47 protein-coding genes (1 of these 47 running past the window's edge) are annotated in these 57,335 nt (G+C 73.3%); 18 read left to right on the top strand and 29 right to left on the bottom strand.

Translation table 11 applies throughout. The features are described from left to right. Positions 1-78 precede the first annotated feature (78 nt). From WA762_RS20450 to WA762_RS20440, 3 genes are all read right to left on the bottom strand, one after another. Positions 79-1,410 (bottom strand): glycosyltransferase 87 family protein, encoded by a 1,332-nt coding sequence (locus tag WA762_RS20450; protein WP_335937360.1) that lies wholly within the window; start codon positions 1,408-1,410, stop codon positions 79-81. A gap of 260 nt (positions 1,411-1,670) precedes the next feature. Then, positions 1,671-4,250: a SpoIIE family protein phosphatase gene (locus WA762_RS20445; protein ID WP_335937359.1), complete on the bottom strand. Its 2,580-nt coding sequence runs from the start codon at positions 4,248-4,250 to the stop codon at positions 1,671-1,673. 378 nt (positions 4,251-4,628) lie between these two features. After that, positions 4,629-6,113 (bottom strand): amidase, encoded by a 1,485-nt coding sequence (locus WA762_RS20440; RefSeq protein ID WP_335937358.1) that lies wholly within the window; start codon positions 6,111-6,113, stop codon positions 4,629-4,631. A 412-nt stretch (positions 6,114-6,525) separates the two neighbouring features. Here WA762_RS20440 and WA762_RS20435 point away from each other — a divergent pair, with 412 nt between their 5' ends. Continuing rightward, entirely contained in the window at positions 6,526-6,660 is a 135-nt protein-coding gene (locus WA762_RS20435) for a hypothetical protein (RefSeq protein WP_335937357.1), read from the top strand. Between the two features lie 196 nt (positions 6,661-6,856). On the opposite strand, the gene WA762_RS20430 is transcribed toward WA762_RS20435, so the two are convergent. The 3 genes from WA762_RS20430 to WA762_RS20420 are packed head-to-tail and all read right to left on the bottom strand — an operon-like array spanning position 6,857 to position 9,478. Then, positions 6,857-7,876 carry a TIGR03842 family LLM class F420-dependent oxidoreductase gene (locus WA762_RS20430; RefSeq protein ID WP_335937356.1) on the bottom strand — a complete coding sequence of 340 codons (1,020 nt, stop codon included), beginning with the start codon at positions 7,874-7,876 and terminating at the stop codon, positions 6,857-6,859. Positions 7,877-7,919: 43 nt separating this feature from the next. Next, positions 7,920-9,311, bottom strand: a complete 1,392-nt coding sequence (hydA, locus tag WA762_RS20425; protein WP_335937355.1) for a dihydropyrimidinase — start codon at positions 9,309-9,311, stop codon at positions 7,920-7,922. After that, a complete protein-coding gene (locus WA762_RS20420; protein WP_335937354.1) occupies positions 9,308-9,478 on the bottom strand; it encodes a hypothetical protein in 171 nt (56 codons plus the stop codon). The genes hydA and WA762_RS20420 overlap by 4 nt, the downstream gene beginning before the upstream one ends. A 359-nt stretch (positions 9,479-9,837) precedes the next feature. On the opposite strand from WA762_RS20420, the gene WA762_RS20415 reads away from it, so the two are divergent. After that, positions 9,838-11,718, top strand: coding sequence for an alkaline phosphatase family protein (locus WA762_RS20415; protein WP_335937353.1), 1,881 nt, complete (start codon positions 9,838-9,840; stop codon positions 11,716-11,718). Positions 11,719-11,818: 100 nt separating this feature from the next. On the opposite strand, the gene WA762_RS20410 is transcribed toward WA762_RS20415, so the two are convergent. Both WA762_RS20410 and WA762_RS20405 read right to left on the bottom strand, forming a co-directional pair. Further along, complete coding sequence (locus WA762_RS20410; RefSeq protein WP_335937352.1) at positions 11,819-13,102, bottom strand: aspartate aminotransferase family protein; 1,284 nt, start codon at positions 13,100-13,102, stop codon at positions 11,819-11,821. Further along, the gene (locus tag WA762_RS20405) at positions 13,099-13,941 is read right to left on the bottom strand and encodes a nitrilase-related carbon-nitrogen hydrolase (protein WP_335937351.1); all 843 of its coding nucleotides are present in this window, start codon (positions 13,939-13,941) and stop codon (positions 13,099-13,101) included. The genes WA762_RS20410 and WA762_RS20405 overlap by 4 nt, the downstream gene beginning before the upstream one ends. A 406-nt stretch (positions 13,942-14,347) precedes the next feature. Here WA762_RS20405 and WA762_RS20400 point away from each other — a divergent pair, with 406 nt between their 5' ends. Next, positions 14,348-15,316 carry an SDR family NAD(P)-dependent oxidoreductase gene (locus WA762_RS20400; protein WP_335937350.1) on the top strand — a complete coding sequence of 323 codons (969 nt, stop codon included), beginning with the start codon at positions 14,348-14,350 and terminating at the stop codon, positions 15,314-15,316. 157 nt (positions 15,317-15,473) lie between these two features. After that, on the top strand, positions 15,474-16,619 hold the full coding sequence (locus WA762_RS20395; protein WP_335937349.1) for a Rieske 2Fe-2S domain-containing protein: 1,146 nt from the start codon (positions 15,474-15,476) through the stop codon (positions 16,617-16,619). A 278-nt stretch (positions 16,620-16,897) separates the two neighbouring features. On the opposite strand, the gene WA762_RS20390 is transcribed toward WA762_RS20395, so the two are convergent. Both WA762_RS20390 and WA762_RS20385 read right to left on the bottom strand, forming a co-directional pair. Next, positions 16,898-17,275, bottom strand: coding sequence for a peptidase inhibitor family I36 protein (locus WA762_RS20390; RefSeq protein WP_335937348.1), 378 nt, complete (start codon positions 17,273-17,275; stop codon positions 16,898-16,900). A 293-nt stretch (positions 17,276-17,568) separates the two neighbouring features. Further along, positions 17,569-17,838 carry a helix-turn-helix domain-containing protein gene (locus WA762_RS20385; protein ID WP_335937347.1) on the bottom strand — a complete coding sequence of 90 codons (270 nt, stop codon included), beginning with the start codon at positions 17,836-17,838 and terminating at the stop codon, positions 17,569-17,571. 41 nt (positions 17,839-17,879) lie between these two features. Between WA762_RS20385 and map the strand changes: the two genes are divergently transcribed. Then, entirely contained in the window at positions 17,880-18,647 is a 768-nt protein-coding gene (map, locus tag WA762_RS20380) for a type I methionyl aminopeptidase (RefSeq protein ID WP_335937346.1), read from the top strand. Between the two features lie 129 nt (positions 18,648-18,776). Here the strand turns inward: map and WA762_RS20375 are convergent, their stop codons facing one another. Both WA762_RS20375 and ggt read right to left on the bottom strand, forming a co-directional pair. Then, complete coding sequence (locus WA762_RS20375; protein ID WP_335937345.1) at positions 18,777-19,529, bottom strand: glycoside hydrolase family 75 protein; 753 nt, start codon at positions 19,527-19,529, stop codon at positions 18,777-18,779. Between the two features lie 148 nt (positions 19,530-19,677). After that, a complete protein-coding gene (ggt, locus tag WA762_RS20370; protein ID WP_335937344.1) occupies positions 19,678-21,492 on the bottom strand; it encodes a gamma-glutamyltransferase in 1,815 nt (604 codons plus the stop codon). A gap of 106 nt (positions 21,493-21,598) precedes the next feature. On the opposite strand from ggt, the gene WA762_RS20365 reads away from it, so the two are divergent. The 7 genes from WA762_RS20365 (at position 21,599) to WA762_RS20335 (ending at position 31,580) form a co-directional block, all read left to right on the top strand. Continuing rightward, positions 21,599-22,342, top strand: coding sequence for a hypothetical protein (locus WA762_RS20365; protein ID WP_335937343.1), 744 nt, complete (start codon positions 21,599-21,601; stop codon positions 22,340-22,342). 443 nt (positions 22,343-22,785) lie between these two features. Then, the gene (locus WA762_RS20360) at positions 22,786-24,426 is read left to right on the top strand and encodes an ABC transporter substrate-binding protein (protein WP_335937342.1); all 1,641 of its coding nucleotides are present in this window, start codon (positions 22,786-22,788) and stop codon (positions 24,424-24,426) included. A 225-nt stretch (positions 24,427-24,651) separates the two neighbouring features. Then, complete coding sequence (locus WA762_RS20355; protein WP_335937341.1) at positions 24,652-26,790, top strand: alpha/beta hydrolase family protein; 2,139 nt, start codon at positions 24,652-24,654, stop codon at positions 26,788-26,790. Beyond that, positions 26,787-27,854, top strand: a complete 1,068-nt coding sequence (locus WA762_RS20350) for an ABC transporter permease (RefSeq protein ID WP_335937340.1) — start codon at positions 26,787-26,789, stop codon at positions 27,852-27,854. The genes WA762_RS20355 and WA762_RS20350 overlap by 4 nt, the downstream gene beginning before the upstream one ends. Beyond that, positions 27,851-28,711 (top strand): ABC transporter permease, encoded by an 861-nt coding sequence (locus tag WA762_RS20345; protein WP_335937339.1) that lies wholly within the window; start codon positions 27,851-27,853, stop codon positions 28,709-28,711. Before WA762_RS20350 ends, WA762_RS20345 begins: the two co-directional genes overlap by 4 nt. After that, complete coding sequence (locus WA762_RS20340) at positions 28,711-30,705, top strand: ABC transporter ATP-binding protein (RefSeq protein WP_335937338.1); 1,995 nt, start codon at positions 28,711-28,713, stop codon at positions 30,703-30,705. The genes WA762_RS20345 and WA762_RS20340 overlap by 1 nt, the downstream gene beginning before the upstream one ends. 260 nt (positions 30,706-30,965) lie before the next feature. Continuing rightward, positions 30,966-31,580 carry a helix-turn-helix domain-containing protein gene (locus WA762_RS20335; protein ID WP_335937337.1) on the top strand — a complete coding sequence of 205 codons (615 nt, stop codon included), beginning with the start codon at positions 30,966-30,968 and terminating at the stop codon, positions 31,578-31,580. Positions 31,581-31,662: 82 nt separating this feature from the next. Here the strand turns inward: WA762_RS20335 and WA762_RS20330 are convergent, their stop codons facing one another. From WA762_RS20330 to WA762_RS20305, 6 genes are all read right to left on the bottom strand, one after another. After that, positions 31,663-32,052, bottom strand: a complete 390-nt coding sequence (locus WA762_RS20330; protein WP_335937336.1) for a hypothetical protein — start codon at positions 32,050-32,052, stop codon at positions 31,663-31,665. Positions 32,053-32,146: 94 nt separating this feature from the next. Then, positions 32,147-32,689, bottom strand: coding sequence for a hypothetical protein (locus WA762_RS20325; protein ID WP_335937335.1), 543 nt, complete (start codon positions 32,687-32,689; stop codon positions 32,147-32,149). Beyond that, entirely contained in the window at positions 32,686-34,122 is a 1,437-nt protein-coding gene (locus tag WA762_RS20320) for a HAMP domain-containing sensor histidine kinase (protein WP_335937334.1), read from the bottom strand. The genes WA762_RS20325 and WA762_RS20320 overlap by 4 nt, the downstream gene beginning before the upstream one ends. After that, the gene (locus WA762_RS20315; RefSeq protein WP_335937333.1) at positions 34,119-34,802 is read right to left on the bottom strand and encodes a response regulator transcription factor; all 684 of its coding nucleotides are present in this window, start codon (positions 34,800-34,802) and stop codon (positions 34,119-34,121) included. Before WA762_RS20315 ends, WA762_RS20320 begins: the two co-directional genes overlap by 4 nt. A 156-nt stretch (positions 34,803-34,958) precedes the next feature. Further along, entirely contained in the window at positions 34,959-36,641 is a 1,683-nt protein-coding gene (murJ, locus tag WA762_RS20310) for a murein biosynthesis integral membrane protein MurJ (protein WP_335937332.1), read from the bottom strand. After that, positions 36,638-37,804: a lipid II:glycine glycyltransferase FemX gene (locus WA762_RS20305; protein WP_335937331.1), complete on the bottom strand. Its 1,167-nt coding sequence runs from the start codon at positions 37,802-37,804 to the stop codon at positions 36,638-36,640. Before WA762_RS20305 ends, murJ begins: the two co-directional genes overlap by 4 nt. 225 nt (positions 37,805-38,029) lie before the next feature. Between WA762_RS20305 and WA762_RS20300 the strand changes: the two genes are divergently transcribed. Continuing rightward, positions 38,030-39,250: a L,D-transpeptidase gene (locus WA762_RS20300; protein WP_335937330.1), complete on the top strand. Its 1,221-nt coding sequence runs from the start codon at positions 38,030-38,032 to the stop codon at positions 39,248-39,250. Between the two features lie 238 nt (positions 39,251-39,488). Here WA762_RS20300 and WA762_RS20295 read toward each other — a convergent pair whose 3' ends face one another. The 5 genes from WA762_RS20295 to WA762_RS20275 all read right to left on the bottom strand — a co-directional run bounded on the left by WA762_RS20295 (position 39,489) and on the right by WA762_RS20275 (position 43,378). Continuing rightward, positions 39,489-40,361 (bottom strand): amino acid ABC transporter permease, encoded by an 873-nt coding sequence (locus WA762_RS20295; RefSeq protein WP_335937329.1) that lies wholly within the window; start codon positions 40,359-40,361, stop codon positions 39,489-39,491. Continuing rightward, on the bottom strand, positions 40,358-41,002 hold the full coding sequence (locus tag WA762_RS20290) for an amino acid ABC transporter permease (protein WP_335937328.1): 645 nt from the start codon (positions 41,000-41,002) through the stop codon (positions 40,358-40,360). Before WA762_RS20290 ends, WA762_RS20295 begins: the two co-directional genes overlap by 4 nt. Before the next feature lie 16 nt (positions 41,003-41,018). Further along, positions 41,019-41,933: a glutamate ABC transporter substrate-binding protein gene (locus WA762_RS20285; protein ID WP_443080638.1), complete on the bottom strand. Its 915-nt coding sequence runs from the start codon at positions 41,931-41,933 to the stop codon at positions 41,019-41,021. A gap of 13 nt (positions 41,934-41,946) precedes the next feature. Next, positions 41,947-42,690, bottom strand: a complete 744-nt coding sequence (locus tag WA762_RS20280; protein ID WP_335937374.1) for an amino acid ABC transporter ATP-binding protein — start codon at positions 42,688-42,690, stop codon at positions 41,947-41,949. A 247-nt stretch (positions 42,691-42,937) separates the two neighbouring features. After that, positions 42,938-43,378, bottom strand: a complete 441-nt coding sequence (locus WA762_RS20275; protein ID WP_335937327.1) for a DUF6278 family protein — start codon at positions 43,376-43,378, stop codon at positions 42,938-42,940. Positions 43,379-44,024: 646 nt separating this feature from the next. Here WA762_RS20275 and WA762_RS20270 point away from each other — a divergent pair. Next, positions 44,025-45,203 carry a Cmx/CmrA family chloramphenicol efflux MFS transporter gene (locus tag WA762_RS20270; RefSeq protein WP_335937326.1) on the top strand — a complete coding sequence of 393 codons (1,179 nt, stop codon included), beginning with the start codon at positions 44,025-44,027 and terminating at the stop codon, positions 45,201-45,203. Positions 45,204-45,385: 182 nt separating this feature from the next. Here the strand turns inward: WA762_RS20270 and WA762_RS20265 are convergent, their stop codons facing one another. The 4 genes from WA762_RS20265 to WA762_RS20250 form a co-directional block, all read right to left on the bottom strand. Next, the gene (locus WA762_RS20265; protein ID WP_335937325.1) at positions 45,386-46,165 is read right to left on the bottom strand and encodes an exodeoxyribonuclease III; all 780 of its coding nucleotides are present in this window, start codon (positions 46,163-46,165) and stop codon (positions 45,386-45,388) included. A gap of 123 nt (positions 46,166-46,288) precedes the next feature. Then, a complete protein-coding gene (locus WA762_RS20260) occupies positions 46,289-46,945 on the bottom strand; it encodes an MBL fold metallo-hydrolase (RefSeq protein WP_335937324.1) in 657 nt (218 codons plus the stop codon). 13 nt (positions 46,946-46,958) lie between these two features. Continuing rightward, positions 46,959-48,233 carry a bifunctional 3-oxoadipate enol-lactonase/4-carboxymuconolactone decarboxylase PcaDC gene (pcaDC, locus tag WA762_RS20255; protein ID WP_335937323.1) on the bottom strand — a complete coding sequence of 425 codons (1,275 nt, stop codon included), beginning with the start codon at positions 48,231-48,233 and terminating at the stop codon, positions 46,959-46,961. A gap of 84 nt (positions 48,234-48,317) precedes the next feature. After that, positions 48,318-49,238, bottom strand: a complete 921-nt coding sequence (locus tag WA762_RS20250) for a LysR family transcriptional regulator (RefSeq protein WP_335937322.1) — start codon at positions 49,236-49,238, stop codon at positions 48,318-48,320. A 180-nt stretch (positions 49,239-49,418) separates the two neighbouring features. On the opposite strand from WA762_RS20250, the gene WA762_RS20245 reads away from it, so the two are divergent. The 3 genes from WA762_RS20245 to WA762_RS20235 are packed head-to-tail and all read left to right on the top strand — an operon-like array spanning position 49,419 to position 53,258. After that, positions 49,419-50,216 carry an enoyl-CoA hydratase/isomerase family protein gene (locus WA762_RS20245; RefSeq protein WP_335937321.1) on the top strand — a complete coding sequence of 266 codons (798 nt, stop codon included), beginning with the start codon at positions 49,419-49,421 and terminating at the stop codon, positions 50,214-50,216. 49 nt (positions 50,217-50,265) lie between these two features. Beyond that, complete coding sequence (locus WA762_RS20240) at positions 50,266-51,903, top strand: acyl-CoA synthetase (protein ID WP_335937320.1); 1,638 nt, start codon at positions 50,266-50,268, stop codon at positions 51,901-51,903. Next, entirely contained in the window at positions 51,900-53,258 is a 1,359-nt protein-coding gene (locus WA762_RS20235) for an MFS transporter (protein WP_335937319.1), read from the top strand. The genes WA762_RS20240 and WA762_RS20235 overlap by 4 nt, the downstream gene beginning before the upstream one ends. 195 nt (positions 53,259-53,453) lie before the next feature. On the opposite strand, the gene WA762_RS20230 is transcribed toward WA762_RS20235, so the two are convergent. After that, positions 53,454-54,758, bottom strand: coding sequence for a PP2C family protein-serine/threonine phosphatase (locus WA762_RS20230; protein ID WP_335937373.1), 1,305 nt, complete (start codon positions 54,756-54,758; stop codon positions 53,454-53,456). Between the two features lie 942 nt (positions 54,759-55,700). Here WA762_RS20230 and WA762_RS20225 point away from each other — a divergent pair. Beyond that, positions 55,701-56,045: a hypothetical protein gene (locus WA762_RS20225; RefSeq protein WP_335937318.1), complete on the top strand. Its 345-nt coding sequence runs from the start codon at positions 55,701-55,703 to the stop codon at positions 56,043-56,045. A gap of 154 nt (positions 56,046-56,199) precedes the next feature. Here the strand turns inward: WA762_RS20225 and WA762_RS20220 are convergent, their stop codons facing one another. Continuing rightward, on the bottom strand, positions 56,200-57,335 hold the 3' portion of the coding sequence (locus WA762_RS20220; protein ID WP_335937317.1) for a cytochrome P450. The gene runs 49 nt beyond the window's last position; 1,136 of the gene's 1,185 nt are visible here — the last part of the coding sequence; the start codon falls outside the window, past its right edge — the gene reads right to left on this strand; it ends in the stop codon at positions 56,200-56,202.

The raw sequence follows: 57,335 nt of genomic DNA, 5'->3' as shown, positions 1-57,335 counted from the left end.
CGTGGCGGCCGCTCCCCCGCCGCCGTCCCGGGCGACCGCGTCGGGCGGTCGGCGGAACGGCGGCGGGCGTCGAGCGGTCTACGGCTCCCCGGCGCCCGTCAGCGCTCGCCCGGCGGCCGGCCGACGCGGCGCCGGCGGCCGGGACTCGTCCGTTCCGGAGGCCGGTGTCCCCTCGGCCTCGGCGGCGTGCGCCGCCGACAGCCGGGCCGCGAACCGGGGCCAGACGTAGAGGACGACGGGGAAGATCGCGTAGCCGATGCGGGTGGCCGGCGAGAGGGCTATCGCGAAGAGCAGTCCCGTGGCCAGCCGGTCCGCGGCGGCCACGGAGGTGCGCGGCGGGCGGACCAGCAGCGACACGCCCACGCCCAGGGCGCTCAGCGCGATGAGCGCGACGGTGACCGTCTGCCCGTGCGGGACGAAGGCCACGATCAGATGGCCGAGCAGCGGGCTCTGCGCGGTCGACGCCGCCTCGCCCAGCCCCAGCGGGTAGAGGACCACGTTCTGGTAGAAGGCGTCGGTGTCCACCAGCGCCACGGGCACGGTGCACAGGACGGCGACCCCGACGGCCGCCACCGCGCACTTGACGGCGGCGCGCCTGCCGCAGCACACCGCGAACATGGCGACGATCACCGGGATGGCCGGCCAGGCGGTCCACTTGAGGGCCGCCGCCGCGCCCAGGGCCAGGCCCGCGCCCATGACCGCGCGGCGGTCCGCGAAGGCCAGGGCCAGGCAGATGAGTCCGATGACGGGCGGGTCGACGCCCCCGATGGTCAGCGGGAGCGCGACGACGGGGCAGGCGACCAGCCAGAACACGCCCGTCACCGCGGAGGGGGCGGCCCCGGCGTCCGGACGGCTCCCGGCGGTCCGGCCCTTGAGCAGCACCCGTACGGTGGCGATCACGGCCGCCAGGAAGCCGAGGGCGAACCACAGCCGGGCGCTGGTGAACGGGGTGTCGCCGAACAGCATGTGCGGCAGGCCGAAGAGCGACATGCCGGGCAGGTACGGGTTGAAGTCGGGCACCACGTGCGGGGCCGCGTTGTACGCCGTGCCGGAGGTGAACAGCAGGTCGGCCGAGCGTTCCACCACGCCGACCTCCATCTGCGCCTTGCCGGTCGCGGTGAGGTAGAGCAGGGGGGCGACCACCGATCCGGCCGTCGCGACGACGGCGGGGACGCGCGCCCACGGCGCGGACGAGATCAGGGCGACCACGGCCGCGCACGCGTAACCGACCGCGCCGCTCAGCCCCCATGCCTCCTGCGCCGTGCCGGGGGGCGAGGACAGCCCCACCGCCAACGCCGAGACCGCGCACACCAGCAGCACCGGCCAGTCCCAGCGCCGCCACCGCGACGACGGCCTGTCCGTCGAGCCGGACCCCGGTATCCGCTCACGCATCGCTGTCGTCACCGTCACCAGCCCCGGCCGAGTATTCGGAAGCCGGACACGACGCCGTGCGCGCGTCGGCGCGCCCCGCGTTCTGGCTGATCACATGGGGTGAGGGGGGAGATCATGCACGGGACTATACTCACCGGTCATAGATCATATGCCCGCGTGCCCGCACGGACGCGCGCCCCGGCCCGCACGCCACGGGGCGCTCGCGAGACGTGACGTGCGCAGACCATACTCCACGCTCCGGGGGTGCCGTGCCCCGTGTCCACGGTCCGGGGGCGTGGTCAGCCGCCCCTGCGCGGGAGGTCCTGCTCGGTCCAGATGACCTTCCCCTCGGACGTGTAACGGGTGCCCCAGCGGCGGGTGAGCTGGGCGACCAGGAAGAGACCGCGCCCGCCCTCGTCGGTGGTCCTGGCGTGCCGCAGCCGCGGCGAGGTGCTGCTGGCGTCCGAGACCTCGCAGATCAGCACGGACTGGCGCAGCAGCCGCAGCCGGATCGGGCCGGCTGCGTAGCGCACGGCGTTGGTGACCAGTTCGCTGACGATCAGCTCGGTCGTCGTCTCCAGCTCCTCCAGACCCCAGGTCCGCAGCAGGCGGGCGGTGCGGGAGCGGACGCCGGCGACGGCCGCCGGGTCGGAGGGCACCTCCCAGGAGACGACGTGGTCGGCGCTGAGCTCATGGGTGCGGGCCAGCAGGAGGGCGACGTCGTCGGGCTGCGGGACGGGGAGCAGCTGCTCGACGACCGTCTCGCACAACGCGTCGAGCGGAAGGCCGCGCTGGGCCAGGGCGCCGCTGAGGCGGGTCATCCCGAGTTCGGCGTCCCGGTCCCTGCCTTCGATGAGGCCGTCGGTGTAGAGGGCGATGAGGCTGCCCTCCGGCAGGTCGATCTCCGCCGTCTCGAAGGGCATTCCGCCCAGTCCCAGCGGGGGTCCCGGGGGCAGTTCGGGGAAGCTGACGCGCCCGTCCGTGGAGACGACGGCCGGGGGCGGGTGGCCCGCGCGGGCCATGGTGCAGCGCTGGGTGACCGGGTCGTAGATCGCGTAGAGGCAGGTGGCGCCGAGCACCGTGGTGCCGCTCGCCTCCCCCTCCGGTTCCTCCTCGCCGAGGCGGAGCACCAGGTCGTCGAGGTGGGCCAGGAGCTCGTCGGGGGGAAGGTCCATGTCCGCGAGGGTGTGCACCGCGGTGCGGAGTCTGCCCATGGTCGCGGCGGCGCTGATGCCGTGTCCGACGACGTCTCCGACGACCAGGGCGACCCGGGCGCCGGAGAGCGGGATCACGTCGAACCAGTCTCCCCCGACCCCGTCCTTGGCGTCCGCGGGGAGGTACGAGGACGCCACGTCCAGGGCCATCCCGCCGGGCAGGGTGTGCGGGAGCAGGCTGCGCTGGAGGGTGAGCGCCGCGGTGTGCTCATGGGTGTAGCGGCGGGCGTTGTCCACGCTCACCGCGGCGCGGGCCACCAGTTCGCGGGCGGGCACCACATCGTCCGGTTCGAACGGGACCAGGTTCACCGAGCGTACGAAGGTGGTCAGCCCGAGGACCGTGTCGCGGGCCCGCATGGGCACCGCGATGAGCGAGTGGAGGCCGAACTCGCGGATGCGGGCGGCGCGCTCGGGCTGTTCGACGGTCATCAGATGGCTGAAGGACTCGAGGACCGGGATCAGCACGGGTTCGCCGTCGATGAGGAACCGGACGTCGTACGGCGGGGGCACGAAGTCGACCAGGTCCCCGATCCGGCAGACGGCCTCCGGGCAGCCCTCGCGCACCGAGCTCATGGCGGCGCGCCGCATCCTGGGCCGGGAAGACGCCGTGCCGGGGCGGACGGCGCCCTTCCCGGAGAGCGGCGTCCCGGAGAACGCCGTGACCGCCGGTCCCGGGTCGCCGGGCCACTGCCCCGGGTCGCCGGGCCGGGCGACCGGTTCCAGCAGGTCGACGAGGACCAGGTCCGCGAAGCGCGGCACCGCGAAGTCGGCCAGTTCCTGGGCGGTGCGCAGCACGTCCAGGGTGCTGCCGATACTGGCTCCGGCGTCGCTGACCAGGGCCAGCCGCTGCTGCGCCTTCCAGCGGTCGGTGACGTCCGTGACCATGTAGCAGATGCCGGTGACGCCGCCCTCGCCGTCGGTCAGGGGGAAGAACGAGCTGGAGTAGGCACGCTGGCGGTGCGGATCGGCCCAGCTCCAGCCCCGGTACTCGTAGTCGATGACGGGGACGCGCGTGTCCAGCACCCCGCGCATCAGGGTCTCGATGGAGTCGGCCTCCAGTCCCGGGAGCACCTCGCTCATCCGGCGGCCCAGGCGCTGCTCGCGCGGGACGCCGCCGATGCGTTCCAGGGTGTCGTTCACCCACACGTACCGAAGTTGCGGGCTCATCACCGCCATGCCGATCGGCGAGCTGGTCAGGAAGGCGTCCAGCACGGACTGCCCCACCGTCCACTCCGGTCTCCGCTCGCGGGCGGAGACCAGGAACGCCTCCCGGTCGTCCAGTTGGAAGGAGGCCGAGACCCGCAGGTCCACCTCGACCCGCCGCCCGTCCTGGCACCGCACGGCGCCGGCGCCGCTCCACCCGACGCCGGCGCGGCACCGGTCGACGATCCCCGCGACGCGGACCGGGTCCTCGGGCATGGCGAGCAGGAAGGCGGCGGGCCGTCCGACGACCTCGGGGGCGTGGTAGCCCAGGAGGTCCTGGGCGCTCTGCGTCCAGCCGACGACCGTCCCGGTCCCGGAGACCACGGCCGTCGCGTCGTTCGCCGTGTCGAAGACGGCGTGGTGGGCGTCGGGCGGAGCCGGCGGATGCGGAGGAATCGGCTGACCGGGGCGGCCGGGCGGCGGTTCGGATCCGGGCGCCGGCTGCGGGCCTGCGGACGCCATACTCGTCACCACCCATCCACTCCGATCCACTCCATGGTCCTGCCTGCGGCGCTCCGGTGCGAACCTCCGCGGGCGCTCGATGCGCGAAGACGCGGCCCCGGACGTCCCCGGCGGGTGCCGTCCGGCGGGCGGCGGACGGCGGACGACGCCCTGCGCGCGGGTGAAGCACGGGCGCGCGCCCGGCCGGACCGCTCCCCGTGGAACGGGCCCACCCGGTGCGGGACCGGTGGTCCGGTCGGGTGGTCCGGAACGGCGGCGGGGACTCGGCGCGACGGACCCGCCCGACGGCGGTGACACGTCGGCGGAGGCGTGTCGGAGCCACGTCGACGACGGCACGTCGGCGCACGGAGGTGTGCCGGGGGTACGGCCGCGGTCGGGTCAGCGCCGTCCCCCGGCCGGGCCCGGGGCCGGAGCCGGGGCGGCGGCCGGGGGCCGCAGTTCGTACCAGCGCCGTTCCGCCTCCAGCTGGGCGGCGAGCGAGATCAGCAGCTCCTCGCTGCGGGAGGGCCCCAGCAACTGGGCGCCGACCGGCAGCCCCTCGGAGGTGAACCCGGCCGGCACATTGACGCCGGGCCAGCCCAGTACGTTCCACGGCCAGGCGTACGGGCACGCCTCGGCCATCGCCACATCGGTGCGCCAGGCGCTCAGCCCGTCGAACCGGCCGATCGGGGGCGGGGGCAGCGCGGTCGTCGGGGTGAGCAGCACGTCGTAGCCGGCGGCCGCGCCGGATGCGCGGAAGAACGCGCCGATCCTGCGGTGCTGCCGCACTTCCCGCGCCCTGGCCGCGCGCACCACCCGGCCGCCGAGCCGGGTCCCGGTGCGCAGCGCGCTGCGGGTGCGGGGGTCGAGGAGGGCAGGGTCCGGGTGGCGGGCGGCGAGTTCCGCGATCCCGACGGTGGCGCGGGGCACGAAGCCGAGTCCGATCAGCCCGTAGCGGGGCCGGGCCTCCTCGACGTCGTGGCCGAGGCGGGCGAGCGTCTCGGCGAGGGTGCTGACGGCCCGGCACACGTCGGGGTGGGGTGCGGAACGGGTGAGGGTGAGCGGCGGACGCCAGGCCAGGGCGATGCGCAGCCTGCCCGGATCGCGCCGGGCGGCGGCCGACGCCTCGACGGCGGGCGGCCGGTGCGGGTCGTCCGGGTGGGGTCCGGCGACCGCGTCAAGCAGCAGGGCGGCGTCGGCGACGGTCCTGGCCAGCGGCCCGTTGACGGTGAGTCCCTGGAAGGCGTCGCTCCGCGGGTGGCCGGAGATCCGGCCGCGCTGCGGTTTGACGCCGACGAGGTGGGTCCAGGCGGCGGGGATGCGGACCGATCCCGCACCGTCCGATCCGAGGGCCGCGGGCACCAGTCCGGCGGCGACGGCCGCGGCGGAGCCGCCGGACGAGCCGCCGGGGGTGTGCCCGGTGTGCCAGGGGTTGCGGGTGGCGCCGAAGGCGGGGCCCTCGGTGAACGGCCACTGGCCGAGTTCGCAGGAGTTGGTCTTGCCGACGATCACGGCGCCGGCGGCCCGCAGTCTGCGTACCGCCTCGCTGTCGGCGGCGGCGGGCGGCAGATCGCCGCCGCAGCCGAAGTACGTCGGCATCCCGGCCACGTCGGTGTCGTCCTTGACGGCCACCGGCACTCCGAGCAGGGGCAGCCGCTCCCCCGCGGCGAGCCGGCGGTCGGCTTCGGCGGCCTCGGCGAGCGCGGCCTCCGCCCGCAGGTGCCGGAAGGCGTTGAGGGCGGCCTGGCTCGTCTCGATCCGGGCCAGGGCCTCGGACACCAGCCGGACCGAGGTGGTGCGGCCCTCGGCCAGTTCCCGTGCGCTGGCGGCGAGTCCGATCGGGTGAACCGGTCCGGTGGCCGCCACGGCTTCCGTTGAGGACATGGGCTGCCCGCCTTCCTCCGTCGGCGGGTGCGTGCCCGCGGCCGCACCCGTGCGCCCGAACGCTTACCGGAGGGTAACGAGTGCCGGACGGTCCGCTCAACCGGTACAGAGCGCCCGGGCGGCGCGGCCCCGGCGCCCGGGACCGGGCAGCGACCTCCCGGCCCGGGTCCGTCTCCCGTACGGGCACGGGCCCGTGCCACGCCCGAAGCGGTGACGCCTCCGGGGCCTCCGCGCCCGGGCGCACGCGGGCCCGTGCGCGCCGGACTCCCGTGCTCCGCGCCCCGGCGCGCGGGCCCCCCGCACCGCGCGCAGCGCCTCCCGCCCCGCCGTACGCTCGGAGGGACCGGTTCCGCTCGGAGGGACCGGTTCGCACACCTGGGCAGGCCCCGACGGGTCCGCGGAGGGAGGCGCCGTGGCCAGCCGGATCACCGGCCCGCGCCGGACCGTTCTGACCGCGATTCTGGTGGCGGGAATCAGCAGCGGCGGCGTCGGCGGAGTGGCGCGGGCGGACAACGGCATCGACACGCTCACGTCAAGCTCGGCGTGACGGGATCGTGCCGCCGGCCGCTCGGGGCGGGGACGCCCCGGGGGGTTCAGGCGTACCACCGCCCCGCCGGCAGGACGCCTTGACCGGATTCCGCGACCAGCCGGGACCGGGGACCGGCGGGCCAGGCGTCGCACGGCGGGCGGCAGTTCGAAGACGGGGTCCGAGGGTTGTCCCGCCAGGGATCACGGGACCGCCCTCAGCGCGAGCCGAGCGCCGGAATGACGTCGGACCCGTACACGTCGATGGTGGTCTCGCGGTCGTCGTGCATGTCGTAGACGGCGAACTGGTCGACGCCGAGGTCGCGGAGGCGCCGCAGCTTCTCGATGTGGGCGCCGGCGGGGCCGAGGAGGCAGAAGCGGTCGACGATCTCGTCGGGGACGAACGCGGTGTCGGGGTTTCCGGCGCGGCCGTGGTGGCTGTAGTCGTAGCCCTGACGGTTCTCGATGTACGCGGTCAGCTCCTCCGGGACCATGGCGGAGTGCGCGCCGTACTTGGCGACCAGGTCGGCGACGTGGTTGCCGACCATCCCGCCGAACCAGCGGCACTGGTCGCGGGCGTGCGCCAGGGCCTCGGCCGAGTCGTCGGCGGTGACGTACGCGGGGGCGGCGACGCAGACGGTGAGCGCGGCCGGGTCGCGGCCCGCCTCGGCGGCGGCCTGCCGGACCGCCTTGACCATCCACTCGGTGAGGAAGGGGTCGGCGAGCTGGAGGATGAAGCCGTCGGCCTTCTGCCCGGCGAGGGCGAGCGCCTTCGGCCCGTACGCGGCCATCCAGACGGGCAGACGACCGTTCTTCACCCACGGGATGCGGATCGGGTTGCCGTCCACCACCGCCTCGCGGCCCTCCGCCAGATCGCGGATGACCTCGATGGCCTCGCCCAGGCGGGCCAAAGTGTCGGGCTTGCGGCCCGCGACGCGCATCGCGGAGTCGCCGCGGCCGATGCCGCACACGGTCCGGTTGCCGAACATGTCGTTGAGGGTCGCGAAGGTGGAGGCCGTCACCTCCCACGTCCGCGTTCCCGGGTTGGTCACCATCGGACCCACGTGGAGCCCCGTGGTGTGTTCCAGGATCTGGCTGTAGAGGACGAAGGGCTCCTGCCAGAGCACGGCGGAGTCGAAGGTCCAGCCGTAGCGGAAGCCGTTGCGCTCCGCCCGGCGCATCAGGTCGACGACCTGCGAGGCGGGCGGGTCGGTCTGCAGAACGAGTCCGAAGTCCACTGAGGGGCCTCCAAGTTCAAGTCGGTGTGGACGGATCGCGAGGTCAGCCCAGGTACTGGCAGGTGGCACGCGGTACGAACATGCCGTGTCCTGCGCGGCCCGTGAACGTCCGCCGGTCGATGACGACCTCGCCGCGCGAGAGGACGGTCTCGACCCGGCCGGCGACCGTCTTCCCCTCGTACGCCGAGTAGTCCACGTTCATGTGGTGGGTCCGCGCCGACAGGGACTGGGCGGCGTGCGGGTCGTAGATGACGATGTCCGCGTCCGCGCCCGGCGCGATCGTGCCCTTCTGCGGGTAGAGGCCGAACATCCGGGCCGGGGTCGCGCAGGCGATCTCGATCCAGCGGCGGCGCGAGATGTGCCCGTCCACGACGGCCTGATGGAGCAGGTCCATCCGGTTCTCCACCCCCGGGAGGCCGTTGGGAATCTTCGAGAAGTCGCCCCGGCCCAGCTCCTTCTGGCCGACGAAACAGAACGGGCAGTGGTCCGTGGAGACCACCTGGAGGTCGTTCGTCCGCAGGCCGCGCCACAGCGCGGCCTGGTGCTCCTTCGGGCGGAGCGGCGTCGAGCAGACGTACTTGGCGCCCTCGAAGTCCGGCTCGGCGAGGTTGTCGGTGGACAGGAACAGATACTGCGGGCAGGTCTCCCCGAAGACGGGCAGCCCCTTGTCGCGGGCCGCGGCCAGCTCCGCGACCGCCTCCTCGGCGGAGACGTGCACGACGTACAGCGGCGCACCGGCGACCCTGGCCAGTTGGATCGCGCGGTGCGTGGCCTCGGCCTCCAGCAGGGCCCTGCGGACCTCCCCGTGGTGGCGGGGATCGGTCTCGCCCCGCTCCAGGGCCTGCTCCACCAGCACGTCGATGGCGATGCCGTTCTCCGCGTGCATCATGATCAGGCCGCCCGTGTCACCGGCCTTCTGCATGGCCCGCAGGATCTGCCCGTCGTCCGAATAGAAGACCCCCGGATACGCCATGAACAGTTTGAACGAGGTCACGCCCTGCTCGACGAGCCTCGGCATCTCCCTCAGCGTCGACTCGTTCACATCGGACATGATCATGTGGAACGCGTAGTCGATCGCGCATTTCCCGTCCGCCTTCTCGTGCCAGGCGTCCAGGCCGGCCCGGAGCGCCTCGCCCCTCGACTGCACCGCGAAATCGACGATCGTGGTCGTCCCGCCCCACGCCGCCGCCCGCGTCCCCGTCTCGAACGTGTCCGACGCGAACGTGCCGCCGAACGGCATCTCCATGTGCGTGTGGGCGTCGATCCCGCCCGGGATCACGTACTTCTGCGACGCGTCGATCACCCGCTCCGCGGTCCACCGCTGGCTTCCCGGCGTCGCCAGCGCCACCACCCGGCCGTGCTCGACCAGCACGTCCGCGTGCGTTTCGTCGGCAGCCGTGATCACGAGACCGCCGGTAATCAGAGTCCGAGTCATTTCCCAGAGTTCCCTTCACGCCGACTGCCGACCGGGCCACCACCGGCGAGGGCCGGGGTCGCGCCCCGGCCCTCCCTCCTCGCGCGGCCGCCCCCGACGAGCACCTCGGCATGGATCTCGTGGAACGCGGTGATGCCGGGACCACCGTGGACGACGGTGCGGCTCATGTACCCCTCCTCACTGCGGTGGAACGGGTCTACGCACGTAGACAGGTGCGTGGTGAAGAACGTAGAAGCGGGTTACCCACTGTGGCAATACCGCTGCGATCGACCGCTGAAGACGTTTCGGTTTCCCGCGTCCGGCACTCCACCGGCCCATAGGGCGCGACGGGCGACGATGCCCGCACCACCGCTCCTGGATAACGAATTGATGACGGGTCTGGTCCATATGTCGAGTACGGTTCATGTGCTCGTCCCGTGCGAGGCGTGGTCCGCTCACCACCGGGCGCGAACCTCGGACACGTCGCCGGACGCCCCCTTCCGTCCTGTCCGGCGCTCATCGACCGATCCGGGAGGATCACGTGTCCTTGTCGCGCTCCGCGCGTACGGTGCTGGCCGCCGCCACCGTCGCCGCCGTCGCCCTGCCCCTCGCCACCACGGCCGCCCACGCCCAGGACTCCCGGGCCTCGGCGGCTGCCCCGTACGCCGGTCTGCCGTCCGGCACCAAGCAGGCGAAGACCCTGGTCATCGGCATCGACGGCGCCACCTTCGACACCTTCTCGCGCGCCGACGTGCCGCGTCTGAAGCAGCTCATGGCCGAGGGGCTGACCGCGCGCAGCAACCTCTACGCCGACCCGATGGCCCCGACCGTCTCGGGGGCCGGCTGGTCGTCGATCGCCACGGGCGTCTGGCCCGACAAGCACAACGTGAAGGACAACAACTTCACCAACCCGAACTACGGTCAGTACCCGGACTACGCCACCCGGCTGGAGACCGCCGACCCGGCCGCCTCCACCCTCGTCGTCGGCACCTGGAGCCCCATCCCGCAGACCGTCTTCGGCGCGAAGACGGACCTGCGGATAGCCGGCGGTAACGACGCGGGCACCACCGCCAAGGCGGTGGACTACCTCGCGAACGGCAACCCCGACTCCACCTTCGTGCACCTCGACGAGGTCGACGGGGCCGGGCACGGCTCCGGCTCGTCGAGCGACGCCTACCTCAAGGCGCTGCACACAGCCGACGCCCAGGTGGGCCGGATGCTCGACGCCGTGACCTCCCGGCCGACGTACGCCGACGAGGACTGGCTCGTCGTCGTCACCGCCGACCACGGCCACACTCCCACCGGCGGACACGGCGGCAACTCCCCGCTGGAGCGCGGCACGTTCGTGATCGCCAAGGGCAAGGGCTTCGCGCCCGGCTCGGTGCGCCACGATGTGAAGATCACCGACATCGCGCCGACCGTCCTGCGTCACGAGGGCGTCGCCGCCGACCCCGCCTGGAACCTCGACGGCACCGCGATCGGCGAGCTGAAGCCGGACGCCTTCGACACGCTGCGCGGTTCGCTGCGCGGGCCCGTCGACGAGACGAAGCTCCCGGCGGACGCCAAGGGCTGGACGAACACCCCGCCCGAGGGCTGGTCCATCGACAACTCGAAGATGCCGTCGGGCGGGGTCACCGAGTGGCGCGGCTGGGCCTTCGCCACCGACGAGTTCTGGAGCAACGCCGAGCGCGGACAGGGCCGCGAGACCAACGTGCGGGCCCGCGACGTGTTCGCGGTCGCGGACTCCGACGAGTGGGACGACAAGGCGCACGCCGCCGGGCAGTTCGACTCCACCCTGATCAGCCCCGCGTACCGGCTGAACGGCGCGTCGAAGGCGACCGTCTCGTACGCCACCGACTACCGCGTCGACGGTCCGCAGACCGGTGATGTCCATGTGTCGTACGACGGCGGCGCCCCGCAGCCGGTGAAGTCGTACCGGAGCAACGCCAACACCGTCGAGCGGCTGGAGCTGGCGGTCCCGGCGGGCGCGAAGTCGGCCCGGCTGAGCTTCCGTTACACGGGCACCAACAGCGCGTTCTGGACGGTCGACCAGGTCGCCTTCGCCCAGCCCGCCCCGCCGTCGCAGCTCGCCGTCGCCTCGCTGAGCGCGGACACGAACCTGCTCGGCAGGCCCGGCTCCGACTCCCCCTGGAAGGTCACGGCGCACGCCGTGGTACGCACCGCGCAGGGCAAGCCGGTGAAGGGCGCCGACGTCACCGCCGAGCTGACCGCCGGCGGCACGGTCCAGCGGCTGACCGGCGCCACGAAGAAGGACGGCTCGGTCACGTTCAGGGCCACCGTTCCGCGGGGCGTCGCCACCGCCGCGCTCGCCGTCACCGAGGTGCGCTACCAGGACCTCGCCTACCACGGCGAGCTCGACCCGGTCCGCACCCTGGACCTCGCCCGCCCCACCGGCCCCAAGGGCTGAGCCCCCGGCCGGGACCCGGCACGCACGCCCGGGGCCCGGCCCCCGCCGCCCGCGCCCCCGCATGCCGGGGGCACGGTCCGGGGCCTCGCCCGGGCCGCGCTCAGCCGACGGTCCGCAGGGCCTCGGCCAGGATCCGCGCGCCCTCCTCCGCCTCGGAGACGGTCAGCGAGAGCGGCGGGGCGATCCGCAGCACACTGGTGTCATGGCCGCCGCCCTTGCCGATGAGCAGGCCGCCCTCCCGGGCCGCTTCGAGTACGGCGGAGGCCGCCTCGGGGTTCGCCTCGTCGGTGCCCGGTCCGGTCAGCTCGACGCCGATCATCAGCCCCCGGCCGCGCACCTCCCGCACACACGCGCACCCGGCGCCGACCGCGCGCAGCCGTTCGATCAGCAGACCGCCGACCCGCCGGGCGTTGCCCTGGAGATCGTGCTCCAGGAGGTACGAGACGTTGGCGAGTCCCGCCGCCATCGTGACCGGCGAGCCGCCGAAGGTCGAAATGGAGTTGGCGTCCAGGCAGTTCATGACCTCGGCGCGGGCCACCACCCCGCCGATCGACATCCCGTTGCCGATGCCCTTGGCGAAGGTCAGGATGTCCGGCGGTCCGTTCTCGCCGTGCGCCTGCCAGCCCCAGAAATGCTCTCCGGTGCGACCCCAGCCGGTCTGCACCTCGTCGGAGATCCACAGAACCCCGTGCCGGTCGAGGACCCGGCGGAACGCCGCGTACAGTCCGTCGGGCGGCGAGGTGAACCCGCCGACACCCTGGATGGGTTCGGCGATCAGGGCGGCGGGCGGGCGGGTGTGGCCGAGCAGGTCCTCCAGGTCCGCGACGCACGCCGCGATGAAGTCGGCGTCGCCCAGGTGCGCGTACGGCCCCCGGGTGCGGACCCCGCCGTGCACGTAGAGCGTCTGCAGCGGGGACAGACCGGTGGGCGTCCAGGCGCGGTTGCCGGTGATGGAGACCGTGGAGAACGACCGGCCGTGGTAGCTGTTGCGCATCGCGAGGACCTGGTTCGACCCGCGGTACGCGGTGGCGAGCAGCAGCGCCGTGTCGTTGGCCTCGGTCCCGGACGTCGTGAAGAAGACCCGGGCGTCCGGGATGCCGGACAACGCGGCTACCCGCTCGGCAAGTTCGACCATCGGCCGGTTGAGGTAGAGCGTGGAGGAGTGGATGATCCGCCCGGCCTGCTCGGCCACCGCCTTGGTCACCTCGGGCAGGGCGTGGGCGGTCATGGTGGTGAGGATGCCGCCGAAGAAGTCGAGATAGCGCCTGCCGTCGGCGTCCCAGACGTGCCGGCCCTCGCCGTGGGTGATCTCCAGCGGGTCCTTGTAATAGAGCGTCAGCCAGTCGGGCGCGACGGCGAGATGGCGCTGGTGCAGGCTGCTCACGGTTCGATCAGCCCCTCGTACGCGTCGGGACGGCGGTCCCGGTAGAACGCCCACTGCCGGCGGACCTCGTCGATGAGGCCGAAGTCGAGGTCGCGCACGACGAGTTCGTCCGCCTTGTCGTCGGCGACGTCACCGACGAACTGGCCGCGCGGATCGACGAAGTAGCTGCTGCCGTAGAAGTCGTTGTCGCCGTACTCCTCCTGGCCGACGCGGTTGATCGCGGCGACGAAGTACTCGTTGGCGACGGCGGCCGCGGGCTGCTCCAGCTGCCAGAGGTAGGCGGAGAGGCCGCGCGAGGTGGCGGACGGGTTGTAGACCAACTGCGCGCCGTTGAGGCCGAGTTGACGCCAGCCCTCGGGGAAGTGGCGGTCGTAGCAGATGTAGACGCCGACCTTGCCGACGGCGGTGTCGAAGACCGGCCAGCCGACGTTCCCCGGCTTGAAGTAGTACTTCTCCCAGAACCCCTTGACCTGCGGGATGTGGTGCTTGCGGTACTTGCCGAGGTAGGAGCCGTCGGCGTCGATGACCGCGGCGGTGTTGTAGTAGAAGCCGGACTGCTCGACCTCGAAGACCGGCACGACGATCACCATGCCGGTCTCACGGGCGAGGTCCCGCATCCGCCGGACCGTCGGCCCGTCCGGCACCGGCTCGGCCCAGCGGTAGTGCTCGGGTTCCTGCACCTGGCAGAAGTAGGGGGCGTTGAACACCTCCTGGAAACCGATGATCCGCGCGCCCCGGCGGGCGGCCTCGCGCGCGTGCTCCTCATGCTTGGCGATCATGGATTCGGTGTCGCCGGTCCAGGTCGCCTGGACGAGTGCGGCGCGTACGACATGGGACATGAGCTGCTCCTTCGACGCGGCGTCAGAGAGCCTCAACGCGTTTCTACGCCCGTAGAAGCGGGCGTAGAGGAGAACGTAGGCCCCGCCACACAGCGGGGCAAGACCATCGCCCCGAACCGACGGAGTCGATCATGATTCACACCCGTGCGGTCCATACGCCCGCCGGCCGCCGCCCCGGGTGCGGCGGCCGGGGCGGGCCGGACGCGCGCGGCCCCGAGGCCGGCCCCGACGTAATCCCCTGGCGCGCGGCGCGGACGAGCACTAACGTCGCTGACGAGACGTGACGTTTCGTCTCATCACGAGCGCTTCTCGGCGCGTCACCCGGGCCGGTGCGCCTCGCCCTCGCCGCGTCGGCCCGCTCGCCGGGACAGGCCGTGCTCGCGCGCGGAGACGAGGAGGGGATTTCATGAATCCGGTGGATACGACAGGCGGTCCGGCGGAGACGGCGGATTCCGCACGGGCGACGGCTTCCGCGTCGGCGGAGGCTTCGGCCCGGTCGGCGGCTTCGGCGCATGCGGCCGCTTCGGCGGGCGCGGCGCGTGAGGCGGATTCCGCACCGGGCGGGCGGACTTGGTTCATCACCGGCGCCTCCCGCGGCCTGGGCCGCGCGTTCACCGAGGCCGTGCTGGCCGCCGGGGAGAAGGTCGTGGCCGCGTCCCGCGACACCGGTCCGCTCACCGGTCTGGCCGAGAAGTACCCGGACCGCCTCGCCCTCCTCACACTGGACGTCGCGGACCGGCGGGCCGTGTTCGCGGCGGCGGACCGGGCGGTGGCGGCCTTCGGCCGGCTCGACGTCGTGGTCAACAACGCGGGCGGTCTGCTGTACGGGATGGTGGAGGAGGCCACGGAGTCGCAGATCCGGGCCCACCTCGACGTCAACTTCTTCGGCGCGGTGTGGGTGGCCCAGGCCGTCCTCCCCCACCTGCGCGCACAGGGCTCCGGACGCCTGCTCCAGATCACGTCCATGGGCGCGGGCGCCGGCATGGCGTCCGTCGGGTTCTACGGGGCGGGCAAGGCCGCGCTCGACTCGCTCAGCGAGGCGTTGGCGATGGAGGTCGAACAGTTCGGGATCGAGGTCACCATCGTCCAGATGGGCGGCTACGCCACCGAGTTGTTCACCGCGGGCACCACGACGACGCCGCCCGACCCGGCCTATGACGCGCTGCGCGCCCGGATGGCGGAGGCATGGGGCGACGACGCCGGTCCGGATCCCCGCACGGCGGCGCCGGCGCTCATGGAACTGGCCTCGATGTCCGATCCGCCCCGGCGCGTGGTGCTCGGCGGTCGGTCGTTCGAACTGGTCCAGGAGATGCACCGGGCGCGCGCCGAGGAGTACCGGGCCGGGGAACACCTCAGCCGCATGGCCCCCGGCTGATCCGCGCGCGGACGGGGTGGGCGGGCCGGGCTCACCGGCCCGACCACCCTGTCAACCCCCGTCCCCTCCTTCACCGTTCGGGTGATGTGCATGGTGTCGCGAGGATCCCGGAGAGGGCTGGGCAGCCTCCAGACGACCAGCGTTGAAAGGGGACGTCGTGGGACTGTCACGCGCGTACGAACGCGGCATCAGCGAGGGCCCGGCTCCGGCCGACGTCGCGGGCACACCCGCCCTGCCCTATCCGAGCGGCTGGTCCGCCCTGGCCTTCTCCGACGAGTTGCGGCCGGGCACCGTGCTCACCCGGCCGCTCGCCGGGCAGGACGTGGTGCTGTACCGGCTGGGTTCGGGGGAACTGCGCGCCGTCCGGCCGTACTGCCCGCATCTCGGGGCCCACCTCGGCCTGGCGAAGGTCGACGGGGACGATCTGGTGTGCCCGTTCCACTTCTTCGCGTTCGGCCCGGACGGCAGGTGCGTGCGGACGGGGTACGACACCAGCCCGCCGAGACCGCCCTTGACGCAGCTGCCGGTCCACGAGGTCAACGGCGCCGTCTTCGTCTGGCGGCACCACGACGGCCGGGCACCGGACTGGTCGATCCCCGAGTGGCACCGGATCGGGCGCCGGCCCGCCCGCACCGCAGCCTGGGAGCTGGCCGGGCACGCCCAGGAGGTCATCGAGAACTCCGTCGACCTCGGGCACTTCGCCACTCTGCACGGCTGGAGGAAGGCCGAGATGGGCGGTCCCGTCGTCTACGACGACACCAGGTTCCATGTGTCCATGAGGGCCCATGAGTCGGCGCCGATGCTGGGGGACTTCGTCGTCGAGGTGGAGGTGGACGGTTACGGCCTCGGCTGCCTGCACGCCGACGTGCACACGCCCCGGATCGGGCTGCGGATGTGCACGATGGTGATGCCGACGGCCATCGCCCCCAACCGCATGCAGTTCCGGCAGCAGAACCGCGTCGCCTTCTCGGAACCGGCCCGGCTGCCGGCGCCGCTGGCCCGCGCGGTGAGCCGTGCCGCCGCCCGGCTGCTGGACCGCGCCATCTTCCGGTCCAGTTGTGAGTTCACCGCCGCCGACTTCCCGATCTGGCACCACAAGCAGTACCGCCAGCCTCCCGGACTCGCCGCCGGCGACGGCCCGATCGGCCCGTTCCGCCGCTGGGCCCGCCGCTTCTACCCGCCGCCGGCCGGGGACGCGGGGACGGCGCCCGCCCCCGGCGCGGGTGAGACGCCGCCGGCCCGGCGGAGCCGGACGGAACGGCGACCGCACGAGGCGCCGGGCGGCGGAGCCGAGGCGTTCTGAGTCGCGGCGGGGGCCGGCAGCCGAGGCCGACGGCGCCCCGGCCGCCTCGCCGAGCCGCCGCCACCGCGCGCCCCGCCCCCGTCGCGGGAACCACACGCGCGCCGCGCCGGGTCATGGGGTCGGCAGCCGTCCGGGCGCGGTGCGGCTCGTCGCCCGGTCGCCGTTCCCCGGCCCGACCCGATTTCCCCCCTTCTCCCCTCCCCTCTTCTCTTTCCTCTCCCTTCTTCACGGCTCAGGCACGTGGATTCCGGACCGCTTCGGCGTTCCCCTCGACCGTGTCAGCATTTGCCCCAGCTGTTGGAGCTTCCCTTGTGCGCGTGGGCGGCGTCCCTCGGGGAGGACTTTCCGGCCTTGATGACCTTCACGCTCCCCGTGAATCCCTTGTACTGCCAGACGCAGGCGTCCAGCCCGGACTTGTTGTTGTTGAACCAGGACGCGTCGTGGTTCTCGATCGCATAGCCGCCCCAGGTACTGTTGCTGTCCTTGAACTTGAACATGTGGCCCTTGTAGTCCGTCTGATCCCACACGCACAGATAGCCCTTCGGACACGCCGCCGTGCCCTGGGCGGCCGCCGGCGCGGCGCTCGACACGGGACCCGCGAGGACGAGGGCGGCCGAGAACCCGGCGGCGAGAACGGGGAAGAGGATCCGACGCATGACTTCTGCTCCTTCCGCGGAATGAACGGCCGCCTTCACGAGCGACCGTCATGATGGTTTCCGCGGAATCGGGTCCCAAGAGCAGAATGCGATTCAGCACTCTTAGGAGTGACTTTCCGCGACCGGGAGAATTCCGTGAAGACCGGCACTGGACTGGACTTTTCCCTTTTTCGAAGCAGGAGCCCCGCACGGTTTCGACCACGCGAACGTCAAATCCCCGCTGTACGGCAATCCGTCCGGGCGATACGCGTTCACGAGGGCTCTCCCCGCCGCCTTCCCCGAGGCGACCGCCGCTACCCGGCCAGCGGCACCACGTCCGGCTCCGGGGCGCAGCGGGCGAGGAGGTCGTCCATGGAGAGTCCGAGCGCGCCGGCCAGGGCCGCGACGGTGAAGAAGGCGGGGGTCGGGGCGCGGCCCGTCTCGATCTTGCGCAGCGTCTCGGCGGAGATGCCGGCGCTCGCCGCGATCTCGACCATGCTGCGTCCGCCGCGCGCCTCGCGGAGCAGTGCTCCGAGGCGTTCGCCGCGGTGGCGTTCTTCCGGGGTCAGGGGCGTGCGTACCATGCCGTGATTCTAATACCGCCCGGACCGGTATAGTAATTGGCATGGTGAAGCTGAAGGCGGACACATCCATCGATGCCATGCGCGAGAGCGGCCGGGTCACGGCCCGGCTGCTGACGGCCGTACGGGAGGCGGCGGCGGTCGGCGTCTCGTTGCGGGAGCTGGACGAAGTGGCCCGGGGGGTGCTCCGCGAGGCGGGCGCCGGGTCGCCGTTCCTGAACTACCGGCCGCGTTTCGCCCCCGTCCCGTTCCCCGCCGTGATCTGCGCATCGGTCAATGACGCGATCGTGCACGGCATCCCGACCGACCTGCGGCTGCGCGACGGCGATCTGGTGAGCATCGACGCCGGAGCCATGCTCGACGGCTGGGCGAGCGACTCCGCGGTCAGCTTCACGGTCGGGCGCGCCCGCCCCGAGGACACCCGGCTGATCGACACCGCGTTCGCGGCGCTGGACGCGGGGATCGCGGCGGCGGTCGTCGGCAACCGGATCGGGGACATCGCGCACGCGATCGGCACGGTGTGCCGCGGCGCCGGTTACGGCATTCCGGACGGGTTCGGCGGCCACGGCGTGGGGCGGTCCATGCACGAGGACCCGGCCGTCCCCAACGAGGGACGGCCGGGTCGCGGCATGCCGTTGCGGCACGGGATGGTGCTGGCGATCGAGCCGATGCTGATCGGCGGCGGAACGGACGCGTTCCATCCGGACCCGGACGGCTGGACGCTGCGCACCACGGACGGCTCCCGCGCGGCGCATGCGGAGCACACCGTGGCGATCACGGACGACGGCCCGCGCATCCTGACCGCGTTGTGACCCCGCCCGCCCGGCCCCTGCGCCTGCGCCCGTGGCGGGGCCGTGGCCGGGGGCCGGACTCCGCTCCGTCTCCGGCCTCGCCGCGGGCCCGCGCCCGGACCCGGCTCGCGCCCGTGCCGGGACAAGCCCTCAGTTGTTCTGGATGAACTGCTTGGCCAGCGCCTCGCCCGCCGTGACGGCGGCGCTGTGGCTCTCGATCGGGGACGCCTTGGAGTTCTTGAACAGGATGTAGGTGACGCCGGACTCGGCGCCCCCGGTCTCCGGGTCGGGGTCGATTCCGAGCGCCTTGGCGGTGGCGTACGACGCCTCGCCGATGATCTTGCTGGGGCCGGTGTCGCCGACGACGGCGTACTCGACCTTGTTGTTGTAGATGACGGCGACGATGCCGCCGCCCTTGATGCCCGCGTTGCTGTAGTTCCAGATGCTGCTGGCGCTGGGCACGACGACGTACGGCAGCTTCTCCGCGTTCAGCGGCTTGTCGTCGGAGGTGTGGAACGCCGTGTCCGGCTGGAACCACGGGTCGGTGTCCTCGTTGCACGCGGCGGTGATCTGGCCGTCGCAGTCGATGTCCATGTCGGCCTTCCAGAACACGGCGCCGTTCTTGCCGCAGACCGGTACGGTGGCCGAGGACTCCTCGTCCGTACGGTACTTGCCGTTGGATATCTGCGAGCACGAGGTGACCTTGGCCAGCAGATCGGCCGCGCTGACCGAGCCCTCCTTGATCCCGGCGGACGGGCCGGCGGCGCCGGAGGCCGCGTGTGCGGCGGTCGCGGTGAGCGCGGTGTCCGGTACCGGCTGGGCCTGGGCGGCCGGCGTCAGTGCGGCGGCCGTGAGCAGGGCGGCGACGGAGGCTGCGGAGAGGGCGAGCGTTCGAGTACGCACAGGGGGGTGCCCTTCTATTAGGAAGGTTTCCTTACCGACGCGCCCCAAGATGGCCCCGAAGACATGCCCCCGTCAAGGGTGCGGAGGCTGGTTCGTCGCGCGCGCGTCGCGACGAACCAGCCTCCAGGGAAAGGTTATTGACGCTTGGTCACGGCCTTCCGGACGGCTGGACGACCATGGCCGATCCCCCGCCCCTGCGCACCTTCTCCGCGGCCGCCAGCCACCGGCCGTCCGGCAGACGCTGCACGCCGGTCGCCGCGCCGATCTCCGGGTTCGGCTTGAAGACGTGCCCCAGCGCCTCCAGCCGGGCCCGCAACGGGCCGTCCCAGAGGCCCGGTTCGAGCTCCGTGGCCGCGGCGTTGCGCTGGCTGGCGCGCGGCGCGGCGATGGCGTCGACCAGCGGCAGGCCGCGGTCGACCGTGCCGATCAGCGACTGCAGCACCGTGGTGATGATGGTGGCGCCGCCCGGTGAGCCCAGTGCCAGCACCGGTGTGCCGTTCCTGAGCACGATGGTCGGGGAGATGGACGACCTGGGCCGCTTGCCCGGACCGGGCAGGTTCGGGTCGTGGACCGCCGGGTCGGCGGGCGCGAACGAGAAGTCCGTCAGCTCGTTGTTGAGCAGGAAGCCGCGCCCCGGCACGGTGATGCCGCTGCCGCCGGTCTGCTCGATCGTGAGGGTGTAGGCGACGACGTTGCCCCACTTGTCGGCCGCCGTCAGATGCGTGGTGTTCTCGCCCTCGTACGTCGTCGGGGCGGCCCTGTCACCGGCCCGGCAGTCGGCCGGGCGCCTCGGGTTCCCCGGGGCGAGCGGGCTGGTCAGCACCGCGTCGTCCCGGATCAGGCACTCCCGCGCGTCCGCGAAACGCTGGGAGAGCAGCCCTCGCGTCGGCACGTCCTCGAACGCCGGGTCCCCCACCCAGCGGCCCCGGTCGGCGAACGCGATCCGGCTCGCCTCGATGAAGCGGTGCAGATACCGTTCCTCGGACGCCTTCGAGAGGTCCGTCCTCTCAAGGATGTTGAGCGCCTCGCCCACGGTCGTGCCGCCGGACGACGAGGGCGCCATGCCGTACACGTCCAGGCCGCGGTAGCGGACCTTCGTCGGGGCCTGGCGCAGCACACGGTACGCCCGCAGGTCCTTGGCGGTGAGGTCGCCGGGGCGCACCACCCGGTCGGCGCCCGGGTCCACCGGCGGCCTGCGCACGGTGCGCACGATGTCGTCGGCCAACTCGCCCCGGTACAGCTCTCCGACGCCCTCGCGCCCCACCAGTTCGTAGGTGCGGGCGAGATCGGGGTTCTTGAAGACGGAGCCGACCACGGGCAGCCGGCCGCCCGGCAGGAAGAGCTTCCGGGTCGCCGGGAAGTCGGCGAACCTGGCCTGGTTCGCCTCGGTCTGCGAGCGGAACGTGCTGTCGACGACGAAGCCGTCCCGGGCGAGCCGCACGGCCGGTTTCAGCACCTCCCGCAGCGACTTGCTGCCCCAGGCGTCGAGCGCGGCGGCCCAGGTGGCCGGGGTGCCCGGGGCGCCCACGCTCAGCCCGCTGGTGACGGCCTCGTCGAAGGAGATCGGCTTGCCGTTCTCCAGGAAGAGCGAGGAGTCGGCGCCGCGCGGCGCGGTCTCGCGGCCGTCGATCGTCTCCACGGTGTGCTTCCTGGCGTCGTAGTGGACGAAGTAGCCGCCACCGCCGAGTCCCGCCGAGTACGGCTCGCTCACGCCCAGCGCGGCCGCCGTCGCCACCGCGGCGTCCACCGCGTTGCCGCCCTTGCGCAGCACCTCGATCCCGGCGGCCGAGGCGTCGGCGTCGACACTGGCCACCGCCCCTCCGTACCCCACCGCGACCGGCGACTTGGGCGTGGGGGCGGCGGGTGGTGCGGACGAGGACGACGACGGGGCCGCGGCCCCCATCGTGACGACGGCGGCGAGCACCGCCGTCAACGACACTTTCCGTGCGACGGATCGTCGCATGCGCACCTCCAGTTGAGGGGTTGTCCGCCGCAGGGTAGCGCCGCCCCGACCGCGCCGTCAGGACCGCCATGGGCCCGGGCCCGTACGCCCGCCAACATGCCCGCCCATGAACGACGACGTACGCGACATCGTCCTCGGTGTGGTGGCCACCGGGGCCGGCGCCTCCCTGGGCTGGCTCGCGCGCACCTGGCTCTGGCGCCGCCGACTCCGCCGCAAGCAGGCCTTCTTCGGCCTCCCGGCCAACTCCGAGTGCCTGTTGGTGGTCAATCGCGAGGCGGGCGGTGACGGCGCCGTCCACCGCAACGACGTCTTCGCCCTCCTCGAACTCTCGGCACTCGTCAAGGACTGCTCGGCGCACGCGCAGATCACGGGCCACGACATCGTGCGGCAGGGCTTCGGGGAACGCACCGAGTTCTGCGTCGGCGGGCCGGTGTCCAGTCGGAGGACGGCCGCGCACCTGCTCTCGTTGCTTCCCGGTGTGCGGATCAACACCGATCCGCAGCCCGGCCCCGACCGGGGCGCCTTCCAGATAGGCTCGGAGCGCTACCGGGCGGAGAAGGGCGTCGCCGAACATGTGGTCCTGGCGGGGCTGACGGTCTCTCAGGACGCCCGTCCCGTCTTCCTGTTCTGCTGTCAGCAGGCCATCGCCAATCAGGCGGCCGCCCGTTATCTGGCCCGCAACCACGAGAAGCTCGCCCACACCCACCGGAACAACACGTTCTGCCTGCTGCTCAAGGTGGTCAACTCCCAGGTGTACGGCCCCGATGTGGTCGAACTCGTCGCCGATGTGACCCGGGCCGCGCAGGAGCCCGTGCCCGCGCCGCGCACCTCGCACCGGGCGCCCCGCTGAACGCCTGACACCCGACCCCCGCCCCACAACCGCACAACACAACCCCGCGCCCTCACGCCCCGCATCCCGCATCCCGCATCCCGCATCCCGCCGAACGAACCGGCGTGCGCCACGACCGTCCGGCCCCTCCGCGGCATCCCCCGCCGGGACGGTGCCGCCCGTCCCGCCGTGCTCGTCGGCCCGGAGCGGGGCCGGATGACCGGCCGGACGTCCGCCCGGCCGTGCCGAAGCCGTGTCGCCGCCCCTGGGCGGGCGACACGGCTTCCGTCAAGGGTGCCCGGGTGCGCCTGACGACCCGGCATGCCGCATCAAACCACCCCGAATCGGATCAGGTCCGACCAGATCTTAGGACTCCTTTGACACTCTCAAAGTCTCACGTATAGCTTCCAGCCCCAGTTGGGCATTCTCAGTGGACGCTCAGGGTGGACAGAGGGGTGGTTCCCGTGCATTCGGAACCGAACGGACAGATCGAGCGGCGCGGCGTCCTCCGCGCGGCGGGAGCGGGCATCGGCGTGCTCGCCGTCTCGGCGATCCTCTCGGCGTGTTCGCCGCAGAAGCCCGAAGGCGACGGCCCGGCCGACGGGACCGCCGCCCGGGGCGCCGACACCCCGATCGACACGCTGACCCTGGCGCTGCCCTCGTCCGTCTCGACCCTGGACGTCAGTCGCGAGTCCGGCATCCTGAACTACGTCGTGGCCTGCCTGGCCCAGGAGTCCCTGCTCTCCGTCGGGCCGACCGGCAAGCTCCAGCCGGGTCTCGCCGAGAGCTGGAAGCAGCCCGACGCCACGACCTACGTCTACACCCTGCGCCGCGACGCGAAGTTCTCCGACGGCACCGAGGTCACCGCCGACGATGTGCTCGCCTCCATCGAGGCCGCCCGGAACGAGGGCAGCGGACTGGCCTACGCCTGGGCCGGCGTCGCCTCCGTCAGGGCGACCGGCGCCCGCGAGATCACCGTACGTCTGACGAAGCCCGACGCCGCCTTCTCCTGGACACCGACCCCCGGCACCCTCCTGATCAGCGGCAAGGCGTTCCTCGCGCGGAACGAGGGGAAGGTCGGCACCCCCAAGTCGCTGCTGCTGGGGTCGGGACCGTACCGGGTGACGTCCTTCGCCCCCGACGACCACGTCGCCCTGGAACGCAACGACCACTGGTGGGGCGACCTTCCGTCGGTGCGGTCCCTGAAGCTGTCGTTCATACCCGATGCCGGGACCCGGCTCGTCGCCATGAAGTCCGGTTCCGTCGACGGCGCGCTGGACCTCCCCTCCGACGAGGCCCGCACCTGGGAGAGCGCGGCCGAGGTCGCCTACACGGGCGACCGCTCGGTGGTCGCCCTCGCCTTCGACACCGCTCGGGCGCCCTTCGACGACATACACGTGCGCAAGGCCTTCGCCCACGCCGCCGACCGGGCCGGCATGACCAAGGGCATCCTGCACGGCAGGGCCGAGGTGGCCTCCACCCTCGTCTCGCCCGACATGTGGGGCGACCTGCTCACGGCCGACGCGGTCGACACCGCCTACGGCAAGCTTCCCGCCTGGGACTTCGACCTCGACCTGGCCAGGGCCGAACTGGCGAAGTCCGCCCACGGGGGCGGGTTCGGTCTCGACCTCACGTACCCGAGCAGCGGGCCCCAACTGGGCAAGGCGGCGCTGGCGCTGGCCGCCTCGCTGAAGGAACTCGGCATCACGCTGAACGTCAAGGAGACCACGCTGGAGCAGTGGATCGCCGACCTCCTGCCCGGCAAGAAGCCGCTGCAGTTCCTCTGGTACCACCCCGTCACCGGGGACCCGGCGGAACTCACCAACGCCTACCTGGACGGACAGGCCACCGCGACGAACTTGCCGCACTACGCCAACGGCGTCGTCGACAAGGCACTGGCCGCCGCCCGGACGACCGTCGACCCGACCGCACGCGGTGCGCACCTGATGACCGCCGTCACGGCCGCCGCCGCCGATCTGCCCTACCTGCCGTTGTGGTGGGCGCAGACCGCGACGGCCTTCTCCAAGGACCTCGTGTTCGAGGAGCCCGGCCCCTTCGCCCTCGTCGGCCCCTGGGCCACCAGGGTCAAGAAGGCGGCCTCCTGAGACCGCGTGCCGGGCGAGCACACCCCCGAGCCCGCCCGGCACGCACCCTCCGATCCCCCCCCCCGGCACGCACCCCACCGGAACGTCGGCCCCGGCCGGCACGGCCCTGCGCGCCGCCGGTCCGCCCCCGTCCGCAGCACGAACGGAACGCACATGCCCCCCTCCACCCCGGTAACCGGCCCCGCCGGAGGTCCGGCCGCGGCCGTCCGCCGTGTCCGTACGGCCATGTCGGAGCTGACCGTGCCGTCGGACAGCCGGATCAGCCCCGACGGCCGCCGCGTGGCGGTCACCGTCCTCGGGCCCTGGGGAACCGACGTCCTGATCGCCCCGGCCGACGGCCCCGGACTCCCGCTGCCCACCGCCCCGTCGGACCCCGGCGGACGATCCCGGCACACCCCGCGCTGGCTGCCGGACTCCACGACGGTCCTGCTGGTCACCGAACCGGTGGGACCGGGCCGGCCGGTGCTGACCGCGTGGGACACCCGCACCGGCGCCCGCCGTGAACTCGTGGCCGTCCCCGGTGCGGTGGAGGAGCTGTACGTCTCGGACGACGGCGCCGAGGTCCTGCTGCTGACGGCCGACGACGGGGCCGAACGCGACGGCATGAACCTGGGACTGCCGGTCCGGCTGGGTCCGGACCCGGCCCCGGCTTCCTACCGCCCGGACGCCGGACGGCGGCGGCTGCTGCACGGGCTGCTCCCGGCCGCCGCGCCGGCCGACGCGGGCCCTTCCGCCCCGGTCGGCCCTCCCCCGCCGGTCGTCCTGCGGGACGCCGGGCCCGCCGGGCTGACCGTCTGGAATGCCGCCTGGCGCGGCGGCCGTACAGTCGTGGCCACCGTCTCCGAGGACCCGCTGCCCGCCGGCTACTACCATGCGCGCCTGGTCCGGATCGACCTCGCCGACGGCCGTGCGGTCACGCTCCACGAGCCCCGAGGGCAGCTCGCGGCGCCCGCGCTCAGCCGGGACGGACACCGCGCGGCGGTCGCCGAGGGCATCTCCATCGTCGCCGGCCGCCCGCTCCTCGTGGGTCTCGACGACGGCTCCGTCACGACGGTTCCCGGCGCCGAGGACGTCACCTGGATCCAGTTCCGCCCGCACGACGCGGACCGGCTCCTGACCGCCGGGCCGAGTGGCACCGGGACCCGCGTCGCGGACGTCCGTGCCGGGACGGGCGCTCCCGCCGCCCCCGCGGTCACCGTGCTCCGCGAGGAGCAGGCCGTGCTCACCGGCGCCGGCGCGCAGCCCGCCCTCAGTCTCAGCGCCGACGGCCTGACCGCCGCGACCGTGCGCGAGGCGCCCGGCGTACCGCCCCAGGCCGTCGTCGCTCCGACGTCCGGCCCGGACGCCTGGACCTGGCGGCCCGTCACCGCCCCGGCCCCGGCCGCCGCACGCCGGGACGCGGGCCACGGCGATCTCGCCCGGGTCAGGACGCGGCGGGCCGCCTGGGCCGCGACGGACGGCGCCCCGGTGCACGGCCTGCTCCTCGACGCCCCCGGCGCCCCCGATCCCGCCGGCGCCCCCGACGCCGCGGCCCCCCGCGCGCGCCCGCTCGCCGTGGTGCTGCACGGCGGCCCCTCCTGGCAGTGGTCCGCCGGATACGCGCCGGCCGACGTGCTCGGCCTGGCGCCCGCCCTGGCCGCCGCGGGCTGGCTGGTCCTGCTGCCCAACCCGCGCGGAAGCAGCGGCTACGGCCTGGACCACGCACGCGCCGTCGTCGGCGCGGTCGGCGACGGCGACCTCGACGACGTCCTCAGCGGCGTCGCGCACCTGGTCGCGGAGAGGGAAGCGCTGCCCGGCCGGTCCGCCGTGCTCGGCCACAGCTACGGCGGCTTCCTCGCCGCCCTCGCCGCCGCCCGCACCGACGTCTTCCGCGCCGCGGTCGTGATCTCCGCGCCCACCGACTGGCTGAGCTTCGCCCACACCTCCGTGATCGGCGGGGGCTACGAGCAGACGTACGCCATCGGCGACGCCCGCACCCCCGAGGGCCGCACCGCTCTCATCGGCCGTTCCCCGCTCTTCGCCGAAGGCGGCAGCGGAACCCCCACACTCGTCCTGCACGGCGAACACGACCGGGTCACCCCGCTCGGCCAGGCGCACGAGCTGTACCGCGCGCTGGCCCGCCGCGCCACGGCACCCGTCGAGCTCCACGTCTACCCCTCCGAGGGGCACGAGTTCACCGCCCCCGCCCACCTGCTGGACGCCGCCGTCCGTGCCGAGGAGTGGCTGGCCCGGTACGTCGTGCCCGAGGCGGCGGCGCACGAGGGCGCCGCGCACCCCGCAGGGGCGCGGGACGCCGGACCCGGGCCCGGCCTCTGCCCCGGCCCCGGCCTCGGCCTCGGCCTCGGCACGAAGGAAGCACCGTGACCGACCGCCCCGGCCGCCTCCCGGCCGCCCCGCCGCCCGCCCGGCACACCCGTCTGCGCGACGCCCTGCCCGTCCGCTACGTGACCCGACGGCTCGCCGGCACCGCCGGTCTGCTGCTCGTCCTCTCGCTGGCCGTGTTCGCACTGCTGGGGCTCGCCCCCGGCGACCCCGCCCGCACCCTCCTCGGCACCCGTGGCGCCACCCCCGAGGCGCTGGCGTCCGTGCGCGCCGCCCACCACCTGGACGAACCGCTCGTCTCGCAGTACGCGCGATGGCTGACGGGAGCGCTCAGCGGCGACCTCGGCGCCTCCATCCGCACCGGCGAGAGCGTCGCCGCGGCACTCGCCGAGCGGCTGGCGCTCACCGGGCAGCTCGTGCTGGCCGGATTCGCCGTCGCGCTGCTGCTGGGCCTGCCGCTCGGCGTACTGGCCGGCCTGCGCGCCCGGCGGCCCGTCGACCGTGCCGTACAGAGCCTCGGCGTCCTGGCCCTGTCCACCCCGGCCTTCGCCGGCGGTCTGCTCCTCATCTACGTCTTCTCCCTGATGCTGGGCTGGCTGCCCGCGTACGGGCCGGGGACCGGTGGCGCCGACCGGCTGCTCCATCTGCTGCTGCCCGGCATCACCCTCGGCCTCGCCGTGACCGCCGTGCTGATCAAGCTCGTCCGGGCCGCCGTCGTCCGCGAACTGGCCCGGGAACACGTCACCTTCGCCCTGGCCCGTGGTGTGCCGGCCCGCACGGTGCTCGTCCGGTACGTGCTGCGGGGCACCGTCGTGCCGGTCACCACCGGCATCGGACTCGTCCTCGCCTATCTGCTGGCCGGCACCGTCCTGGTCGAGCAGGTGTTCGCGCTACCGGGGCTCGGGCAGCTCCTCGTGCAGTCCGTGACCTTCAAGGACATCCCCGTCGTCCAGGCCGAGGCCCTCCTCATCGCCGCCCTGGTCTGTCTCGCGAACCTCGCCGCCGACCTCACCCACCCGCTGGTCGACCCGCGACTGCGCACCGAACGCCACCGCCGCCGCCCCGGCCGGAGCACGCCGGACGAACTCGCCGAGGTGAAGGCATGACCACGCCATCCGCCACCGCCGCCCGCAGAGCCCCCGCGAGGAGGAGCGGACGGCGCCTGTTCGGCCCCCTCGCCGCCGTCTGCGCCGGGATCGCCGTCCTCCTGGTCGCCGCCGCCGTCGCGGGCCAGTGGGTGTTTCCCGACTGGAACCGGCAGGACCTGCTGTCCACGGGCGCGATGCCCGGCGACGGGCATCTCCTCGGCACCGACGAACTCGGGCGCGACGTCTGGCAGATGCTGGTCGCGGGTGCGCGCAGCACCCTGGCCGGGGCCGCGCTGGTCGCCGTCGGGTCCATGCTCATCGGCAATCTGCTCGGTCTGACGGCCGGCTACCACGGCGGGATCACCGACACCGTCGTGCGCCGCCTGGCCGACCTGCTGCTGGCCCTGCCCGCCCTGCTCGTGACCATCGTCGTCGCCGGGATCGGCGGCGGCGGGTACGCACTCGCGGTCGGCGTGCTGGTCGTGCTGACCTCGCCCGGAGACATCCGGCTGGTCAGGTCGGCGGTCCTGGAACAGCGCCACCGCCCCTACGTGGAGGCGGCCAGGACCCTCGGCCTGCCCTCCCGGACCATCATGGTGCGGCACGTCTGGCCCACCGTGCTGCCGGTCGTCGTGGCCAACACGATGCTCAACTTCGCGGGCGCGATCGTCGCGCTGTCCTCGCTGTCCTTCCTCGGACTGGGCGTGCCGCCCGGGGCCCCGGACTGGGGCCGGATGCTCGCCGAGAACCGCACCCTCCTCTACGACAACCCGTCGGCCGCCCTGGCGCCGGCCGTCGCCGTGATCGTCTCCGCGGTCGTGGTGAACCTGCTCGGTGACCGGCTGTTCGAGTACTTCTCCGACCGGAGGCCCTGATGACCGAGGTCCACGCCGACGCCCCCGCGCCGGTCCCCTCCGACGCCGCGACGACCGGCGCCGCACCCCTCCTGGAGGTCACCGGCCTGCGACTCGCCGCGACGGGCGCCGTGCCCGGGCCCGCCACCGTCCTCGACGGTGTCGCCCTGTCCGTCGCGGCCGGGGAATGCGTCGCGGTCGTCGGGGAGTCCGGCAGCGGCAAGTCGCTCGCCGTACGCGCCGTCGCGGGACTGCTGCCCGACTCGGTCGCCGTCACCGGCGGCAGCATCCGGCTGGCCGGCCAGGAGGTCGGGGAACTGTCCCGGGCCGAACGGCACGCGCTGCGCGGCCGCCGGGTCTCGCTTCTCATGCAGGACCCCTTCACCATGCTCCACCCGCAGCTCACCTGCGGACGGCAGATCGCCGACGGGCTCCGGGACGACCTGCCCGCCCTCGCCGAGGCCCGCGGACGGCGTGCACGGCGTGCGGCCCTGCGCGCCGAGACGGTCCGGCGGCTCACCGAGGTCGGCCTGGCGCCGGAGGTCGCCGACCGCTACCCCGGTGAACTCTCCGGAGGCATGCGCCAGCGCGTCGCCACCGCCGCCGCGCTGGCCGGCGACCCGGAACTGCTCATCGCCGACGAACCGACGACCGCGCTGGACGCCGCCAACCAGCGTGCCGTCCTGGAACTGCTGCGCGGCCTGCTGGAACGGCGCGGCATGGGCCTGCTGCTCATCACGCACGACCTCTCGGTCGCCTTCTCCGCCTGCGACCGGGTCTACGTCCTGTACGCCGGCGCCGTCCTGGAACAGGGCCGGGCCGCCGATCTGCGCCACTCCCCCCGCCACCCGTACACCGCTGCGCTGCTGGCGGCCGAGCCGTCGGCGCACGTCCGGCACGAGCGGCTGCCCACGGTCCCCGGCTCCGTGCCCCCGCCGGGCGACCGCACCGCCGGCTGCCCGTTCGCCGACCGCTGCCCGCACACGGCTCCCGAATGCCGCACCACCCCGGTGACGCTCAGGGTGCCTCCGACGCCGGCCATGGCGTCCACCGGGTCCGAGGACGCTCCGCCGGACACCGGCGACCGGCTCACCGCCTGCATACGACTGGCGGAGATCGGCGAGGACCTCGCCCCGCCACCCCCCGAACCGGCCGTGACCACCGGCCCCGGGGCTCCCGCGCCGGAGGCGGACGCCGTGCCGGCCCTGCGCGTGAGAGGCGTGAGCCGCACCTTCCGCGGCGACGGCGACGGCGACCGCGCCCCCGCCGTCCGGGACGTGGACCTGACCGTGCCCGACGGGCGGATCACCGCGCTGGTCGGGGAGTCCGGCTCGGGGAAGACCACCCTGGCCCGCATCGCCGTCGGCCTGGAGAGCTTCGACCGGGGCCGGGTCGACGTCGGCGGTCTGCCGCAGACCGCCGGGCGGCTGCCCACCCGCGCGGAGCGGTCGCGGCTCGCCGCGCAGGTCCAGATCGTCTTCCAGGACCCGTTCTCCTCGCTGCCGCCGCTGCGTACCGTCGGAGCCACTCTGGCGGAGGCGCTGACCGCCGCCGGCCGGATCTCCGGCGCCTCACGCGCCCGACGCCGCGCTCTGCGCGCCGATCTGGTCGGGCAGCTGCTGGACCAGGTCGGCCTGCCGCGCTCCTACGCCGGGCGGCGGCCCGCCGGGCTCTCCGGCGGGGAACGCCAACGCGTCGCCCTGGCACGGGCGTTCGCCGTACGGCCCCGGCTCCTGATCTGCGACGAGGCGGTCGCCGCGCTCGACGTCTCCGTACAGGCCCAACTGCTCAACCTGCTGGCCGACATGCAGCGCCGCGACGGATTCGCGGTGCTGTTCATCACCCACGACCTGGGCGTGGTACGGCAGATCGCCGACGAGGTCGCGGTCATGGTCCGGGGCGAGCTGGTCGAGCACGGCACGGTGTCCGAGGTCCTGGACCACCCCCGGCACCCGTGGACCCGCCGGATGCTCGATGCCGTCCCGGGCCCGGACCCGTCCCCGCACACGCCCTGAGGGCTGTCCCGTCGTCCGAGGTGGACCGGCGCGCGGCGTCGGACGCGGTGCTCCGCAGGGCGGAGGGGCGTGCCCGCGCACGGGATGTACACGGGCGCTCCGACAACGCGGTGACGTGCCGCGACAGTCGTCGCACGCCCGCCGGGGATGACGGGACAGCCCTTAGACTGACGCCCGCAACCGCCACCGCACGACGAGCCGCCGGGGAGCAGAGGGTGTCGTTCACCGGGACCGTCACCCGGCCGAAGGAGACGTCCGCGATGCCAGCGCCGGAAGGCCCGCTGCCGCCCACGCCCGCCCGGAAGGCGGTGGCGGCCCGCCCGCCGACGGGCGACTTCGTACGGGACGCCCTGTCGGCCAACGTCAACCGCCGCCGTCTCGCCCAGGGGTGGAGCCTGCGCGAGATGTCCGCCGCGACCGGGATCAGCAAAGCGCTGCTCTCCCAGATCGAACGCGGCGAGGCCAATCCGACGCTGGACGTCGTCACCCGCATAGCCACCGTGCTCCGGACCGAACCCGCCGACCTGCTGCGCGGGTCGCTGCGCGAACCGGAGATCCTGCGCGCCGGCGAACTCGACGAGCCCGAAGGGGAGAGCGCGGTCAACCTCCTCTTCGCCGCACACGGCCACAGCCGCTTCGAGGTCTACCGCTCCCGCCTCCATCCGCACGCCCAGAGTCAGCTCAGCTCGCACGGCACGGGCTCCGTCGAGTACGTCATGGTCGTCGCCGGCCGGGTGACCCTCGTCGTCGACGAGGTGCCCTACGACCTCCACGCCGGTGACAGCGCCCGCTTCGACGGCCGGGCCGGCCACTACTACTCGACCGAGGACAGCCCGGCCGCCACCCACAGCATCGTCGGCTACCCGCTCTCCTGACACGCGGTGACCGGCGGCCCCGCCCGGCGGCTCCGGTCCGTCCGCGAGAACGGCGGAGCCCTGGGCGCTCAGGTGGGTGCGGTCAGCCTCTGAAGAGGATGAACGTGAAGACGATCCAGGCCAGGATGGCGCCCACGGTGGTCCAGTTCACCCAAGTCGGCGGTTCGTATTCCTTGTCGGGAATGTTCTCGCCGGCCGCTTTCCGCCGGTTCAGTTCCTTGCGCTTGCCGCGCGGAAAGAACAGGAGGAAGGACAGGGCGGCGAGACAGCCGCCGAAACCGAACAGCAGCAGGTCCGGCGTCTCGCCCCTGGCACGGCCCAGCGCCAGTCCGCTGCCGATCACGGGAAGAGCCCACAGCAGAAGCGCCCGTTGTCTCCAGTTGACGGTGAGCGCGATGTAGGAGGCGCAGAAGACGCCGTAGCCGAGTACGCAGACGAGGAGCGAGACGGTGGTGGAGGGCGCTGCCGCCATGGTCGGTCCCTTCGGATGGGTGGGGTCGGGAGGCCGGGGGGTCGGGAGGCCGGGGGGTCGGCGCGCCCGGACCCGCGCACGCGCGGCGGGGCGGTCACAGCGCGCAGCGGTCCGGCCCGATGGAGCCGTCGGGGCCGCTCACCCGCACCCGCGCCGCGCGCCCCGTGGTGAGCGCCTGCGCGACCGTGCAGAACAGCTGTTGCCGGGCGGTCTCGGACAGGGATGCGACCGGTGTGTTCAGCCGGACCAGCACCTCGTCCGACCCCATGTCAAGGCTCGACACGACGTCCGTGCGCGGGAGTTCGGTGCGCAGGCCGGCGGCCGTCTCGGCGGGGTCGGGCCCGCTGAAGAGCATGGCGATCACCTTGTCGGAGCCGCGCCACACCCGCACCCCGCCCGTGGTGTCGGGCGTGTTCTGGACCATCACGTCGGTCGGCCGCACGACGGGCATCAGCCGCCGCTCGGGCTCCGGGGACACGAAGTAGAGCACGGTGCCCCGTTCGCGTCCCGGGGCCACCTCCACGGTCGCCGGATCGCCGACCTCGACGACGTCGGTCGCCTGGATTCCGCACCCGCCCGTCGCCGCCAGCACCCCAACGAGGGGCAGCAGGACGGCCGCTGCCCGTACCCGCCTCACGCCCCCTCCAGCGGCAGTTCCACGGTGAAGACGGCGCCGCCCCCGGGCCCGTTGGCGGCGCGCACGCCGCCGCCGTGCAGCCGTGCGTTCTCCCGGGTGATCGCCAGGCCGAGCCCGCTGCCCGCCGACCGGGTGCGGGCCGCGTCCGCCTTGTAGAACCGGTCGAAGATGTGCGGCAGCACCGCGGGGTCGATGCCCGGCCCGTCGTCCGCGACCTCGGTCACCAGCCACTCCGCCCCGTCCCGCCGCTCGGTCCGCAGCCGTACCGTGACGGGCGGCGAGCCGTGCCGCAGGGCGTTGCCGACGAGGTTGGCGACGATCAGGTCGAAGCGACGCGGGTCCAGCATCGCCCGTACGCCGTCCGGGAGTTCGGCATGGACCCGGTCCTGCCAGTGCCGGTTCTGCAGGGTCTTGCGGATGGTCTCGGCGACGTCCACCTCGTCGAGGTGGAGATCGGCGGCCTTCGCGTCGAACCGGGAGATCTCCATCAGGTCCTCGACGAGGACGGCGAGCTTCCCGGTCTCCACGCTGATCAGCCGGACGGCCGCCGCCGTGTCGGCGTTCAGCTGGGCGGCGTCCTCGTCGAGCACCTCGGTGACCGCGAGCATCCCGGCCAGCGGGGTGCGTAGTTCGTGGGAGACGTCGGACGCGAAGCGCCTGGCCCGCGTCTCCGCCCGCTGGAGCTCCGCCACCGATTCCTGGAGTTTGGTCGACGACTCGTTGAACGTCCGGGCCAGCTCGGCCAGTTCGTCCGTGCCCTTGACCTCGATACGAGTGTCGAGCTCTCCGCGTCCGATGCCGGCCGCCGCGCGTTCCAGGTCGCGTACCGGGCGCAGCACGCTGCGGGCCGCGAGCAGCGCGGGCACCAGGGCGATCGCCAGACCGGGCAGGGCGCCGTCGCGGGCCGCGGTGACCATGGCGTCGATGTTGGCCTCCTCGGCGGAGAGGGGCATCACGGCGTAGAGGACGATCCCGGTGTGCTGCCGTCCGTCGCCCCGGTCGAAGACCGCGGGCATGCCCACGGTCAGCCACGGTTCGCCGTTCCTCACGACGCGCTGGAACGAGCCGTGCGCGCTGCCGCGGGCGGCCTCGCGCAGGTCCGGTGTGATCACGTCGGAGGTGGGCCGGTCCGTCGAGGAGACCCGGATGTCGCCGTATTCGGCGAAGACCCGCCAGGTGTGCGGCTTGCCCTCCCGGGCCAGGGTCTGGCAGGCCCGGCGCAGGTGGTCTCTCTCCACGGGCAGGGTCATGGCCAGGGCGTTGATCCGGTCGCGGAACTGGCCGACGGCCGTGTCCTGGGCCTGCTGGAGGACGGCGGAGCGGGCCTCGCGGTAGGTGAGGGCCGCGGTGGTGGCGGCGCTGATCGCGGCGACCAGCAGAAAGGCCGCGACGAGGCGGGTGCGCAGCCCGGACCGGGCGGCGAGCAGCCTCATCCGAGCGGCCCGAAGCGGTAGCCGAAGCCGCGGACGGTCTGGATGTAGCGCGGGCCGCCGGCCGCGTCCTCGATCTTCTGTCGCAGCCGTCGTACACAGGCGTCGACCAGGCGGGCGTCCCCGTGGTAGCTGTGCTCCCAGACGTATTCGAGGAGCTGCTGCCGGCTGAAGACCTGCTCGGGCGAGGCGGACAGGTGCAGGAGCAGCTTCAGTTCGGAGGGGGCGAGCAGGATCCGCTGCCCGGCCTTGGCGACGGTGAGCCCGGCGCGGTCGATGGCGAGGTCGCCGTGGAACTCGACGCCGTCGCGGCCCGCCGGTTCGGAGAGCCTGCGCAGCACGGCGCGGATCCTCGCCTCGATCACCTCGGTGCGCGCGGGCTTGACGATGTAGTCGTCGGCCCCGGCCTCCAGGCCGACGACCACGTCGAAGTCGTCGCCGCGTGCCGTGAGCATGATGATGGGCAGCTGGCTGGTCTCGCGTATCCGGTGGCAGACCTGGACCCCGTTCATGCCGGGCAGCATCAGGTCCAGGAGCACCAGATCGGGCCGGAACTCCGCCAGCGCGGCCAGCCCCTCCTCGCCGGTGTCGACGCCCCGCAGTTCGTGGCCGCGCCGTCGCAGGCCCAGCACGACCCCTTCCCGTACGGAGGGGTCGTCTTCGATCAGGAGCACACGGGGCATGGCAGCAGTATCCCAGCGATCAAGGAGTGGATTCGAACCGGTGAGCGGGCCGGGCGGGCCGGGGCGGCCGTGCGCCGCCCTCGTGGAGAAGAGCCGTCCGCGCCCTCGCGACGCCGTGCGCGCCGCCGCCCGGCCCGGGAGCGTCCGGCGGGGGCCTCAGGTCCGGCGCAGCCGGCCCCGGACCGCCGTGATCGCGGCGTCGACCTCCCGCAGCCGGAGCGGGCGGGCCAGCAGCGCGACCGTGAGCAGGAGCACGGCGGTCCCCGCCCCGACCGCGGCGAAGTCCCCGAGCCGGGCGCAGGCCCGGGCGGCCAGATGCCCCAGCAGCCCGGCGGGCACCGCCGCCGCCACCAGCCGGGCCTGCGCCCGCAGTGCGGGCGAGCGCCGCAGCGGGGTCCGGTCGGCGCGGTGGCCGGAGAGCCTGCGGTGCAGTGCGTACGCGGTGACGCCGAAGCCGGCGAACAGCGCCACCGAGTACGCCCCGGCCATGCCGGTCACGGCCCAGCGGACCGGCAGCAGCAGATACGCGGCGACGGACAGCCCCGCGTTGAGCGCCGCGATCACCAGGTTGAGGAGGAAGGGGGTGCGGGTGTCGCCCGTCGCGTAGAACGCGCGGGAGAGCACGTACTGCCCGGAGTAGGCGATCAGCCCGGGCGCGAACGCCGCCGTCATGCCCGCCATGACCGCGATGTCGGCGTCGCCGGTGCGCCCGTACCCGTACACGGCGCCCATCACCCACGGCGCCAGCGCGAACAGCACGGCCGCAGCGGGGACCACCATCGCGGCCGAGGTGCGCAGCGCGTACGAGACATCGCGGCGCACGCCCGCCGGGTCGCCGTCGGCCGCCGCCCGGCTCATGCGCGGCATCAGGGCGGTGACCAGCGAGACCGTTACGATGCCGTGCGGCACGACCCACAGCTGGTAGGCGTAGCTGTACGCGGTGTAGCCGGGGCCGCCCGGCACGTGCTGCTCGGCGGCGAGCCGGCCGGCGGTGGTGGAGAGCCGGGTGATCACCCAGTAGGCGAGCTGGTTGGTCAGCACCAGCATGACGAGCCAGCCGGCCGCGCGCAGCGGCCGGGTGAGGCCGCTGCCCCGCCAGTCGAACCGCGGCCGCCAGCGGAAGCCCGCGGCCCGCAGCGAGGGCAGCAGGGCGAGCGTCTGGGCGACGATCCCGGCGGTCGTGCCCCAGCCGAGCCAGCGCGTCTGCGCCGCGGTCAGCGTGCCGTCGGAGCCGGCCGCGACGGCCAGGTAGATCCCGAACACCGCGATGATCACGATGTTGTTCAGGACCGGCGCCCACATCATGGCGCCGAACCGGTCGCGGGCGTTGAGGACTTGGCCCAGCAGGGTGAAGAGCCCGTAGAAGAGGATCTGCGGCAGGCAATAGCGGGTGAGGGCGATGGTCAGCTCGGCCTGGCCGCCGTGGTAGCCGGGGGCGTAGACCGAGACGATCCAGGGCGCCCCGAGGACGGCGAGCGCGGTGAGCGCGAGCAGTCCGGCCGCGCAGACGGTGAGCAGCCGGTCGGTGTACGCGGCTCCGCCGTCGGCGTGGTCCCTGGCGGCCCGCACCAGTTCGGGCACGAACACGGCGTTGAGCGCGCCGCCGATGAGCAGCATGTAGAGGATGTTGGGCACGGTGTTGGCGACGGTGTACCCGTCGGCCTGGAGCCCGGTGCCGAGCGCGGCGACGACGACGGCGGAGCGGACGAAGCCGGTGGCGCGGGACACCAGGGAGCCGGACGCCATCAGGGCGCCGCTGCGCAGCACCGAGCCGGAGCCCGAGCCGGAGCCGCGCTCCGCGGTCTTCGCGGGGGCAGTGGGGGTCGTGGCGGCGGTCATCGGCGCGCCATGTAGGTCTGGAACGCCCGGTACAGCGCGTTGTTGGCGGCTCCGCCCACCGATGTCTCCCACTCTCCCAGGGTCTCGACCACCTGTCCGCCGGTGCCGAGTTTCCAGCGCAGCAGCCCGAAGGGCCGGTCGCCGGGGTCGAGGGTGGAGGGTACCCCGCGCATGTCGTGCACGTCGGCCCCGAGGGCGTGGGCGTCGAGCATCATCTTCCACTGGAGCGCGTTGCTGGGGCGGACCTCGCGGCGGTGGTCGGCGGAGGCGCCGGTCTGGTACCAGACCCGGCGGCCGGTGTTGATCATGGTGTGGGCGGCGAGGATCTCGCCCCGGTGGACGGCGAGGTAGAGCCTCATCCGGCCCGGCTGCTCGGCGTTGAGCACGGCGTACTGCCGCTGGTAGTAGGCGAGGGACCGGCCGAGCCTAAAGCCGTCGCGTTCCTCGGTGATCCTCAACAGCCGGTGGAATTCTGGGAGTTCGGAGGCCCCGCCGACGACGACGCGGACGCCCTCCTTCTGCGCCCGGCGGACGTTGCGGCGCCATTCCTGGTTGAGCCCGGACCACAGGTCGTCGGGGGTGCGCCCGGCGAGCGGGACCTGGAAGACGTAGCGGGGCTGCGCGTCGGCGTCGTCGCCCGAGTCGCCGCCGCAGCGGCGCCAGCCCCGGGCCCGGAGCCGTTCGGCGACGGCCGTGCCGAGCGGGTCGACCTCGGCGGCGAGCACGTCGCCGATCCTCCGGCCCGGCCCGGCGCCCGTCTTGAGGCGGGCGGCGTCCCAGCGGCGGTACGCGGGCGAGGGGCCGATGCGTACGGCGAAGGCGCCGGCCTTGCGCAGACGCGTCATGAGCGGCGCCAGCCAGCGGTCGATGCCGGGGTCGGCCCAGTCGGCCACCGGCCCTTCGGGCAGATAGGCGAAGTACTTGCGGGTGCCCGGGAGTTGGCGGTAGAGCACCAGCGCGGCGCCGGCCGTCGCACCGGAGTCGTCGTGCCAGCCGAGCGTCTCGGCGGCCCACTGCTCCTTCACGCCCGCCCACGACGGGTACTGAAGGAAGCTCGCGTCCGCGCGGGTGGCCGCGAAGGCCCGGTGCTCGTCGGCGGTCAGAGTGCGTATCCGCAGCTCCTGGCGGTGGCTGCGATCCTCGGTCGCGAGCGTCGCTGACATGTTCCGTGGCCCTCCTGTTCCCGCCCCGCCGGGCTTCCGGCGGGGCCGCACAGGATGCTCACAGCGGTCCGTGACCGTGCCGAGCGGCGTATGTGACCGGACGATGACCGTTGCGCTGCGACCGATGTCACACAGCCTTTTTCTCGTTTTTCGACCGTTTTGCGGAACCTATCGTCGGATGCGCACCTCTTCCCTCGTCGAGAAGCACAGCCCTGGAGGTACCCCTTGTTCTCCGCACACCGGCGCACCCGCCGCACCACCCCGCTCGTCCGCCCGGCCCGGCGCACACTGATCGCCGGCACCGTGGCCCTGGGCGTCTCCCTCACCGCCTGCGCCGGCGCCTCCGCGACCGACTCGGACGCGGGGAAGGCACCGGGGAAGAAGGCGTCCGCGCACGTCACCCGCATCTCGGTGAACCTCCGGGGCACCGGGGCCGCTCCCGGGCAGCCGGTGAAGGTGACCCTCGACACCGGGAAGCTGAAGGCGGTGACGGTGCGGCCCGCCGAGGGCGCCGCGCTCACCGGCCGGATATCCGCCGACGGCCGCACCTGGACGTCCGACCGGCCGGCCTCCCCCGGCACCGCGTACCGCGTCGAGGCGAAGGACACCGACGGCGGCAGCGCCGCGGCCCGGTTCACCACCGCCGCGGCGGACAAGGTCAACAAGCTGACCCTGGCCCCCGGCAACAACACCACGGTCGGCATCGCCCAGCCGCTGTCGATCGTCTTCGACCACCCGGTGAAGAACCGGGCCGCGGTCGAGGAGGCGTTGAAGGTCACCACCTCGAACCACACCGAGGGCTCCTGGGGCTGGCTGCGGGACTACTCCGGCCGGGACCGCGTCGACTGGCGGCCCAAGGAGTACTGGAAGTCCGGCACGAAGGTCACCCTGGACGCCGCTCTCAACGGCATCGACTCCGGCCCGTCGGGCGGCTGGTTCGTCCGCGACTACCGCAGCACGTTCACCGTCGGCGCGCACCAGGTGGTCAAGGTCGACCTCGACCGCCACCGGCTGGCGCTCAAGCGGGACGGGAAGACCGTGCTGGACGTGCCCATGTCGGCGGGCACCCCGGGCGGCATCAAGGCGTCGTGGCGGGGCACGGCCGTGCTGATGTCCAAGGAGGGCACGATCAACATGCGCTCGGAGACGGTCGGCCTGGGCGACGCCTACGACAAGATGGTCGACTCGTCGATGCGGCTGACCTGGTCGGGCATGTACGCCCACGCGGCGCCGTGGAACGCCGCCTACTTCGGGGTGGCCAACCGCAGCTCCGGCTGCGTCGGCATGAGCGACGCGAACGCCGCGGAGCTGTACCGGCAGGTGCGGGTCGGCGACCCCTTCGAGATCAGCGGCGCCGACGCCAAGGGCACGGTCGCGGAGGGCAACGGCTACGGCGAGTGGAACGTGTCCTGGGCCGACTGGCGGACCCGGAGCGCGCTCCGGTGAGCCGGGTTTCCCGCCGCACGCCACGGCGCGGCCCGGCCGGTCACCGGCGCCGCTCCGTCCGGTGACCGGCGCGGCCCGGCCCGCCGTACGCCGAGCACCGCCCGGCCGGCTCGCAGCTGACCTTCTCCTCGCTCCCGCCGGGCCCGACGAGCGGGTCCGGCGCGGGCGCGAGAAGTGATCACCGGCTGCTGGGCCGGACGGGCACCGCTCGTCGGGACCGTGTGGCGGCGGTCCCCGGCTACTGCGCTCCCGGCAGCAGCGTTCCCGGTTCGGCCGGTGCCACCTTCACGGCCTTCGTCTTCGGGCTGCGCCGTTCCTGCCTGGCCACCCAGGTCGCGAACCAGGAGAGCAGCATGCACATCCCGATGTAGATCGGCGAGATCACCATCACCACGGGGATGAAGGGGAGATCGTAGTCGAGGTTGGACGCGATGAGCTTGCCCGCGTGCAGGAACTCCTCGTAGGTGATCAGAAAACCGAGCGAGGTGTCCTTCAGCGCCACCACCAGCTGGCTGATGATGGCCGGCAGCATGGCGCGCACCGCCTGCGGCGCCAGCACGAAGGCGGTGACCTGGGTCTTGCGCATCCCCAGGGCGTACGCGGCCTCCCGCTGGCCCCGGTCCACCGAGTCGACCCCGGCCCGGAACACCTCGGCGAGCACCGAGCCGTTGTACAGCGTCAGCCCGGTGACCAGCGCGACCAGCGGCTGCGCCTTCAGCGCCACGAACACGAAGAAGATCATCACCAGTACGGGCATGGCCCGGAAGAACTCGACGAGGAGCGTCGAGACCCAGCGCACGGCCCGGTGGTCGGAGAGCCTGCCGACGGCGAGCACCGCCCCGAGCACCAGGGAGAGCGCCGCGGCGATGGCGAACGCCTTGAGGGTGTTGCCCAGTCCGCGCAGCAGGAGTTCCTGGATGCCCCGGTACGCGAACGGCGTCCACTTGGCGCCCGCGAACTGCCCGGTGTCGACGAGCACGAGGACGGCCCAGGCGATCAGGGCGAGGACCAGGGCCGTCGTGAGCGCCCCGTAGAGGCGGTGGCGTCTGATCGCGGCGGGGCCCGGGACGTCGTGGAGGGCGGGGGCGGCCGGTGCGGTGCGGACGGTCATCGGGCGACTCCCCAGCGCTTCTCCATCGTGTGGAAGAGCGCACTGATGGACAGGGTGATGATCAGGTAGCCCACGGCGATCCAGACGAAGCTCCAGACGATGTCGTATCCCAGCTCGTTGAGGGCCTTGTAGGTGCCGAGGAGCTCGGTGACGCTGAACGCGCCGGCGATCGCGGAGTTCTTGGCGAGGGCGATCAGGGTCGAGCCGATCGGCGGGATCACCGAGCGGAACGCCTGCGGCAGCACGATGTGGTTCAGCGTCTGGCCGAAGGTCATGCCGAGGCTGCGGGCCGCCTCGCCCTGCCCCCTCGGCACGGTGTTGATGCCGGAGCGCAGCACCTCGCAGATGAACGCGGAGGTGTAGCAGCCGAGCGCCAGGACGGCGAAGCCCTTGAAGGGCAGCACCAGTCCGAAGCGGGGCAGCCCCAGCAGCACGGCGAAGAAGAGCAGGGTCAGCGGGGTGTTGCGCAGCACGGTCACCCACACCGTGCCCACCGTCCGCAGCGACCGGACCGGCGCCACGCGGCAGGAGGCCATGACCAGCCCCAGCACCAGGGCCAGGAGGGAGGAGTAGACGGTCAGTTCGAGGGTGCCGAGGAAGCCCTCGCCGTAGAGCGAGAAGTTGTGCGTGAGTACGTCCATGCCGGTTCCCGTCCTCTCAGCGCGCCGGATAGCGGTCGATGGGCGGCGGGGTCGGCGCGGGCGCTCCGGACAGGCCGAGCGTGGCCTCGAACGCCTTCTTCCAGTCGCCGTTCCGCTGACGGGCCTCCAGGGCGTCGTTCAGCGCGGACCGCAGCGCGGTGTCGTGGCGCGGGACGCCGATGCCGTACGGCTCCTTCGAGAAGGGCTTGCCGACCACCTTGAGCTCCTTCGGCGCTTTGGCCGCGAAGCCGAGCAGGATCGCGTCGTCGGTGGTGACGGCGTCGACCTGATAGGTCAGCAGGTTGTCGACGCAGATCGAGTACGTGTCATAGGCGACCAGGACCGCCTTCGGGAAGTCGGCGGCGATGCGCCGGTACGGGGTGGAGCCCGCGGCCGAGCACACGGTCCGGCCGTCCAGGTCCTGCGGTCCGTGGATGTCGTGCTCGTCGGTGCGGACCAGCAGCGACTGACCGGCCATGAAGTAGGGACCGGCGAAGCCGACGAGGCGTTTGCGCAGGTCGTTGATGGTGTAGGTGCCGACGTAGTAGTCGATCTGACCGTTCTGCAGCGCGGTCTCGCGGTTGGCGGAGGCGATGGTGCGGAAGCGGATGGTCCGCGGTTCGAAGCCGAGCGAGGCGGCCAGCATCCGGGCGATCTCGATGTCGAAGCCGGAGTAGACGCCGGTGGCCGGGTCCTTCTCGCCGAGATACGGCTGGTCCTCCTTGGCCCCGACCCGGAGGTAGCCGCGCTTCCTCGCCGCGGTCCAGGTCGGCGACTGGGGCAGCCGGAAGGCGGCGTCGACCCGGTACACGGGCAGCTGGTCGGGCCTCGGCCCCTTCACCGGCGGACTGCCCGGCCTGCCGCACCCGGCGGCGAGCACGGCCAGCAGCAGCAGCGCGGCGCAGCCGGCCCGGAGTCTTCTCGTACGCAACAGGGAGCCCCCGTCAGTGCTTGAGGATCTTGGACAGGAAGTCCTTGGCGCGGTCGCTCTCCGGGGCGGTGAAGAACGCCTCGGGAGTGCGGTCCTCGACGATCCGGCCGTCGGCCATGAAGACGACGCGGTTGGCGGCGGAACGGGCGAAGCCCATCTCGTGCGTGACGACGACCATGGTCATCCCGTCCCGGGCGAGCTGTCGCATGACGTCGAGCACCTCGTTGATCATCTCCGGGTCCAGCGCCGAGGTGGGTTCGTCGAAGAGCAGGGCCTTGGGGTCCATGGCGAGCGCCCGGGCGATGGCCACCCGCTGCTGCTGGCCGCCGGAGAGCTGGGCGGGATACTTGTCGGCGTGCGCGGCGAGCCCGACCCGTTCCAGGAGCTCCAGCGAGCGCCGGTCGGCCGCGTCCCTCTTCCGTCCGCGGACCTTGAGCTGGGCGAGCGAGACATTGGCCAGCACGGTCTTGTGCGCGAACAGGTTGAACGACTGGAAGACCATGCCGACTTCGGCCCGGAGCCGGGCCAGCGCCCTGCCCTCCTCGGGAAGGGGCCGACCGTCGATCAGGATGCGGCCCGACTCGATGGTCTCCAGCCGGTTGACGGTCCGGCAGAGCGTCGACTTGCCGGACCCGGACGGGCCGATGATCACCACCACCTCGCCGCGGCCGACGGCGAGGTCGATGTCCCGCAGGACGTGCAGCTGTCCGTAGTACTTGTTGACGTCCCGCAGTTCGATCAACGGATCGACGGCCATGCGCTGCCCCACCCACTCTTCGCGTTGTCGAGGTCAGCGCAAACTATCCACCGCGAAAAGGGACTTCACCGACGACACGCATAAAAGGGGCATAAGGATTCTTTTTCGGTTTTATGGAATCTCCAAGGGCTGTCCCGTAATCCCTGGCGGAGGCGCATCCGCATACTGGACGTATGCGGATGTTCCGACAACGCGGCGAGGTGCCGCAGCTGTCGTCGGGCGCCCGCCAGGGATTACGGGGCAGCCCTTAGCCCTCGGCCGACTCCGCGTACACCTGGGAGAGCTCCGGGCTGCCGGCGATCGCCCAGTCCAGCCCGGCCTCGACGACGTCGATCTCCCGGCCCGAGGCGAGCCGCACCACGGGACGCCCGCTGGGCCAGATGCTCCAGGCCGCGCCGGGCACATTGCGCACCAGGACCGTGCCGAGGTACAGGCCCGCGTCGTTGCCCAGCCAGGGCAGTTCCTCCGGATCGTCGCGCCAGCGCGGCGGCAGCTGGTCGAGAGCCGCCAACGAGGCCGGGCTGTCGTCGAGTTCGAGCCCCCGCCGCCCCGCCCGGACACGCAGCAGTTCGCATTCGGCGAGCAGCTCGGCCACGCCTTCGGGGTCGTCCGCCACGGCGGAGGCGAGCCCCTGCCCTCGCGTACCGTCATGACGCTTACGCCAGTTGTCCAGGAAAGGGATGTTCATACCACTCAGGGTCGCATCCCTCCCGGAATACGCACCACAGGGCGCGCGGGCCGTCGTCGACGTGCCGCGCCCGGCCCGGGGCCCGCACGCGCGCGGCGGCCGCCGACCGGGTCCGCCACCCGACCGGAACGGGGAACGAGGAACGAGGAACGGAGAACGGGGTGGCGGCGGGCGGACACCGGCTGATACCTTCGCCGCCATGTCCAGCCCCGAGGCGAACAGAGGCTAGCCACCGGTCCCCCGGTGGCTGACTCGCTGTCGCGCACGCCCTCCCCCTCCGGCCGATCCCGCCGACCCGCTCGACGCCTCCGGTCCGCCGATCGCGGCGGTCCCGTCGACCGTCGCGGCCCGTCCGTCGCCGCGGTCCCGTCGATCGCGCCGGTCGGACCGATCGGCATCTCCGGTCCGGGTGCGGGCGCGCCGCCGCCCGGCCGCCGTCGCGGGACCACCGCCGTGTGGGCCGCGCTTTCCCGTCCGCGTTCGTACGCGGATTCTCCGATCCCGGCGCCCGCCGCCCGGTCGGTTCCGTCCCGGAACACCCCGGACGTCTTCCGTGCCGCCGCCCGTCATCGCGTCATGACGGGCGGGCGCGGCCCACACCCCCTCTCCGCCCGGTCCATCCGTCAGCCGTTCATGGGGTTGTGTCATGCCATTCGCCGTCTACGCGCTCGGGCTCGCCGTCTTCGCCCAGGGCACGTCCGAGTTCATGCTGTCCGGTCTCGTCTCGGACATCGCCGTCGATCTTCAGGTGTCCATTCCCGCCGCAGGCCTGCTGACCTCGGCCTTCGCCGTGGGAATGGTCGTCGGGGCGCCGCTGATGGCGCTCTTCAGCCGTGCCTGGCCGCGCCGCCGCGCCCTGCTGTTCTTCCTCTGCGTCTTCGGCGCCGCCCATGTCGCCGGGGCGCTCACCCCCGGTTACGGGGTGCTGCTGGCCGCCCGGGTCGTCGGGGCGCTGGCGAACGCCGGTTTCTGGGCGGTGGCGCTGGCGACCGCGGTGTCGCTGGTCGGGCCCGAGGCCCGTGCCCGCGCCACGTCCGTGGTGGTCGGGGGCGTCACCGTCGCCTGCGTGGCGGGGGTGCCCGCCGGGGCGGCGCTGGGCGGGGCCTGGGGGTGGCGGTCGGCGTTCTGGGCCGTGGCCCTGATCACTGTCCCGGCCGCGGTCGTGATCGCCAGGACCGTACCGGGGACCCGGCCGGACGCCGTCCCGCCGCGCGCCGGGACCGAGCTGCGGGCCCTGTCCCGCCCCCGGCTGCTGGGGACCCTGCTGACCAGCGCCCTGGTGCAGGGGGCGACCTTCTGCGCGTTCTCCTACCTGGAACCGCTCGCCACCCGGGTGACCGGCCTGGGCCCGGGGTGGGTGCCGGTGCTGCTCGCGCTCTTCGGGCTGGGTTCGTTCGCCGGGGTCGCCGTCGCCGGCCGGGTCGTGGACGCGCGGCCGGTCGCCCTCACCTCGGCGGGGCTGGTCGCGCTCGCCGTCGGCTGGGCCGGTCTGGCGCTGCTCGCGGGGAACGCGGCCGCGACGGTCGGCCTCGTGCTCGTGCAGGGGATGTTCGCGTTCGGCACCGGGACGGCGCTGATCTCCTGGGTGTTCCGGCTGGGGGCGGAAGCGCCGACGCTGGCCGGATCGTTCGCCACGTCCGCGTTCAACGTGGGCGGCGCGCTCGGGCCGTGGCTGGGCGGACTGGCGATCGACGCCGGACTCGGCTTCCGGTCGCCGCTGTGGGTGAGCGCGCTGCTGATGGTCCTGGCGCTGGGCGCCGGCTGGGCCGTGCTCGGAACGCGCCCGGCCGACGGCCGGAGCCGGGAGGGGCTGCCCGCGCTCTGACCGGAGAGGGACGAGGCCCCGCCCGGCGCTGTCCGGGCGGGGCGGTCCCTGGTCGCAGCAAGCAGCCAGCAAGCGGGACAAGGACAGGAATCACCGTAGCGGCGACCACTGACAACGGCCGCCGGCCCGAACCGGACGGCCCCGGACGGCCGAGGGCCCGGGTCGTCAGAGGGCCCGGGTCGTCAGAGGTCGAGGTCCACGACGACCGGGGCGTGGTCGGACGCGCCCTTGCCCTTGCGCTCCTCGCGGTCCACATAGCTGTCGCGGACCGCCGCGGTGAAGGGCGCGTTGCCGTAGACCAGGTCGATCCGCATGCCCTTGTTCTTCGGGAAGCGCAGCTCGCGGTAGTCCCAGAAGGTGTACGGGCGGTCGTACTTCAGGGGCCGGGGCATGACGTCGGACAGGCCCTCCTGGCGCAGCGCGGCGAGGGCGGCGCGCTCGGCGGGGGTGACGTGCGTGGCGCCCTCGAAGAGGGCCGGGTCCCAGACGTCCTCGTCGGTCGGGGCCACGTTGAAGTCGCCCAGGACCGCGAACGGCTGCGAGCCCGCGGCGTCCGCGGCGACCGCCTTCTGCAGCGCCTCGAACCAGCGCAGCTTGTACGCGTAGTGCGCGTGCTCGACCTCCCGGCCGTTGGGCACGTACACCGACCAGACGCGGACCGGGCCGCAGGTCGCGGAGATGGCCCGCGGCTCCTGCACGCCGTCGTACTCGGGGCCGCCGGGCAGGCCCGTGACGACGTCGGACAGGCCCGTGCGGGAGACCAGCGCGACCCCGTTCCACCGGCCGGTGGCGTGGACGGCGGACTCGTAGCCCAGCTCGCGGAGCTGCTCGGCGGGGAACTGCTCGGCGGTGCACTTGGTCTCCTGGATGCACAGCACGTCCGTGCCGGTGCTCTCCAGCCAGGCCAGCAGCCTCGGGAGCCGGGCGGTGATCGAATTGACGTTCCAGGTGGCGATGCGCATGTACGTAAACCTAGCCGCTGGCGCCGACAGCCGGGGACCGACGAGGGGTGCGGGCCGGCGACGGCGGCGGACCGGCGGGGGGCGCGGGCCGGTCCGCGGCGTCGGCGGAGCCGGACCGCCGGGTCACAGGCCGGTGGAGTCCCCCGGGGCCAGCCGCCCGTGGTCGGCGCCGCCGAGGCTGCCGATCTGGTGGTCGTAGATCGGCCGGGCGAGGTCGGTGAGCAGGGCGTCGTGGATGTCGATCGCGCGGCGCGGCGCCACCTCGCGCACGTAGTCGATGACCTCGGAGATCTTGTTCCAGGGGGCCATCACCGGAAGCATCAGGGTGTCGACCGGGTGGTCGGGAACGGTGAGCGCGTCCCCCGGGTGGAAGACCGAACCGTCCACCAGGAAGCCGACGTTGGTGATCCTCGGGATGTCCGGGTGGATCACCGCGTGCAGCTCGCCGTGCACCTGTACGTCGAAGCCCGCGGCGGCGAAGGCGTCGCCGTGGCCGACCGTGTGGACGCGGCCGGGGAACGCCGCGGCGATCCGGTCGGCGACGCTGCGCAGGGTCCAGATCTCGGCGGCCGGGTCCGCCTCCAGCGCCGTGCGCAGCCGCCGCTCGTCGAAGTGGTCGGCGTGCTCGTGCGTCACCAGGATCGCGTCGGCGCCGACGGCGGCGTCCTCCTCGGAGAAGCCGCCCGGGTCGATGACCAGCGTCCGCCCGTCCTTCTCCAGCCGGACGCAGGAGTGCTTCTTCTTGGTCAGGGTGAGATGCGCGGGGTTCACAGCGTTCATGGGGCCCATCCTGCTACGGACGGGGGGTCGTTTCCTCCTGTATCACGGACTGCGCGATCGAGAACGCGGCGCTCGCGGCCGGCACCCCGCAGTACACGGCGGTCTGCATCAGCACCTCCTTGATCTCGTTCGGGCCGAGACCGTTGCGCAGGGCCGCCCGGACGTGCGCGGCGAGGCTCTCCAGGCGCCCGCCGGCGACCAGCGCGGTGAGGGTGACGCAGCTGCGGGTGCGGCGGTCCAGGCCCTCCCTGGCCCACACCTCGCCCCAGGCGTAGCGCGTGACGAGTTCCTGGAAGTCGCCGGTGAAGTCGTCGGCGGTCTCCAGGGCCCGGTCCACATGGGCGTCGCCGAGGACCTCGCGGCGCAGCTTCAGCCCGGGTGCGTACGGGTCGGCGCGCCCGTCGGCTGCGGGCTCGGGCCGTTCGGCGGCGGTGATCTCCGCGACGGGCAGCACGGGGGCGGAGAGCCTCGGGGCGTCGGCGGGCAGCGGGATGGCGGCGAGGGTGTCCTGCCAGGCGCTGGAGAAGTGGGTGAGCAGCAGATCGGTGACGGCGGCGGGCTGCTCGACCGGGGCCAGGTGGGAGGCGCCGGGCACGAGGGCGAGCCGGGCGTCCGGTATGCCCGCGACCAGGGTGCGGGCGTCGCCGGGCCCGGTGACCCGGTCCTCGGCGCCGACCAGGACGAGGGTCGGCGCGGTGACGCGGCCGAGTTCGCCCCGGACGTCGAAGGCGGCGAGGGCCTCGCAGGCGGCGATGTAGCAGCCGGGGTCGGTGGTGCGGACCATCTGCACGGCCCAGTCGACGATGGCCGGCTGGGCCGTGGCGAAGGCGGGGGTGAACCAACGCTCGGGCGTGGAGCGGGCCATCGGCTCCAGGCCGTTGGTACGGACGACCACACCGCGCTGGCGGAACTCGTCGGGGCTGCCGAACCGGGCCGCGGAGCCGACCAGGGCGAGCGAGGCGACCCGGTGCGGGTGGCGCAGCGCCAGGTCGGCGCCGATCGCGCCGCCGATGGAGCAGCCCGCGTAGCCGAAACGCCGGACGCCCAGTCCGTCGAGGGTGGCGAGCAGCCGGTCGGAGAGCTCTGCGACGGCGGAGGCCGGGCGGGCGGGGGCGCCGCCGTGGCCGGGCAGGTCGAAGCGGAGAACCCGCCAGCGCTGGGTGAGCTCCGGGATCTGCCGGTCCCACATGTGCCAGGTGGTGCCCAGCGAGGGGCCCAGGATCAGGACCGGAGCGGCTTCTGGCCCGTCGAAGCGGTATTGCAGGGTGTTCGGTGGTGTCTCGCTCACCCGTCAGACCCTCTCACGTGTCACGAGATCTCACACGGCCGGGGGAACCCCGCGGCCGGGCGGCCGGGCGGCCGTCGCGGTGCGTCACCCGCCCGGGGCCGCGTCCGCGATGTGGTGGCCGGCCTCGGCGAGGCTCTCCGAGACCGCTTCGGCGAACGAGGCGATCGCCTCGTTGTGCCGGCTCGGCACCCACACCACCGAGGTCAGCCACGCGAGCGTGTCCCTCTCCAGCGGCCGCCACACCAGCCCGTCGATGAGCGGTGTCGCCGGGGCCTCGTTGAGGTGGATGCCGCGCCCCGCGAGCACCAGCCCGTGCACGAAGTTGGGATTGCGCGCGTGTCGGATCGATCCGGGCAGGAATCCCTCGTCCCGGCAGACGGTCAGCATGTGGTCGTAGAGTCGCGGCGCCATCGCGCGCGGGAAGATGACCAGTGGGGCCCCGTCGAGGTCCCGCAGCCGGACCGCGCCGCCGCCCGCCGCCGCGGCGTGGTCCGCCCGCAGCACGACGCCCAGTTCACGCCGCGCCACAGGACCCGATTCCAGGCCCACCGTGTCCGACGGGTGCCGTACCACCCCGGCGTCCAGCTCCCCCTCGCGCAGCCGGGCCAGTTGTTCGTCGGTGGTGAGCTCGTGGAGGTCGATCAGCACATCGGGCACCCGGTCGGCGAAACCGGCGGTGAGGGTCCGCAGCACCGTCGGGCCGGTGTCGGGCGGCACGCCGACACGCAGCACGCCCGCCTCGCCGGGACGGATCCTGCGCATCGCCTCGCGCGCGGTGTCCACCCCCGCGAGCACCGGCCGCACATGCTCCAGGAGCAGCGCCCCGGCCTCGGTCATCTGGACGCGGTGCCGTGTCCGATCGAACAGCCGCACCCCGAGTTCGCGCTCCAGGTCGCGGATGCGCTGCGACAGCGGCGGCTGAGCCATGTGCAGACGTTCCGCCGCCCGGCCGAAATGCAGTTCCTCGGCAAGGACGGCGAAGTAGCGCAGGTGACGGAGCTCCATCAGCGGACCATATCGCTCCGATATCACCGCCAGTCCCGATTGGTGTTGGCCGGACCGCATCCCGCCCTGTTTGCATGACTGCTCACGGGAAGCCCTCCGCCGGACATCCACCCGCAACTCGGGCTAGGTCAGGGCCCCGTCGCCTTCTTCCCCCGCCCATCGTGTGAAAGGGACGCCCTCATGACCGAGAACAGCACCGTCGTCGTCACCCACCACCCGGTGAGGGACCCGGCCGCCGACGCCTACGTCGCCGAGGTCACCCTCAACCGTCCCGACAAGCTCAACGCCTGGACCGCGGGGATGCGGAGCCTGCTGGTCGCGGCGCTGGAAGCGCTGGGGGCGGACGAGCGCTGCCGCGCGGTCGTGCTCACCGGCGCCGGGCGCGCGTTCTGCGCCGGCCAGGACCTCGCCGAGACCGCGGCGATCGACCCCGACGACCACGCGGCCGCCGAGGCGTGGATCGACGACTTCGGCCGTCTCTTCCGCGCCGTACGCGGGCTGGACAAGCCGGTCGTCGCCGCCGTCAACGGCGTGGCGGCGGGCTCGGGCTTCCAGTTCGCCCTGCTCGCGGACTTCCGCATCGGCCACACCGATGTCCGGATGGGGCAGCCGGAGGTGCTGTCGGGCATCCCCAGCATCACTGGGATCTGGGCCATGCGGGGCATCCTCGGCCGGGCGAAGACCGCCGAGTTCGCGCTCGGCGGCCGCCTCGTCGACGGCGCCGAGGCCGAGCGGCTCGGTCTCCTCACCCGGCTCGTCGCACCGGACGAGGTCAAGGCGGAGGCGCTGGCCGAGGCGGCCCGGCTCGCCGCGCTCCCGCCCGGCGCGGTCGCCCTCACCAAGGGCCGGCTCCGCGAGCTGGACGACGCAGGCCTCGACGACGCGATCGAGGCGGCCAAGAAGGTGCACACCGCCGCGTACGCGACGGGCGAGCCCCAGCGCGAGATGGCCCGCTTCCTGGCCGGCCGCCGCCGCTGAGTCCGGCGCGCCCGCGTCCCCGCCCCCTCATCGGCAGGAGAGAAACCCCATGACCACCAGCGTCACGCCGTATTCCGGCGCGGCCTCCGACGGCGAGAGCGCCTACCGCCGTCTCGTCGAAGAACACCGGTGGACCGTTCCCGACCGGTACAACATGGCGGCCGACGTCGCCGACCGTCATCCCGGCGACCGGCTCGCGCTCGTCTTCGAGGACCACACCGGTCACCGCGAAGAGGTCGTCTGGCGGCAGGTCCAGGACCGCTCCCGGCAGATCGCCGCCCATCTGCACGCGCTCGGCGTACGCAAGGGCGACCGGGTCGCGGTGCTGCTCCCCCAGCGCCCCGACACCCCGGCGACGTACCTCGGCGTGCTGCGCACCGGCGCCGTCCTGGTGACGATGTCGCTGCTGTGGGCCGACGAGCCCATCCGCTACCGGCTGGCCGACTCCGGCGCCGCCGTTCTGGTCACCGAGACCTCCTCCGTCGGCCGCGCCGCCGGTTTCGGCGGCACGGTCGTGAACGTCGACGACCCGGCCATCAGCGCGCTGCCCCCGGTGTACGCCACGGCCGACACCGCCCCGGACGACCCGGCGCTGATCTTCTACACCTCGGGCACCACGGGCGCCGCCAAGGGCATCGTGCACGCCCACCGCACCCTGCTGGGGCACAACGAATTCCGTCACTGCCACGATCTGCGACCGGGCGACGTGTTCTACGGAGCCGGGGACTGGGCCTGGTCCATGGCCAAACTGCTGGGCCCCCTCCGTGCGGGCGCCGTACACCTCGTGTACCGGCCGGCCGGCGGCTTCGACCCCGACGGGCTGCTGGCCGCCATGTCCCGCAACAAGGTCACGACGGCCCTGGTCAACCCGACCTTCCTGCGTAAGATGATGCAGGATGTCCCGGACGCGGGCAGTCGTCACCCCCAGTCCCTGCGGGTGGTGTGTTCTTCGAACGAGCCGCTCACCCCTGATCTCATCGAGTGGTTCCGTGCCCAGTTCGGCGTCACCCTGCTGGACTACTACGGGTCCACCGAGTCCTACCCGCTGCTCGGCAACTTCCCCGGCGTACCGATCAAGCCCGGCTCGATGGGCCGTCCGCTTCCCGGCTGGGACGTGGCGCTGCTGGACGCCGACGGCCGCGAAGTGCCCGTCGGGCAGCCGGGCGAGATCTGCCTGCGTGCCCGGTCCAACCCCCAGTTCCCGCTGGGCTACTGGAACCGTCCCGAGGCGTCGGCCGAGGCGTTCGGCGGCGCCTGGTACCGCACCAAGGACCAGGCCGTCATGGACGAGGACGGGTACTTCTGGTTCCTCGGCCGGACGGACGACGTCATCAAGACGTCCGGTTACCGTGTGGGACCGTACGAGGTGGAGGCCGTGCTGCGCGGTCACCCCGCGGTCGCGGACGCCGGAGTCGTCGGCGTCCCGGACCCGGTGCGCGGTCAGGCCGTCAAGGCCTGGATCGAGCTCCGCCCCGGCTACGAACCGGGCGAGGCCCTGGCGAGGGACATCACCCGCTTCGCCCGCGCCGCGCACTCGCACTTCGCCTATCCGCGCCTGATCGAGTTCGTCGGAGAACTCCCCCGCTCGGCCACGGGAAAGATCCAGCGAGCCGCTCTTCGCGCCCGTGACCTCAGCCCTCGCGGCCCCGACGCCGTGACGCCGCCCCGGAAGGAAAGACGGACATGACGACCGACAGCGGTGCCTCCGTGGCCCCTCCCCTGCCCACGGCGTCCACGGTCCCCGAGGCCGCCGCCACCCCGGAGGTGCGCCGCAGGGTGGCCACCGCGACGGCCATCGGCAACTTCGTGGAGTGGTTCGACTCGGGCGCGTACGCCATCATGTCCGCGACCATCGCCGGGCTCTTCTTCCCCCAGTACGACAGGACGGCGGCCCTCCTCGCCACCTGGGCCGTCTTCGCCGGAGGCTTCATCGCCCGCCCCCTCGGCGCCGCGTTCTTCGGTCGCTACGGCGACCGCATCGGACGCAACCGCATGCTCGCGCTGAGCGTGCTGTGCATGAGCGGTTCGACCCTGCTCATCGGCCTGCTGCCCAGCTACGCGACGCTCGGCATCGCGGCCCCTGTCCTGCTCTTCCTGCTGAGGGCCCTGCAGGGCTTCTCCACGGGTGGCGAGTACACCGGGGCCTCGGCGTTCATCATGGAGTACGCCCCCGAGGGCCGCCGGGCGCGCTATGCCAGCGTGGTGCCGCTCACCGTCGGACTGGCGTCCGTGGCCGGTGCGTCGACCGGCCTGCTGATCACCTCGTCGCTCGACGAGGCGGCGCTGAACAGCTGGGGCTGGCGCGTTCCGTTCCTGCTCGCCGGGCCGCTCGGTCTCATCGGCCTGTACCTGCGCAGCCGCATCCAGGACACCCCGGTCTTCCGGGCCCTGGAGAAGGGCGACGTGGTGCAGGAGGCGCCGCTGCGCGAGGCGTGGCGGGTCTGCCGTCGGCAGGTGCTGACACTGTTCGGCTACAGCATCACCAACGCCGTCGGGTACTACCTGATGAGCAGCTACATGATCGCCTACATGTCCGAAGAGATCGGGTACGCCAAGTCGGAGGCCATGCTCACCAGCATGGTGGCGATGCTCGCGTACAGCCTGGCCTGCCCGCTGATGGCCGCGGCCAGCGACCGCTTCGGCCGCAAACCGATGCTGCTCACGGCATGCGGCGGCTTCGTCGTGGCCACCCTGCCCGCTTTCTGGCTCATCGGGAGGGGGCTGCCGGGGGCGATCGCGGGCACCGTGGTGCTCGCCGTGCTGGTCGCGGTGATCGGCACCTCCAATGTGCCCGCGATGGTCGAGATGTTCCCCGGGCAGCTGCGGGCGAGCGGTTCGGCCATCGGCTACACCGCCGCGTACGTTCTCTTCGGCGGCACCGCCCCCTTCGTCGCGACCGGTCTGGTCTCCCTGGGCGGAACTCCCCTGGCCCCCGGCTTCTACCTGATGGGGCTGGCGCTGGTGTCCGCCCTGGTGGTGCTCCTCTCCTTCCGGGAGACGCTGCGCCTGCCGCTGACGCGTACCACCGTGTACGAGGAGTAGCACCGTCCCGACGAGCGGCGGCGGCAGGCCCGCGAACTGGAGGCGGTGGACGGCATCCGTGGCACCGGACGGGGTTCCGTCCGATGCCGCGGATGCCCGCGGGCCGGCCGGCCTTCGTGCGGAATCACCGCCCGAAGACGTCCGGGCGCGGCCGGGCGGGCGGACCGGCGCCGGGACGCGGCCCGGCCGTCGGACTCACTCGCCCGGGCGTGGCGAGCCGCCGGCGTCCGGGCCGTCCCGGCCTTCCGCGGGAAGCCGCAGCGCGAGGATGGCCATGTCGTCGTGGCCATCGCTGGGGTGATGGTCGGCGAGCGCCTTCACCAGTTCGTCCACCGGCAACGCGGCGTAGGCTCCCGCCAGTTCGACCAGGGCGTCCATCCCCTCGTCGAGCGAGCGGGCGGGATGCTCGACCAGGCCGTCGGTGAAGAAGACGACCGTGGCTCCCGGCGGCAGCGTCCTGCGGTGGTCCGGGCGCGGCAGCACCGGGTCGACGCCCAGCGGCACGCCCGGCTCGTCCAGCAGGTACTCGGCCCGCCCGTCGGGCGTGATCACCAGGGGAGGGAGATTGCCGGCGGCGCACCAGTGCAGAGCCCAGTCCTTCTCGCCGGGCTCGACCCGGGCCACCAGCGCGGTGGTCGCCGGGAGGTCGGAACCGGCCTCCAGCGTGACGTCGAGCTGTCGCAGGACGTCGCTGGGCGGCGTCTGGCGGTCGTAGAACAGCGCGCGCAGCATGTTGCGGATCTGCGCCATGGCGGCGGCCGCGGACAGGTCGTGGCCGCAGACGTCGCCGATGACGATGCCCAGCGCGCCGTCCGGCAGCACCAGCGCGTCGTACCAGTCGCCGCCCAGGTGGTTGGGCTCGGCGGCGGGGCGGTAGATGGTGGCGGCGGAGAAGGGGCTGAGGTCGGGCAGGGTGGGCAGCAGCAGACGCTGGAAGTTCTCGGCGTTGGCGCGGACCTGTTCGAAGAGGCGGGCGCTCTCGATGGCGATGCCGGCCGCGCTGGCCAGCGCCACCAGGACCTCCTGGTCCCCGTGCTCGAAGGGCCGGGCGTCAAGGCGTTCGGAGAGGTAGAGGTCGCCGTAGATCTCGCCGCGGACGCTGATCGCGACGCCGAGGAGGGACCGCATGTGGGGGTGGCCGGGCGGGTAGCCGACCGAGGCCGGATGGGCGGAGACGTCCTCCAGCCGCAGCGGCTGGGGGTTGTGGATGAGAAGGCCCAGGACGCCCTCGCCGTGCGGGAAGTCGGTGTCGGCCAGCGCCTCGTACTCCTCGTCGCTCAGCCCCACGGCGATGAGCTCCTCGAGGTGCTCGCCCTTCTCGTCCAGCACGCCGAGCGCGCCGTAGCGGGTGCCGCACAGGTGCATGGCGGTGGTGACGATGCGCCTCAGCACTTCGCTGAGTTCCAGCTCGCCGGTGATGGCGAACACCGCGTCGAGCAGCCCCTCGAGCCGGTCCTTGGTGGAGGCGAGGGCCCGCAGCTGCTGGGCGATCTGGTCCATCTCGGAGTCCAGGCGCTTGCGCAGATCGGCGAAGGGCACCGGGTCGCCGTGCGACTGCCGCTCGCTCACCGCGCTCTCCTCCCGGCGCACGCACCGGGACGTGCCCGCCGGACCTGCCGCTGCCTCGCGCGGTGCACCCCGCCTCCTGTTCCCGACCGTGGACGATCGCTACCACCCTCGCACGGGTCGGCCCGGGCGGCCCGTCGGGTTGCTCCGCACGCGACAGGGCGGCCGGCCTTGCCGCCGGTGGCCCCGAAGTCGCGGAGTCCGGCGCGCCGGCGGGGAGGAGCGAGCGCACCCCGGTGGCGTCCGGCGTGGAGATCGGGGAGGCCCGCGCGCGTGGACCCGGCAGCGCGGAACGTGGCGATCGACCGTGCGGATGCCTGCGAGCCTGCTCGGTTCCGGCGCAGCGTGACCGGCCGTCCGCCGCGTCCGGAGGACGGACCGGGCGCCCCGGAGACCCGGGGGCCGCTGGTCGCAGCCACGCGTCGACGGCCGCGAGTCGCGACCGGGGGCCGCGGCCGGTCCGCGGCTCGTCCTCCCGGCGCGCTTCTCGGTGAACCTGTTCACTCGCAGGGCTGAGCCGGGCCCGGGTCACGCCGGGAACCGGCGGAGGGACGCCGACTATCGGGACGGCCGCCCGGAGCGCCCGGAGCCCCCCATGAGGGTCCTGCGCGGGCGGTACGAACGAGAGGTTCTGGCCGATCGACGAGAAGGGGTGCCGATGACGGACCACGGGCAGCGGACCGTGCGGGAGGAGATCCTCCGGTGCGGCCGGGACGCGCGGAGACTCCGGGAGCGGGAGGCCGCCTCCCCGGCCGGGCCGCTGTCGGGGCCGGGGCCCGACGTGCCGGAGCGCCGCGACGGCGCGGCGGGACATGTGCGACCGGGCGGCGGCCGGGCGGCACAGCACTCCGGCCGGGCGTCCGGAGGCCGGGGCTGATGGTGGTCGCGGATGTCTGGGTGGAGCTGCGGAGCGAGGCCTTCGGCGTACGGCTGGTGCGGGCCGACACCATCGTGCAGGTGTGGTGGGACGTGAAGCGGCCCTCGTACCTGAACGTGACCCTCAGCAGCCGAGAGGTGGTCCGCCAGGACATGCGGGCCGGGTTCCCCGCCCATGGGATCGAGGAGGGGGAAGCCTCGGACCTCTGCGAGAAGCTGGTGCAGCGCATCGCCCGGGCCGCGCACGCGGGCGGCGGCCACCAGGTGTGGATGGGGCGTGACGAGGAGTCCCAGGGGGTCTGGTGGACGCACCGCCCCCTTGTCGGGAACCGGCACGCCTTCTGACGGCCGTCGGACACCCGCCGGTCCGGGGTCTCCGCGGAAGGGCCGGGCCCGTCCGCCCGTTCACCGCGGGGCCGGCGGAACGCCCGCCGGGGGGAACCGCGAGAGGGCGTCCGAGGCATCGTGCCCGCCCGATCACCGGGCACGGGCCCGGAGCTCAGAGCTGGACAGGCAGGTGGCGGGGGCCGCGAAGCATGGCGTTCTGCCGGTAGGGAGGCGGGTCCTGGACCAGACGCGCCGCGCCCAGGCGGGGAATGAGCGCGCCGAGCGCGGCCTGGGCCTCGACACGGGCCAGGGGACCGCCGTAGCAGAGGTGAATGCCGCTGCCGAAGCCGAGGTGCTGGTTGTCCGCGCGGGTGGGGTCGAACCGGTCGGGGTCGTGGAACCTCAGGGGGTCGCGGTTGCCCGAGGCCAGCGCGAGGACGGCGGACGCGCCCGCGGGGATCGTGGTGCCGGCGACGTCGATGTCGGCGTGCGGGATGCGTTCGCGCATGTGGACGGGGGGTTCGTAGCGCAGCAGTTCCTCCACGGCTCGCGGCAGCAGGCCGGGGTCGCGGCGCAGGTGGTCCAGGTGCTCGGGCCGGCGCAGCAGGGTGAGCACCCCGTTGGCGATGAGGTTGACGGTGGTCTCGTGTCCGGCGATGAGGAGCAGTACGGCCGTCTCCGCGAGTTCTTCCCGGGTGAGCCGCAGGGCCGGGTCCGGCTCGTTGACGAAGGCGGAGAGCATGGCGTCGTCCGGACTGCCGCGGCGCTGCTCGGCGAGGTCGACCAAGTATCCGCCCATCTCGGTCCGTGCCTGCTCGCCGGCCTCCTCCGCCTCGGTGGTCTCCTGGCCGGGCCGGACGTCGGCGGCTGTGACCAGCGTGTCGGACCAGGCCCGGAACAGCGGCTCGTCCTCACGGGGGACGCCGAGCAGGCGGCAGATCACGCTGACGGGCAACGGATAGGCGAAGTCGTCGACGACATCGATCCGCCGCCCCGCCTCGAAGGGGGCCAGCAGTTCCTCGGTGATCCGGTCGATCTCGCCGCGCATGGCGTCGACCCTGCCCGGGCTGTGCGGGGGCCCGAAGGGCCGCATGGCCAGTGTGCGCAGCCTGTGGTGCTCCGGGTCGTCGAGCCGCAGGAACGGCGGCTTGCGTGTCACTTTGCCGCGGGTACGGGGGTCGGCACTCATCCGTGGGTCGTGGAGCAGCGCGGCGATCTCGTGGTACGTGCCGATCAGGTAGCTGTCGTCCGCCTGCCGGACCACGGGACCGGCCGCGCGGAGCTCCGCGTACAGCGGGTAGGGATCGG

This window comes from Streptomyces tyrfis (genome assembly GCF_037034285.1).
GTDB lineage: Bacteria > Actinomycetota > Actinomycetes > Streptomycetales > Streptomycetaceae > Streptomyces.
The sequence above is the reverse complement of the archived record's forward strand: the minus strand, read 5'-3'. Positions and strand labels throughout refer to the sequence as shown.

Bases quoted from the DNA above. Each gene is read 5' to 3' on its own strand.
- WA762_RS20440 (WP_335937358.1), bottom strand. From the start codon at position 6,113: ATGTCCTCAACGGAAGCCGTGGCGGCCACCGGACCGGTTCACCCGATC.
- hydA (WP_335937355.1), bottom strand. From the start codon at position 9,311: ATGACTCGGACTCTGATTACCGGCGGTCTCGTGATCACGGCTGCCGAC.
- WA762_RS20400 (WP_335937350.1), top strand. From the start codon at position 14,348: ATGAATCCGGTGGATACGACAGGCGGTCCGGCGGAGACGGCGGATTCC.
- WA762_RS20305 (WP_335937331.1), bottom strand. From the start codon at position 37,804: ATGTCAGCGACGCTCGCGACCGAGGATCGCAGCCACCGCCAGGAGCTG.
- WA762_RS20295 (WP_335937329.1), bottom strand. From the start codon at position 40,361: ATGACCGTCCGCACCGCACCGGCCGCCCCCGCCCTCCACGACGTCCCG.
- WA762_RS20230 (WP_335937373.1), bottom strand. From the start codon at position 54,758: ATGGACCAGATCGCCCAGCAGCTGCGGGCCCTCGCCTCCACCAAGGAC.
- WA762_RS20275 (WP_335937327.1), bottom strand. From the start codon at position 43,378: ATGAACATCCCTTTCCTGGACAACTGGCGTAAGCGTCATGACGGTACG.
- WA762_RS20420 (WP_335937354.1), bottom strand. From the start codon at position 9,478: ATGAGCCGCACCGTCGTCCACGGTGGTCCCGGCATCACCGCGTTCCAC.
- WA762_RS20235 (WP_335937319.1), top strand. From the start codon at position 51,900: ATGACGACCGACAGCGGTGCCTCCGTGGCCCCTCCCCTGCCCACGGCG.
- WA762_RS20405 (WP_335937351.1), bottom strand. From the start codon at position 13,941: ATGTCCCATGTCGTACGCGCCGCACTCGTCCAGGCGACCTGGACCGGC.
- WA762_RS20250 (WP_335937322.1), bottom strand. From the start codon at position 49,238: ATGGAGCTCCGTCACCTGCGCTACTTCGCCGTCCTTGCCGAGGAACTG.
- ggt (WP_335937344.1), bottom strand. From the start codon at position 21,492: ATGCGACGATCCGTCGCACGGAAAGTGTCGTTGACGGCGGTGCTCGCC.
- WA762_RS20445 (WP_335937359.1), bottom strand. From the start codon at position 4,250: ATGGCGTCCGCAGGCCCGCAGCCGGCGCCCGGATCCGAACCGCCGCCC.
- WA762_RS20335 (WP_335937337.1), top strand. From the start codon at position 30,966: ATGCCAGCGCCGGAAGGCCCGCTGCCGCCCACGCCCGCCCGGAAGGCG.
- WA762_RS20245 (WP_335937321.1), top strand. From the start codon at position 49,419: ATGACCGAGAACAGCACCGTCGTCGTCACCCACCACCCGGTGAGGGAC.
- WA762_RS20340 (WP_335937338.1), top strand. From the start codon at position 28,711: ATGACCGAGGTCCACGCCGACGCCCCCGCGCCGGTCCCCTCCGACGCC.
- WA762_RS20385 (WP_335937347.1), bottom strand. From the start codon at position 17,838: ATGGTACGCACGCCCCTGACCCCGGAAGAACGCCACCGCGGCGAACGC.
- WA762_RS20315 (WP_335937333.1), bottom strand. From the start codon at position 34,802: ATGCCCCGTGTGCTCCTGATCGAAGACGACCCCTCCGTACGGGAAGGG.
- WA762_RS20390 (WP_335937348.1), bottom strand. From the start codon at position 17,275: ATGCGTCGGATCCTCTTCCCCGTTCTCGCCGCCGGGTTCTCGGCCGCC.
- WA762_RS20225 (WP_335937318.1), top strand. From the start codon at position 55,701: ATGGTGGTCGCGGATGTCTGGGTGGAGCTGCGGAGCGAGGCCTTCGGC.
- map (WP_335937346.1), top strand. From the start codon at position 17,880: ATGGTGAAGCTGAAGGCGGACACATCCATCGATGCCATGCGCGAGAGC.
- WA762_RS20240 (WP_335937320.1), top strand. From the start codon at position 50,266: ATGACCACCAGCGTCACGCCGTATTCCGGCGCGGCCTCCGACGGCGAG.
- WA762_RS20355 (WP_335937341.1), top strand. From the start codon at position 24,652: ATGTCGGAGCTGACCGTGCCGTCGGACAGCCGGATCAGCCCCGACGGC.
- WA762_RS20280 (WP_335937374.1), bottom strand. From the start codon at position 42,690: ATGGCCGTCGATCCGTTGATCGAACTGCGGGACGTCAACAAGTACTAC.
- WA762_RS20290 (WP_335937328.1), bottom strand. From the start codon at position 41,002: ATGGACGTACTCACGCACAACTTCTCGCTCTACGGCGAGGGCTTCCTC.
- WA762_RS20260 (WP_335937324.1), bottom strand. From the start codon at position 46,945: ATGAACGCTGTGAACCCCGCGCATCTCACCCTGACCAAGAAGAAGCAC.
- WA762_RS20345 (WP_335937339.1), top strand. From the start codon at position 27,851: ATGACCACGCCATCCGCCACCGCCGCCCGCAGAGCCCCCGCGAGGAGG.
- WA762_RS20320 (WP_335937334.1), bottom strand. From the start codon at position 34,122: ATGAGGCTGCTCGCCGCCCGGTCCGGGCTGCGCACCCGCCTCGTCGCG.
- WA762_RS20270 (WP_335937326.1), top strand. From the start codon at position 44,025: ATGCCATTCGCCGTCTACGCGCTCGGGCTCGCCGTCTTCGCCCAGGGC.
- murJ (WP_335937332.1), bottom strand. From the start codon at position 36,641: ATGACCGCCGCCACGACCCCCACTGCCCCCGCGAAGACCGCGGAGCGC.
- WA762_RS20265 (WP_335937325.1), bottom strand. From the start codon at position 46,165: ATGCGCATCGCCACCTGGAACGTCAATTCGATCACCGCCCGGCTCCCG.
- WA762_RS20330 (WP_335937336.1), bottom strand. From the start codon at position 32,052: ATGGCGGCAGCGCCCTCCACCACCGTCTCGCTCCTCGTCTGCGTACTC.
- WA762_RS20365 (WP_335937343.1), top strand. From the start codon at position 21,599: ATGAACGACGACGTACGCGACATCGTCCTCGGTGTGGTGGCCACCGGG.